Here is a 55,170-nt window from a genome sequence, read left to right as displayed (position 1 = left end):
TGTGGCTTCGCCATCTGGGGCATGTGGGGCATCATCACCGTGCAGATGCTCAACCTGGGCTTCCCCTTCAGCCAGGCCGAGCTGTTCTCGCTCACGGCCATCGCGGGCCTGGCCGGCGCCACCATGCGCATCCCGGCGTCTTTCCTCATCCGCCTCTCGGGTGGGCGCAACACCATCTTCCTCACCACCGCCATGCTGCTGGCGCCCGCCGTGGGCACCGGCATTGTGCTGCAGCACAAGGACTGGCCGCTGTGGGCCTTCCAGCTCATGGCGCTGTGGTCGGGCGTGGGCGGCGGCAACTTTGCCTCCAGCATGTCCAACATCAGCACCTTCTTCCCCAAGCGGCTGCAGGGCACGGCGCTGGGGCTGAACGCGGGCCTGGGCAATTTCGGCGTCACCACCATGCAGATCGTGATTCCTCTGGTGATGACGATGCCGCTGCTGGGCGCCATGGGCGGTGAGTCGATGACGCTGGTGAAGGACAGCGGCTGGATCTTCGGCAAGATCGCCGCCGGCACGCCCACCTGGATTCAGAACGCGGGCTTTGCGTGGTTGCTGTCGCTGGTGCCGCTGTCCATCCTGTGCTGGTTTGGCATGAACAACCTCAAGACGGTCACGCCGGGTGTGGACAGCAGCCTGGGCAGCACCATCGCCGCCTTCATCAAGATCGTCTGGCTGTACACGCTGTCGTTTTTACCGGCCGGTGTGGGCCTGTACCTGTATCTGCCGGCACCCACCGGCCTGGGCCTGCTCAACATGTGGCTGGCCATGCCGCTCATCATCGTGAGCACGCTGATGGTGATGAAGCTCACCGCCTTCGGCACCATGAAGGACAACATCGCCAAGCAGTTCGCCATCTTCCGCAACAAGCACACCTGGTCGATGACGGCGCTCTACATCGTCACCTTCGGGTCCTTCATCGGCTTCTCGATGGCGCTGCCCCTGGCCATCACCGTCATCTTCGGCATCAGCCACGTGACCGATGCCAATGGCGTGATGCAGCACACGCTGAAGAACCCCAACGCGCCCTCGGCCCTGACCTACGCGTGGATGGGCCCTTTCATCGGCGCGGCGGTGAGGCCCATCGGTGGCTGGATCTCCGACAAGCTGGGCGGCTCCATCGTCACCCAGGTCATTTCGGCCGTGATGGTGGTGGGTTCGGTGGCGGTGGGCTACGTGATGATGCAGGCCTACGCTTCGGCGACGCCCGAGACCTACTTCCCCATGTTCCTGGGCCTGTTTCTGCTGCTGTTCTTTGCCAGCGGCATCGGCAACGGCTCCACCTTCCGCACCATCGGCGTCATCTTTGATCGCCAGCAGGCCGGCCCCGTGCTGGGCTGGACCTCGGCCATCGCGGCCTATGGCGCCTTCGTCGCGCCGGTGGTGATCGGCGCCCAGATCAAGGCTGGCACACCGCAGGTGGCCATGTATGGCTTTGCTGTCTTTTACGCGGTGTGCCTGGTGTTGAACTGGTGGTTCTACCTGCGTTCTGGTGCGGAGATCAAGAACCCATGAAGCCTTTTCGTTCCATGGTTGTCGCGGGACGCAGGGCGGTGTGGCATGCCGCTTCGTCCGTGTCCCCCGCCCACTGCGTGGGCTCCTCCTTTACCTACCGAAGCGGCATGCCACACCGCCCTGCGTCTGCCAACGTGGTGGGCGCGCCAAGGTCTGAAGTCATCGCGCGCCGACGTGCGTGCGGCCGAGGGCAGTGGGGTGAATGGTGCAGTGAGGTAAAGGAGGAGCCGGCGCAGCCGGCGGGGGACACGAACGGAACCGTTCACCCCGCTGCCCTCGGCCCCCACAAACGCCGGCACACCACAGCACCACAAAACACCGAACAACCCAAAGACATGCCCCTCGCAACATCCCCCAACCGGAGCACCCCATGAGCCACTTTCTGGACCGATTGACCCACTTCAACCTCCCCAAGGACAGCTTCGCGGGCGGCCACGGACAAGTCACCAACGAAGACCGCACCTGGGAAGACGCCTACCGCAACCGCTGGGCGCACGACAAGATTGTTCGCAGCACCCACGGCGTCAACTGCACCGGCTCCTGCAGCTGGAAGATTTACGTCAAAGGCGGCATCGTCACCTGGGAAACCCAGCAGACCGACTACCCCCGCACCCGCTGGGACATGCCCAACCACGAGCCACGCGGCTGCGCACGCGGCGCCAGCTACAGCTGGTACCTGTATTCCGCCAACCGCGTGAAATACCCCATGGTGCGCGGCCGCCTGCTCGAGCGCTGGCGCGCCGCCCTCAAAGTGGCCAAAACGCCGGTGGACGCCTGGGCGCTCATCGTGGAAGACGACGCCGCGCGCCGCGATTACCAGCAGGTGCGTGGCATGGGCGGCTTCGTGCGCTCCACCTGGGACGAGGTCAACCAGCTCATCGCCAGCGCCAACGTCTACACCATCAAAAAACACGGGCCCGACCGCATCATCGGCTTCTCGCCCATCCCGGCCATGAGCATGGTCAGCTACGCCGCCGGCAGCCGTTACCTCAGCCTGCTGGGCGGCGTGTGCATGAGCTTCTACGACTGGTACTGCGACCTGCCGCCGGCCAGCCCGCAGATCTGGGGCGAGCAGACCGACGTGCCCGAATCGGCCGACTGGTACAACAGCAGCTTCATCATCGCCTGGGGCTCCAACGTGCCGCAGACGCGCACGCCCGACGCCCATTTCTTCACCGAGGTGCGCTACAAGGGCACCAAGACGGTCGCCGTCACGCCCGACTACTCTGAGGTGGCCAAGCTGGCCGACCTCTGGATGCACCCCAAACAAGGCACCGACGCTGCGCTCGCCATGGCCATGGGCCACGTGGTGCTCAAGGAGTTCTACTTCCCCGAAGGCAAGCAGCGCAGCACCTACTTCGACGATTACGCACGCCGCTACACCGACCTGCCCATGCTGGTCATGCTCAAGGAGCACACCCTGCCCGATGGCCGCAAGACCATGGTGCCCGACCGCTACCTGCGCGCCAGCGACTTCAATGGCAAGCTGGGCCAGGACAACAACCCCGACTGGAAAACGGTGGCCTTCGACGCGCAAGGCAAGGCGGTGCTGCCCAACGGCTCCATCGGCTTCCGCTGGGGCGCGGAAGGCCGCGACGACGTGGGCAAGTGGAACCTGGAATCCAAGGAGGCGCGCGACAACGGCGATGTCAAGCTCAAGCTCTCGGTGCTGGAAGATGGCGCACAAGAGCACCAGGTGGTGGACGTGGGCTTTCCCTACTTTGGTGGCAACGTCACACCCCACTTTTCCGAGAACGCTGGCACCGGCGAAGTCAACCACGCCAAGGTGCCCGCCGTGCGCCTGCGCCTGGGCAAGGCCGGTGAAGAGCGTTACGCCATGGTGGCCACGGTGTTCGACCTGCAGGTGGCGCAGTACGGCATCGATCGGGGCCTGGGTTCCGGCGCCAAGAGTTTTGACGACAACGCCCCTTACACCCCGGCCTGGCAGGAGCAGATCACCGGCGTGCCACGCGATCAGGTCATCACCGTGGCGCGCCAGTTTGCCGACAACGCCGACAAGACCCACGGCAAGTCCATGGTCATCATCGGCGCGGCCATGAACCACTGGTACCACGCCGACATGAACTACCGCGGCGTCATCAACCTGCTGATGATGTGCGGCTGCATCGGCCAAAGCGGTGGTGGCTGGGCCCACTACGTGGGCCAGGAAAAGCTGCGCCCCCAAACCGGCTGGACCGCGCTGGCCTTTGCGCTGGATTGGATTCGTCCGCCGCGCCAGCAGAACAGCACCAGCTTCTTCTACGCCCACACCGACCAATGGCGCTACGAGAAGCTGGGCCTGGAGGAAATCGTTTCACCGCTGGCCGACAAAGCCGCCTTTGGCGGCAGCATGATCGACTACAACGTGCGCGCCGAACGCATGGGCTGGCTGCCCAGCGCACCCCAGCTCAAGACCAACCCCATGCAGGTGGTGCGCGATGCGTCCAGCGCTGGTTTGGACCCCAAGGACTACGTGGTCAAGGCGCTCAAGGACGGCACGCTGGAGATGAGCTGCGAAGACCCCGACGCACCGCAGAACTGGCCGCGCAACCTGTTTGTGTGGCGCTCCAACCTGCTGGGCTCCAGCGGCAAGGGCCACGAGTATTTCTGCAAACATTTGCTGGGCACCGAAAACGGCGTGCAGGGCAAAGACCTGGGCGACGACGATGCCAAACCGTCGGAAGTGAAGTGGCACAAGGACGCGCCGCAGGGCAAGCTGGACCTGCTGGTCACGCTGGACTTCCGCATGTCCACCACCTGCCTGTACTCCGACATCGTGCTGCCCACCGCCAGCTGGTACGAGAAAAACGACCTCAACACCAGCGACATGCACCCCTTCATCCACCCGCTGAGTGCGGCGGTGGACCCGGTGTGGCAATCGCGCTCTGATTGGGAGATCTACAAGGGTTTTGCCAAGACCTTCAGCGAGGTGTGTGTGGGCCACCTCGGCGTTGAGAAGGAAGTGGTGCTGACGCCGCTGATGCACGACAGCCCGGCCGAACTGGCCCAGCCTTTTGACGTGAAGGAATGGAAGAAGGGCCAGTGCGACCTGATCCCCGGCAAGACGGCACCGCAGATCACCGTGGTGGAACGCGACTACCCCAACCTTTACAAGCGCTTCACCGCGCTGGGCCCGCTGATGAACAAGGTGGGCAACGGCGGCAAGGGCATTGCGTGGAAAACCGAGGTCGAGGTCACGCAGCTGGGCCAGCTCAATGGCACCACCCTTGAGGAAGGCGTGACACAAGGCATGCCCAAGATCGTCACCGACATCGATGCCTGCGAAGTCATCTTGCAACTGGCGCCCGAGACCAACGGCCACGTGGCCGTGAAGGCCTGGGAGGCGCTGAGCAAACAGACGGGGCGCGACCACAAGCACCTGGCCCTGTACCGCGAGGACGAGAAGATCCGCTACCGCGACATCCAGGCGCAGCCGCGCAAGATCATCAGCTCGCCCACCTGGAGCGGCATCGAGAGCGAGACGGTGAGCTACAACGCCGGCTACACCAACGTGCACGAGCTGATCCCATGGCGCACCCTCACCGGGCGCCAGCAGTTCTACCAGGACCACCCCTGGATGATCGCTTTCGGCGAGGGCTTCAGCAGCTACCGCCCGCCGGTGGACCTCAAGACCACCGACGAGGTGCATGGCCGCAAGCCCAACGGGCAGACCGAGATCCTGCTGAACTTCATCACCCCGCACCAGAAGTGGGGCATCCACTCGACCTACAGCGACAACCTGCTGATGCTCACCCTCAACCGGGGCGGCACCGTGGTGTGGCTCAGCGAGGACGACGCCAAGAGCGCCGGTATCGAGGACAACGACTGGGTCGAGCTGTTCAACGTCAACGGCGCGGTGGCGGCGCGTGCGGTGGTGAGCCAGCGCGTCAACCCCGGCATGGTGATGATGTACCACTCGCAGGAAAAGATCATCAACACCCCGGGCAGCGAGATCACCGGCGTGCGCGGCGGCATCCACAACTCGGTCACCCGCATCGTGCTCAAGCCCACCCACATGATCGGTGGCTACGCGCAGCTGAGCTACGGCTTCAACTACTACGGAACCATTGGCACCAACCGCGACGAATTTGTGGTGGTGCGCAAGATGGCCAAGGTGGACTGGCTGGACACGCCACGCGACGACCACCTCGCCGCTGCCTACCAATCGCAGGGCGAGAACCCCTGAGCCACACCGAGTACAGCAAAGGAAACACACCATGAAAGTACGTGCTCAGATCGGCATGGTCCTGAACCTGGACAAGTGCATCGGCTGCCACACCTGCTCGGTCACCTGCAAGCAGGTCTGGACCAGCCGGCCCGGCGTGGAATACGCCTGGTTCAACAACGTCGAGACCAAACCCGGCATCGGTTACCCCAAGGACTGGGAAAACCAGGACAAGTGGAAGGGCGGATGGGAACGCAAGGCCGACGGCTCTATCGTCCCCATGCAAGGCGGCAAGTGGTCGCTGTTGATGAAGATCTTCGCCAACCCCAACCTGCCGCAGATCGACGACTACTACGAGCCCTTCACCTTCGATTACGACCACCTACAGTCGGCACCCGAGATGCAACACGCGCCCACCGCGCGGCCGCGTTCGCTGATCACCGGCAAGCGCATGGAGAAGATCGAGTGGGGCCCGAACTGGGAGGAAATCCTGGGCGGCGAATTCGCCAAGCGCAGCAAGGACCAGAACTTCGACGGCTTCGAGGCCGCGCAAAAGGCCATGGTGGGTGAGTTCGAGAACACCTTCATGATGTACCTGCCGCGTCTGTGCGAGCACTGCCTCAACCCGGCCTGTGTGGCGTCGTGTCCGTCGGGCTCGATCTACAAACGCGAGGAAGACGGCATCGTGCTGATCGACCAGGACAAGTGCCGTGGCTGGCGCATGTGCGTGAGCGGTTGCCCGTACAAGAAGATTTACTACAACTGGAAAAGTGGCAAGGCCGAGAAGTGCATCTTCTGCTATCCGCGCATCGAGGCCGGCCAGCCCACGGTGTGCTCTGAAACCTGCGTGGGCCGCATCCGTTACCTGGGCGTGCTGCTGTACGACGCCGACCGCATCGCAGAGGCCGCGAGCGTGCCCAACGAGAGCGATCTCTACCAGGCGCAGATCGACCTGTTCCTCGACCCGTTTGACCCCGAGGTGATCGCCCAGGCGCGCGCAGACGGCATTCCCGAAGGCTGGCTGGAGGCCGCGCGCAACAGCCCGGTCTACAAGATGGCGGTGGACTGGCAGGTGGCGTTGCCGCTGCATCCCGAGTACCGCACCCTGCCCATGGTCTGGTACGTGCCGCCGCTGTCGCCCATCACCGCTGCGGCCAACGCCGGGCAGGTGGGCATCAACGGTGAGATTCCGGACGTGAGCCAGTTGCGCATCCCGGTCAAGTACCTGGCCAACCTGCTCACCGCCGGCGAGACTCGTCCCGTCATCCACGCACTCGAACGCATGCTGGCCATGCGCGCCTACCAGCGCGGCAAACATGTGGACGGCGTCGTCAACACTGGCGTGCTCGACCAGGTCGGCCTGAGCCAGGCGCAGGTGGAAGACATGTACCGCACCATGGCGATTGCCAACTACGAAGACCGCTTCGTCATCCCGACCACACACCGCGAATACGCAGAGAACACCTTCAACGTGAAAGGCGGTTGTGGCTTCAGTTTTGGCAACGGTTGCTCCGAAGGCGAGACCGAAACCAGCCTGTTCGGCAGCGAGAAGAAGCGCACCATTCCCATCAAGGCAGGAGTCTGACCATGCTGTTCAACAAGCCATTGCCCCAGGCCCGCCTGACCCAGCGTGTGCTGGCCCACCTGCTGCGCTACCCCGACGCCGAACTGCGCGCCCACGTGGCCGAGTTGCGTGCCGCGCTGCGCGACGAGGCCGCGCTGCCGGCTGATCGCATCGACGAGATCGAACGCCTGCTGGACCGCCTGGTGCTGCTGCCAGCGCTGCAGGTCGAGTCCGATTACGTGGAGCTGTTCGACCGGGGCCGCAGCACCTCGCTGCACCTGTTCGAGCATGTGCATGGCGATTCGCGCGACCGGGGCCCGGCCATGATCGACCTCATCCAGACCTACGAAAAAGCCGGGCTGTACATCGACAACAGCGAGTTGCCCGACTACCTGCCGGTGCTGCTGGAGTTCGCCTCCACCCAGCCGCCGCAACAGGCGCGCGATTTCCTGGGCGAGACGGCCCACATCGTGCGCGCCATCTTCAGCGCCTTGCTCAAGCGCCAAAGCCCTTACGCCAGCGTGTTGGCTGCCGTGCTGGAGCTGGCCGGCGAGAAGGCCGAGGCCGTGCCCGTGCCCGACGAGCCGGCCATGGACGAGAGCTGGGCCGAACCCGAGGTGTTTGGCGGCTGCTCCACCGACGGGCAGGCGAAACCCGGGCAGGTGCAACCGATTCGCATCGTCAAGAACCCTTCCCCCACGGCACAAGGAGCGCGAGCATGAACACACTGCACAACGTCCTGTTCAACGTCTATCCCTACATCTGTCTGGCGGTGTTTTTCATGGGCAGCCTGGCCCGCTTCGACCGCGACCAGTACACCTGGAAAAGCGACTCCTCGCAGCTGCTGCGCAAGGGCCAGTTGCGGTGGGGCAGCAACCTGTTCCACATCGGCATCCTGTTCCTGTTCTTCGGCCACAGCGTGGGCCTGCTCACGCCCCACTGGGTGTACGAGCCCTTCATCACCGCCGGCCAGAAACAGATGGTGGCCGTGACCGCCGGTGGCATTGCCGGCGCCGTGTGCTTCGTGGGCCTCAGCCTGCTGCTGCACCGCCGCCTGTTCGATGACCGCATCCGCCTCACCAGCCACCGCACCGACCTGGGGATCCTCGTCATCCTGTGGGTGCAACTGGTGCTGGGCCTGATCACGCTGCCGTTCTCCATCGGCCATTCGGACGGCGCGGTCATGCTCAAGCTCTCGGCCTGGGCACAGGGCATCGTCACCTTCAGTCCTGACGCCGCCCAACTCGTGGGCCTCGACTGGCCCTACAAGGTGCACCTGGTGCTGGGCATGACCATCTTCCTGCTTTTCCCCTTCTCGCGTCTGGTGCACGTGTGGAGCGGCTTTGGCACGCTGGCCTACATCGTGCGCCCCTACCAGGTGGTGCGCAGCCGCAAGCTGGGCTTGCCTGCGGGACTCAACCCATCGTCACGCCAGGAGCACTGACATGAACGCCATGACCATTCCCCTGCCCGCCGACCTGGGCTGCGGCGGCGGTGGTGGCAGCTGCGGCTGCGCCAGCGGGGCCCAGTCGCCCCTCAAGTCGGCCCTCAAGTCCCCCACCATCAACGGCGTGGCCTTGTTGGGCCCCGGCGAACAACTTCACCCTGAGGAACTGCTGGAGCGCGCCCACACCGAGCTGTTGCGCCAGGAAGCCGTGCGCCAGGGCCTGCTGGCCGATACCCACCCCGACCACGCGCCGCCGCTGGACGAAGCGCAGCGCCAGGTGCTGGAGCAGATGGTGGACGCAGCCGTGGTCACGCCCTCACCCGACCTCGGCGCTCAGGAGCGTTACTACGCGGCCAACAAGCTGCACTTCGTGACCGGCCAGGCCTTGCACGTGCGCCACATCCTGTTTGCGGTGACGCCGGGGGTGGACGTGCACAAGCTGGCCCAGCGCGCCGAGACCGCACTGCTGGAACTCTCGCGCAAGGACGTGCCCGCCGGCCGTTTTGCCGAGCTGGCGCGCGAACTCTCCAACTGCCCCAGCAGCGCCGAGGGTGGCGAGCTGGGCTGGATCGGCCCACACGACTGCGCGCCCGAGCTGGCCAACGAGCTGTTCTACCAAAGCGACTCGGGTTGGGGCATGGGCGTGCACCCGCGCCTGGTGCACACGCGTTTCGGCTTCCACATCGTGGAGGTGCTGGGCCGGCGCAAGGGCGCACAACAACCGTTCGAGGCGGTGCAAGATCGCATCGCCATGCAGATGACGCTGCAGACCCGCGCCACTGCCTTGCGCCAGTACATGCGGCTGCTCATCGGGCAAGCGCAGGTGGAGGGCCTGGACCTGGAGGGGGCGGACTCGCCCTTGGTGCAGTGAGCGCGGACGGGGGGAGCGAGGCCTCGGGCGCGAGCGACGAACTGCTACTGCGCCTGCGGCGTTTCCACTCCGACTACTTCCCGCTGCACCAGCAGCGTTTTCAAGACCTGGTGGCCGATGGCCAGCACCCCAAGACGCTGTTCATCGGCTGCTCCGATTCGCGCCTGGTGCCTTACCTACTGACGGGCGCCGGGCCGGGCGAGCTGTTCTTGGTGCGCAACGTGGGCGCCCTGGTGCCGCCCTACGATCAATCCCACGGCCTGCACGGCACCATGGCCGCCATCGAGTTCGCGGTGCTGGGCCTGCACGTGGAGCGCATCATCGTTTGCGGCCACAGCCACTGCGGCGCCATACGCACCGCCTACGAAGGCGCCCCGGCCGAGGCCGTGGCCTTGCAGGCCTGGCTCAAGCTGGTGGACGAAGCCTTGCTGCCGGTCCAGCCCACCCCGGAGGCGATGCGCCGCACCGAGCAGCGCGCCATCGTGCTGCAACTCGAACGCTTGATGGGCTACCCCATGGTGCGGCGCGAGGTTGAGGCCGGCAAGTTGACCCTGCACGGCTGGCATTACGTGATCGAAGACGGCGAAGTGCATGTCTTTGACGCAGCGCAAGGGGACTTCGTGGCGGCTTCGGTAGCCTCCACGAGCGGCACCGGGCCGTACCAACCCTATGTGGAACACGATGGACAAGTCATCAGTGATTGAAGCGGGCGCCGACACGGCGGAGAGGCAACGGTTGTTGAACATGTGCCGAGCGTCGGGCTTGCGCCCGCTGCAGCTGGCCGGGCGCGAATTGCTGCCGGTGGTGCAGGGTGGCATGGGGGTGGGGGTGTCGGCCTCGCGCCTGGCGGGCCAGGTGGCGCGCCTGGGGGCCATGGGCACCATCTCGGCGGTGGACCTGCGCCGCCTGCACCCCGACCTGATGGCGCAAACCGCCCACCTCAACAAGGAAAGCGACGCCAAGGACCGCATCAACGCCGCCAATCTGGTGGCGTTGGACCGCGAAATCCGCGCGGCCCGCGCCACCGCCGATGGCCACGGTTTGTTGGCCGTCAACGTGATGCGTGCCTTGAGTGCCTACGAAGCCTATGTGCGCCAGGCGCTGGCCAGTGGCATCGACGCGCTGGTGGTGGGCGCTGGCCTGCCACTGGACCTGCCCGAGCTGGCGGCCGACCACCCCCAGACCGCGCTCATCCCCATTCTGTCGGACGCGCGCGGCGTGCAACTGCTGGTGCGCAAGTGGGAAAAGAAAGGGCGCCTGCCCGACGCCATCGTCATCGAACACCCGCGCCTGGCCGGCGGCCACCTGGGCGCGGCCCGCGTGTCCGACCTCAACGACACCCGTTTCGATTTCGAGGTGGTGATTCCTGCGGTGCGCGAGTTCTTCAAGAGCGCCGGCCTGGAGCGCGACATCCCGCTGATCGCCGCCGGTGGCATCTCAAGCCACGACGACCTGTTGCGCCTGCAAGCCCTGGGCGCCAGCGCGGTGCAGCTGGGCACCGCCTTCGCCGTCACCGCCGAATGTGATGCCGACATGGCCTTCAAGCAGGTGCTGGCCCAGGCCAAGCCCGAGGACATCGTGGAGTTCGTGAGCGTGGCAGGGCTGCCCGCGCGCGCGGTGCGCACGCCCTGGCTCGACAAATACCTGCGCATCGAGCCCAAGCTCAAGGCCGTGGCCCACCTCAAGCGCAAGTGCAACCTGTCGTTCGACTGTCTTGCCCAATGTGGCTTGCGCGATGGCAAAAGCGAGATCGGCCAGTTCTGCATCGACCAACAACTGGGCCATGCCCTGGAGGGCGATGCCCAGCGAGGCCTGTTCTTCAGAGGGGCCGGGCGCCTGCCGTTCGGCGACGAAATCCGACCGGTGGCCGACCTGCTGCGCTGGTTGCTGGCCGGGGTTCGTGACACCATGGGCGGTGTGCCCGCTACCGGAGCCCCCGCATGAACCGCGACCCCCTGAACCCCAGCCTCGCCTTGCCGCCGCAGGACATCAGCACCGATGTGCTGCGCGAGAAATACCTCAAACACGGCGAGACGGACGCCGCCGCGCTGTTCGACCGTGTGGCCCGAGCCCTGGCCTCGGTGGAGGCGCCCGACAAGCAGGCGCATTTCGAGGCGCTGTTCCGCCGCAACCTGGAGGCAGGTGCCATCGGCGCCGGGCGCATCATGAGCGCGGCGGGTGCCGGCATCCAGGCCACGCTCATCAACTGCTTCGTGCAGCCCGTGGGCGACTGCATCCAGGGCCGCGACGAAGCCGGTTTTCCCGGCATTTACGAAGCCCTGCGCGAAGCGGCTGAGACCATGCGCCGTGGCGGCGGCGTGGGTTACGACTTCTCCCGCATCCGCCCGCGTGGCGCGCGCGTCAAGGGCACGGCGTCCACCGCCTCGGGACCGTGCAGCTACATCAACGTGTTCGACCAGTCCTGCGCCACCGTGGAAAGCGCTGGCGCGAGGCGCGGCGCCCAAATGGGCGTGCTGCGCATCGACCACCCCGACGTGCTGGAGTTCATCACCGCCAAACGCACGCCTGGGCGCTGGAACAACTTCAACGTGTCGGTGGGCGTGAGCGATGCCTTCATGCAGGCCGTGGCCAACGACCAGCCGTGGGACCTGGTGCACGCCGCCCACCCCGGCGAGGCCTTGTGCGCCGCCGGCGCCCACCAGCACGACGACGGCCAGTGGGTCTACCGAACCTTGCCCGCGCGCGAGCTGTGGGACACCATCATGCGTTCGGCCTACGACTTCGCCGAACCCGGCATCCTCTTTCTCGACCAGATCCAGCGCGACAACAACCTGCGTGCCATCGAGGCCATCACCGCGACTAACCCTTGTGGCGAACAGCCGCTGCCCCCCTATGGCTGCTGCGACCTCGGCCCCGTCATTCTCACGCGGTTTGTGCGCCACCCGTTTGGCCACGGCGGTTTGCCGGCGTTCGACTTTGCGGCCTTTGCCGAGAGCGTGGCCTTGCAGGTGCGCGCGCTGGACAACGTGCTGGACCTGACCCACTGGCCGCTGCCCGAGCAGGCGCGCGAGGCGCAGGCCAAGCGGCGCATTGGTGTGGGCTTCACCGGCCTGGGCAACGCGCTCACGTTGCTGGGACGGCGCTACGACGCGCCCGAGGGCCGGGCCATGGCGGCCCGCATCGCCGAGGCCATGCGCGATGCGGCTTACGGCGCATCGGTGGCGCTGGCGCAAGAAAAGGGCGCCTTCCCGGCGCTGGACGTGGCGACCTACCTGGAAGCGGGCACCTTTGCCAGCCGCTTGCCGGCCGAGCTGCAACAGGCCATTCGCACCCACGGCATCCGCAACAGCCACCTGCTGTCCATCGCGCCCACAGGCACGGTGAGTTTGGCGTTTGCCGACAACGCGTCCAACGGCATCGAACCCGCGTTTTCGTGGACCTACACGCGCAAGAAGCGCGAGGCCGATGGCAGCCAGCGTAGCTACGAGGTGCAGGACCACGCGTGGCGGCTGTTCCGCCACCTCAACGGCCCCGATGCCCCGCTGTCCGAAGCCTTTGTGACCGCGCTGGAGATGGGTGCTAACGACCACATCGCCATGATGGAGGCGGTGCAACCTTTTGTGGACACGGCCATTTCCAAAACGGTGAACGTGCCCGCCGACTGCCCCTACGGCGATTTCAAGGACTTGTACCTCAGCGCCTGGCGCGCCGGCCTCAAGGGCCTGGCCACCTACCGGCCCAACAGCATTCTGGGCGCGGTGCTGGAGGTGACGCCTGCCGAACCCAAGGCCACGTCTCTGCCCACGCCCACACCGCTGGTGGACCCGATGCGCACCGTGATCGAAAGCCGGCCCAAGGGTGCGCTCGATGCCGTGGCCGAGAAGATCGAGTACTGGACACACGAGGGGCAGAAGACGCTCTACATCATCGTCTCCTTCCTGCCCGTGCCCACCGCCGATGGCCTTGGCACGGTGGACCGCGCCATCGAGTTCTTCATGCCGGTGGGGCAAAGCGGCGAGTCGCAGCAGTGGATCACCTCCAGCATGCGCATGTTGTCGCTGGCGGCGCGTGGCGGTTTTCTGGAGCGCGCGCTCAGCGACATGCGCAAGGTGGCCTGGGACCGCGGCCCCGTGCGCCTGGGCCAGCGTGTGCGCGAGGACGGCACCCGCGTGCCCCTGTGGCACGATTCCGAGGTGGCCGCCATCGCCTACGCGGTGCAAAACATCTTGGAGCGGCGCGCCAACGGTGGTGCCACGGTGCTCGCCGCCACATCTGCCGCCCCGCTGCCCCCCACCACCATGGCGGGCCGCAAATGCCCCGAATGTGGCGCCCACGCGGTCATCCGCAAGGACGGCTGCGAATACTGCACGGCATGTGGCCACATCGGCGCCTGTGGTTGAGCCGGGCTACCATCGTTTCCTTTTTTGAACCACGTTTTCATGTCCGACTTGCCTGCCTGCCCCCAATGCCAATCGACGTTGACCTATCCCGACGGGGCCCTGCTGGTGTGCCCCGAATGTGGGCACGAATGGGCGGCCAACGCCACAGCGGAGCCCGACGTGGTGCGGGTGTGGAAGGACGCCCATGGCAACCCGCTGCAGGACGGTGACAGCATGACCCTGATCAAGGACCTCAAAGTCAAGGGATCGTCGGCCGTCATCAAGGTGGGCACCAAGGTGAAGAACATCCGGCTGATCGAAGGCGATCACGACATCGACTGCAAGATCGAAGGCTTTGGTGCCATGCAGCTGAAGTCCGAGTACATCAAGAAGGCTTGAAGGCGATGAACATCGAACACTTCGACGACTTGCTGCGCGCGGCACGCGCTCAAGCCCAGCCGCAATGCCTGTTGCTGGTGTTTGTGCAGGTGGAACTGCCCGAAGGCAGCAGTGAGGCCGAACGCGCCGACTTCGAGGCCGGGCAAGGTGGCGCGATGGTGCCGGTGATGTGTGTGGACCTCGCGCCCGAACGTGTGGCCGACTTTGCGCAATTGCGGGCCGAGGCAGACGGTCGGGGCGCCGTCTGGGCCATGGTGCTGGCCGGTGCGCTGGGTGGGCAGGGCGGCCAAGCGCCCGACGATGCGCAGGTGAGCGGCGCGCTGGACCGCCTGGTGCAGCGCGTGCAAATGGGTGACATCGACGGGCTGGTCCCCTTCAACCGCGCCGGGGAGGCGCTCTCGCTCAGCGCGCGCTGACACCGTCACAGACATTGACCGCGCTCGCTGGGGCGGCTATGGTTGCAGGTTGCGTTTGAGGCCACCATGTCCAAGCCACCCGATCCGCCAACCACCACCACGCCGCGCGCCGGCCCCGCATCCGGGCGGGCATCGCACTGGGTGGTGCACATGAACCACATCAACCGATCGTGGTCGTGGGCGCTGTTGGGCCTGCTGGTGGGGCTGCACCTGTGGCCATCGGCGCCTGCGGGCTGGGTCTGGTGGGTGTTGTTCGCGCAGTTTTTGCTGTACCCGCAGCTGGCCTACCTGCTCGCACGGCGTGCGTCCGAACCCCTGACAGCAGAAATCCGGAACATGCTGTGTGACGCCTTCGTCCTGGGCGGCTGGTCGGCCGGCATGGGTTTCCCGCTGTGGATCGCTTTCCTGTTGGGCGTTGGTCCGTGCATCAATCTGGTGGCGTTCCAAGGGGGGCAGGGTGTACTCAAGGCCTTGGCGGCGCATGGGCTGGGCATGGTGTTGGCCGGGGCGGTGCTGGGCTGGCGCTTTGAACCCCACACCAGCTTGCCGGTGACCCTGTTGTCCATGGCCAGCCTGTCGGCGTATCTGGTGGTGTTTGGCTTGAGTGCCCAGACGCGGGCCGTCAAGTTGGACCAGGTGCGCCAACGTCTGCGCCGCAACGAACAGGCGCTGCAGGCGCAGCTCGACGAGATCCGCCTTTTGCAGAGCCAGCTCAAGGAGGAGGTGGACCGGGATCACCTGACCGGGCTGTACAACCGCCGCCACTTGGCTGCCACCATAGACCGCGAACTGGCACGTTGTGCCCGCGACGACGCGCCCATCAGCGCGATGATGGTGGATATCGACCACTTCAAGCTGATCAACGACGGCCACGGCCACCCCGTGGGGGACGAGGTGCTCAAAGCGGTGGCCGAGGTGATCAGCCAGTCCTTGCGCGCCGGCGACATCGCCTGCCGCTACGGCGGCGAGGAGTTTTTGTTGCTGTTGCCCGGCATGCCGCTGGGTGCGGCCGAAGCGCGCGCGCACGACATCCGCCGCCAGGTGGCACTGCTGAACCTGAGTGCCCACGGCGTGGCCTTGCAAGTGCATGTGTCGGTGGGGGTGGCCGAGGCACCGCAGAACGCCACCGACTCGGCCTCGCTGGTTCGCCAAGCCGATGCCGCGCTGTACCGCGCCAAGCACCTTGGGCGCAACCGGGTGGAAATCAGCGCCTGAACCCGCCAGCCTGCGTCAGTGCAGCACCAGCACGGGCAGCTTGCTGCGCGAGATGATGGACTTGGTGTGCGAGCCAAACACGAACTCGCCCAGCGGGCCCCTGCCGTGTGTGACCATCACGATCATGTCGCAGCCGGCTTTTTCGGCCTCTTCCATGATGGCGGTGTCCACCGAATAGGCGGTCACATGGCTGGCCACGAAGTCAACGCCTGCGGCCTTCGCGCGTTGCGCGAACTGGTCCAGCAGGGCTTTGGCGTGTGCCTCGTTCTGCGCTTCGTGTTTTTTGATGCGTTCGGTGGAGGTGTGTGCGTCGGGGCTCACGACCGACAGCGGCAGATCGGGTTCGACCACAAAACCGTTGATGGCCGCGCCCAGTTGTTTGGCCAGCGCGATGCTGCCGTCCATGGCGCGGTGTGAAAGTTCAGAACCATCGACGGGCACAAACAGTTTCTTGTACATGTTGTCTCTCTCCAGAAAGGTGGCGGCCATGCGGGGCCGGTGCACAGGCATTGACATTTCAGTGTCGCTCAAGGCCTGACGCAGGTGTGTGTGGATGCTACGTACCGGGGCGGCTGTTTGGGCTGCGTTTGATTTCCCTCAACATGTAGAGGTACAGGCTTTCCACTTTGTCTCGGGCCCAGGGCGTTTTGCGCAAGAACTTGAGGCTGGAGGACACGCTGGGTTCGCTGGTGAAGCATCGCACCGGTATGCGCTCAGCCAAACCTGCCCAGCCATAGTGCGCCACGAGCGCGTTGACAATGGCCTCCAGCGTCAACCCGTGCAAGGGGTTGCGCGGCTGGGCGGCGGGCGGCGGGGTGGGGGATGTGGTCATGGGGTGCGGCCGTGTGAGGGTAGGGTGGGGTTGTCCATCATGACCACGCGGTTGCGGCCCGCGTTTTTGGCCTGGTAGAGCGCCAGGTCCGCGCGGGCCACCAGCTGGTCAAACGTGGTGTCGCCCTCGTGCACGCCACTCACGCCCACGCTGATGGTGCATGGGCAGCCGGGCGGGTCGCTGGGCATGGCTTGCACCGCAGCACGAACCCGCTCGCCGAGTTCACGCGCTGTTGCTTCGTCGGTGACAGGCAGCAGCACCAGGAACTCTTCGCCGCCGTAGCGCGCCAACAGGTCGGTTTTGCGCAGCGGTTGGCGCAAAGCGGCGGCCAAACGCTTGAGGACCTGATCGCCCACCAAATGCCCGTGTTGGTCGTTGATCTGTTTGAAGTGGTCAATGTCGATCAGCAGCACAGCAAAGGGGTGTGCGTGCCGCTGCCAGCGCAACAATTCCTGGTCACCGGCGAGCAGCAGCACGCGCCGGTTCAAAGCGCCTGTCAGGCTGTCAAAGGTGGCCATGTGCTCGAACTCGGCACGCACACGCTCGCTCGCCATGAGCAACACCCCCACCAGGAACAGCAGCACCATGAAACTGAAACTGACGAAATAGGCGTTGTGTATGGTGGAGGCGGCGAATCGGTGGGTGCTGGCTTGATCCAGCCAGAAAGCGGCCACACAACGGGCCGCAAAAATGAGGGTTTGCAAACCCATCACGACCAACGTGAACCGGGCAGCAAAACCCCGTCCCCGCCGCCAAAGCAATCGCGCGTGTGCGGCAAACAGCCCGGCGAGTGTGGCGGTGAACAGGGCCACCCGCATCTGATAGTCGGGGTGGACCACGGCAAAGTAGGTCAGCCCGCACAAGCTGATGGCCCCCACACCCGCCCACCGCTGCCAATGGACCTGTTGTGCATAGAAACGCTGGGTACCGAAGTACATCAGACCACAGGCGGTCAGCGCCAAGGCATTGCCGCCGATGGCCGCCAGGCTCGGCGGAATCAGGCGCTCGGCGCCGTAGAAGGCGGAAGCCAGCATCCCCAACAGCGCGCCCAACCCCCACAGGCCCAGCCCCTGGATGCTGGGCGGGAAGTTGCGGCGCATGCCCAGGATGACGGTGCCCATGACCACACACATCAAGCCGGTCACGAGGTTGATGGTGCGAAGGTCAATCCCAGACATGTGTCAATTTTATTGCCACTGGAGTTAATAAAAATGACGTGTGAGGTGGCATCTTTGCACCCCGCACCCGGCTGCGCATTGCACCGCGGCCAGCCGCAACGTGGGCCAGCCCCTTGGCTGAGCGGGGCGGTTCAGTCGCGGCGACTGAAACCCTGGATCACCAGCCCCAAAGCAGTTGACGGGCCACCCAACCCGACGCGCCTGTGTCCCGCTTGACCTTGACCCAATCCGCACGCTTTTCCTGCGTCTTGAGCAGCTCGCCATACTCGGCTTTGCCTACCACGCGAAACCGCGTGCCAGGCCCGCTGCGCACGTTGGCCACCGGCGCCTTGACGATGTGGTGCGGTTGGCGGCCAGTGAGCGAAGCCGCCACCCAGCCCTGGTCTTTTTCAAAGTCCTGCACCTTGAGCCACCGGCCGCGCCGCTCAACCACCTGCAACGGGTACCCCTGCTTCAGCTCCCACAACACCTGCGTGTGTGTGCCGGGGCCATCCCGCATGTTGAGCACACTGCCTTTCACGCTGACCATCGGTTGCGCGGCGGCCGTTCCGGCGGCTGCCGCCACGACCATCAGGCCCATCGTCAGGCGGCGCAGGGCAGGCAGGATGTGGTTGGAGTGCATGGGCTTGGGGTCCTTTCTGAAAACGACGACAACGAAGTGAATCCAACACTTCGCAGGTAGGAACGGCTCGGGGAGCGGAGGTTCCTGTCACTTGCATGTTTCGCGGGACGGGCGGCGTGGCCAAAGCGCACACGGCCTTGCCAAACGTTCGGACCAGCCAAAGAAAAAGCCCACTGTCGTGAAACAGTGGGCTTCGGGTGCCTTGTTCAGGCTTGAATTTGGTGGCGCTTCACGGATTCGAACCGCGGACCTGTGGATTATGATCGCAGACGCTGTCGTTAAATGTTTCCAAAATTCAACAACTTACGCCATCAGTTTTTAACGGCCAGCAAGCCATTTGCGATGCTTGCATATTTTACTGGTGAAACCGTGCGAAGCGTGTTTCATACCGTTCATCGGAAATCCGTGGAACAGTGTGGCTGTCGTGAAACACGACAGTGCCACCACGGCTGAATCAGCGTTTGAAACCTTCCCGCAACGCACCGCTGGCAGCTTCCAGTGCGGTGTCCAGCTCGCCAGCATCAACAGCGGACCGGATCAGTTCCAGCGTGGGCACAAGGTCGGCAACGCTGGCGATTTCCACGGCAGACTTGCCCTTCGCCAGATCGATCACCCGAGCACCGTAACGGATGTTCAGTGCCAGCTTGCCGTTGTCGGTCTGGAACCACCACGGCTTGAGTCGCTTGACCTGTTCAACAGTGCGACGTTCGCCGGTCTCAGCGTTCTTGACCGTGCGTGAGCGTGTGATGTTCAGCGTGGTGCCATCTTGCTGTGCCTGGGCAAGCTGAATCTGTTCGCCAATGCGTTTGACCAGCTTGTTGCGGCGGATTTGTGCCGGGGACAACTGACCAGGCTTGCGGGTGGTGGTCAGCTTGAGTGATGCGAGCGTTGCCATGTGCTTGGTCCTTCAAAAAGTTTGTAAGCACAGACAAGTATGTGATCGGCACTGGAATCACGCGACCGGTATCCGGCCAGAGTGGCGGGGCATCGTGGCGGATTGACGGCGGCGGCTATTCGATCAGTCGAGACTCAAAGCCCAGTCGCACCAAAAACGCTTGGGGCTGATTGCCATTGCCGGTGTAGCTGGCTGGTGTCAGCCGTGGCTCGTCCGGAAACATCAGCGAGTGTGCGACCGCAATCAGCACACGGGCTTCGTATGGGCCACGGGTGGCGTCAGTAGCCGGGTAATGCATATGCCGTTTCCTTGCAGGTGCGAAGCCCAAAAGCTCCCGCAGCTCAGTCGGCCCTTGCTCATCGCACAGGTTCATCGCAAGGATCAGGTGTTCAAGATCGACATCACGCCACGCCATACGCCACTTCCGTTAAACCCTGTTAGGCCATCAGCAGAGGGTATCAGACGCGACCAAGGTCAAGGACTGGCATCTGTGATGCCGCACAGGGCGATTACGATGTGTGCACCGCTGAAAAAATAGGTGAAAGGCCAGAACTTATGGCGACACAGACGAAGAAGACTGCACCGACGATGGAGCATTGGGCATTGCTGTGGTATCAATGCTTGTCGGAAAATTACGATTACTCGATCTATGCAATCGCTCGTGAAAAAGACGATGCCAAAGAGTGCAAAAGGCTTGAACAAAAGTTTAAACTGATCGAAGACATCTACGGTGACTTTGGCAAGTTGGAAAGTTGGCGTGATGGTGGCTTGGATAGCTACTGGTGGCAAGAATGGTTCAAGGAGAAGAAATACTTGTTTATGCCTGATGTCAAGGCGGTTGAGTCTGACGCTGTGCAAGAGGTTGAAAATAATCTACTTTTAAGTGTGCCGATTCAGGGCAGCTTGGAGGAGACAGTCCGAGAGGCACAGCGTCAGATTGAGTTGGTCTACAAGGCAAGAACTGTCAAAGAGCCAAAGCCCCCAAAGTATCAACTCAGAATGATTAATGGGCGAGTAGCACACGGCTATGAAGAAGTTCGACAGGCGGTGATTACTTCGGTGGGAAAATATGTTTATCCGCCAAATAGCCAAGATCAGAAGTCAATCAGAACCTCGATGCTGGAGTTTCTTGATAAGCATATTTATGAGTTGGGTTGGACCATCGATGCGAAGGCGAGGCAAGATTTGAGTGATGGGGAGATGGATAATCTTCGGTATGATAGTTTTCGAGCAAGGATCAATACTTCCCGGAAGAAGTTTCGAGCATTTTCGCGTAATACACTCAGGGCAAGTTTTCCTGATGACAGGCCTTTTGACTCTTATGTTTGGGATCGTTTTACAAATAAGGAGACTTTGACTTAAATTTGGGGGATGGAGTGATAGGCAACAAAAAAGCCAGCATTTGAGCTGGCTTTTTTTAGAGTTAAGAACCTTACACGACGCCTCCGTGTTGGAGGCCATGCATACGAACGAAAGGTGCAAATTTACGCATAGAGCCGCGACTGGAGATGGCAAGTTGTTTCAGTGTTGCCTCCGGAATTTCATCGCCAGTCAGTTGCATGCTCTGCAACATCCGCTTGCCTGTAGCCACATATTGATCGATGGAGCCTTGATTCATCTCGATCAAGATTGAGCGATCGACCAGTGCCGGGTTCAAGTCCTGGATATCGTTACAGGTCAAGATGAAAATCGTATATTGAGCCCGCGAAATCACGCTCTTGAGATTGGTTTGCCCCTCACTTTTCAGTGCATCCACTTCGTCAAGAATCTCATAGTGCCAGCCGCTCGGTGCGGCAAAAGCGTCATTTGCGTTACGAGACTTGATTTCCTTGATGGTGGTAATCACACCTTGGCTGGAGTCGCAACTGGTGAAGTGGTAAAGGTCCGTGTTGCCAAAGAGTGTAGACGCTGGGCCAGCAGTCCGGGTGCACTGCATGAGCTTACCGCTCGCCTCCAACATCGCAGGCAGAGCACATGCAAGTGTTGTCTTCCCAGTGCCAGGAATTCCGTGAAGCAAAATAGCCCGTTCCTCCACCGGAAATGGATAGGTGCCGGTCATAACCATTTCCAGAACAGTGCGAGATGCATCATCACTGATCAGGAATTCGTCAAGCTTCTTAGGTGTAAAGTTTGTCATGATATGAGCGACGGGGTCTTTCCCCGTCGCTTCCGTGGTTGATTATTGGGAGAGCGTGGAGAGACCGCTTGCCAGCGTAGAACTGCGAGTGGTCTTAGCTGCTTTTGCTTTGGACTGCTCCACAGCCGTCGCAATCTCGCTGTAGTAGATGGCGAGTGCAGCATTCACTGCACTGTCGTTTTTCACGACAGCATTGATCTCCAGTTCACCAGTCGTTGTAAAAGTTACGACCAGCAGCGAAACCTTATCCACATCATTCGTGCCGTAGGGCATCACGCGGGCATCGGGTTTGATCGGCATCAGCGGTGTCTGAAAGTCAAAGTGATCCTTGACCATTGCTGCACGCTCAGTCGGTGTCGGACCAGCTTTCTTCTTTCCAGAACGAATTTCCTCCACACCACCTTTCTCAGCAATCCAGTCTGCAAGGTCTTTCGCGGGAACAGGCGTCAGTTTGTCAGTGCCAATCAGTGCTGCACGAAGTGCAATGCTGTATGCACTGACGCGGCGGCGATCGTTGCCGAAGACTGCCTTGACAACGCGATTCATGTCATGCGTCTTGTCCAGCGTTTTCATGCCACGCGACTTGATGAATTCGGTCAGGCCCTTCTGCATTGCCTTGCGTGTGTCCTTCACCGTATCGCCGGACTTCATTGCCAGATAGAATTCGTAGCAAGTTGTCAGGATGCGATACAGGCGTGCATGGCTGGCAGCCAGTTCAGTCGTCGCCCATTGATCGGCTGCAGATTGAATTGTTTGCAGTGCATCACTCACATCGTCATAGTCGATGTTCTTGATAGACAAGATGTTCTTCACAACATTGTCTGTGGAGATTGCTGCAGGAGCAGTATTCAGCTTGCTTGCGGGCAGAGGAACAGTGATGAAGGTATTGGTCGGTTTGGCTTCCGACGTAATCGATTTGGCAGGTTTTGCAATGGTGTTGCTAGCGGTCTTGGGCATGTAAAGCTTTCAGGTGAATTAAGAAGAAAGTTGAGCTGCTCAACAAAGTGGTTCCCGGGTGTGGTTAATGTAGGTTTTTGCGTCAGCCGTGTCATGAAACAGTTTTGGTCTCGGTTTTGTTCCGTCCGTGGCGAATCCGATGCACTTAATTGAGTGCCGTGGCTGTTACTTGGGCGGTCGTGTTACCCGTCACTCGGGTGCGGTGGCTTGGTGCAAGACTTGCCAGTTGCTGTGGCAGGTGAAGAGACTGAGCGTGATGGCGTCATGCTGTCTTGTCAGAATGGCTGCATGACTACGAGACGCAACATTCCAGAAGACCAGGCCCGAACTGCAGCTTTGTTGGACTCGGTGCCATATGACCTGACCCAACGAAACTGGCTTGGGCACACAGGCGGTGCTGCGTTGATCGACGCGATGTTGTTGCTTGGGGCAACGAAGGCAGAGCTTGTGGCTGGCAAGCGAGGGGCGGTCGATGAACACATCCGCCACCTCCGCATAGAGCACGGCCTTGAACTGGTCGAGGTCGATGGAAAAAAGCGTTTCAGAGACCCACGCCAGCAGTGATCACGCCAGTTCGACTGCTCGCCGTTTCATGTCGTCATTGACATCGATGTAGGCCTGGGTTGTGGCGATGCTGCGATGACCGGCCAGTGCTGCCAACACACGGACACCGACGCCTTTGCTGGCAAGGGTGGTGATGAATGTGCGGCGGCCACTGTGGCTGCTGGCACCATCGATGCCTGCCCGCTTGTAGAGCCAGTAAAAGTGTTGGCACAAGGTGTTGGCACTGAAGCCTTGCTGCTTCTGTGTCCGAAACATTGGCAACTCGGGGGATCGCTGTTTGACCATCTTGATGTAGCTGGTCAGTTCTCGGCGTAGCTTGTCACTGATGAACACGGCACGAGCGTGGCCGAACTTGACCTGTTCCGGTGCCAACAGCACTTCCTGCTTGACAGCGCCGTCAACGCCAACCACATCGCCCCACTTTAAGGCGGCAACTTCGCTGATTCGCAATCCTGCGTAAAAAGTAAGCAGCACCATTGCCCGGTTGCGGGCAGCGTGACGGGTCAATGCACAGCAGTCCAAAACGCGGCGAAGCTCGCGGTCGGTCAGTGTTTTGGCTTGTGACATGGTTGATCTCCTGAAAACAAAGAATTTCGCTCAATCAAGTGTGCGATCTTTGTTTTTGGAGAGCGACCGGTTTTTGCTGCTGTGGGCAAATCGTTACAGATCAATGACTTACCCGCAAAACCAAAGCTATTCCTACTTCTCTTTGATTATTGGCGGGGTAGGGGGCTGCAAGCGTTTTTTTGACCGACCAGCTACCCAAGCCCCCGGCCCAGTCAAAAAACAGCGTGTAGGGGCTGTTTGCGCAGGGGGCTTCACTGAGCTGCTGATTGCTGGTTGATTCTGTGTGCCAGCTGTGTCGTCTGTTCGTGGCCCCAGTAAATGAAATGCGGTGCTTCAATCAGAACTGGTTCCCAGCAAAGGGGCAGTGATTGAACAGCAGCCAAGGCAGTTTTGCCAGCACAGACAATGACAGGGGGCTTGATCTGATTCAGGACGAAGGTCACAACCTCGTTTGTGCGCTTGCTGTTCGCCAGTTCGTTCAGTCGTTTGCTTTGTGCGGCGAAGGCATTCAGCTCAATCACCCTGGCCTTGACTTGTGGCAGCAGTCGTTCAATGGCGGCACGGGAACGACGGAACTTGCCTTCGGTTGCCAAATATGCCTTGATCCACGCTTGACGGTCCATCCCCGAGTCATCGTTCCAGAACGGCCAAAATGGTGTTTTGGTTGCAGGGTTTGCACCAATAAGGGCAACAGTGCAGGTCAGTGGATTGCCCGCACATAGCAGCGGCCTTGCATTGACTGCAGTGCCTGCCAATGCACGAAGCTGCTCGGAAAACTGTTGCAATGCTGCGTTCATTCGATCTTGTTTGGCTTGACTGCCTGGCTCGTGAGTAGAATCACGCATCACATATTCATGGGGTGTTTATGGCAAGTTATGCAGAGCTGATGGCTCAAGCCAAGGCCTTGATGGAACAGGCTGAAAAGTCGAAACGGGCTGAACGAGCAGAAGCCTTGGCCGCGATCAAGGCAAAGATGGCCGAGTATGGCATCACTGCTGCTGACCTTGGTGGTGCTACTCGTGCTGGCAAAGCTGCAAAGGTCAAGGGCGAAGCCAAGTATCGTGGCCCGAATGGCGAACTGTGGTCGGGCAAAGGCCGCAGGCCAGCTTGGGCAAACGAGGCACTGGCAGCTGGCAAAAGTCTGAACGACTTCGCAATCTGACAAAGGGCCATCGGCCCTTTTTTGTTGCCTGTCAATGGACTGTCTGAAAAACAGGCGGTGCCGCCGGCGGTGTTGCAAGTCGGGGGCTTTTATAAAACATCGCCCGCTGTTCTTCCACTGCAATCCGTGCCCGGTGTGCTGCATCTTCCTCTCTGGCCTGCAACACGCTGGGTCGTATGAAATCAGCAGTGTGTATCGGCGTGACCCATTCACCTTCCACATTGAGCATGGGGAACATGGCTGACAGTGCCACCTTGATGTCTGCCAAGTGCCTGGCTGGAATAGGGCGGTCGAGATACACACAGTCATGCACCACCAGTAGCTGTTGGCACTCACTGGGCACCATGTCCCGAAACAGTTCCATCGCCATGGTCTCGAACCGCTGATAAACCCAGGCCAGTCGCTGGTTCTTGGTGCGTTTGTGGCCGGTGTGTGGGTCAAGTGCAGTGCAGAGCAAGCCAGCCATTTCGAAATCACCGGCACCCAACTCGGCAGCGATGGTGGCGGACACGGCATCCAACTGCTGCTTGATCAGTGAAAACTCCAGGTTCGACAACAGCCGGTGGTAGGCGTCTTGGCCCAGCAAGCCACGGATGCTGTTGTATGGGTTGTCTTTCAACTGGGCACCGAAACCGATGGCAGTGAAGACGGTCTTGATTCGGTCCTCACTGACGCCGATGGCCTTGGCAATACGCTTTCGGATCGCACTGCGGTGACGCACATAGTCGTTGATGGCAGCGACTTTCAGTGTTGGGTCAATGCTCAACGCATAGGCAGTCATCAAGGCGTAGCTGGCGGCCTTGAAGTCGTATCGATAGCAGCGTCCCAGTGCGGCGTGACGGACCTCTTTCAGTATGCGTTGAAGACTCAGACCATGACCGTGCATACGCCCGCTGTCGATTTGCTCCCAGTATTCCTCGACAAAAGCCCCCGCGTCATCCCATTTCACCAGTGACTTCAACTGCTTTGCCACTTGCAGGTTACGGATGAGTTTTTCTTCATAGGCAGCATCGTTCTTTCTGGACAAGTCGATCTGTGTTTGCTTGATGTAGGAGTCCAGTGAAGCAGCATCAATACGGACAATCTTGTTTGCTTTAGCTGTCAGTGCGGCGACTCGACTGGGTTCCTGTTCCACATAAATGCTTTTCAGTTCCTGCATAATGTCCTTCTTGTAGTTTTGATTCAGGCATACGCGGCTGACGCGGTGAGTGATACTGTTGCCTTCGTAGAGCTTGATGATCAGCGATGTGTCTCCGTGCATCTGCATGACACCCATGATGGTTTCGTGTGGACCGAAGGCCTTGGCTGCTCCGCACGCCTTGGTGACTTGATTGATTGGGAAGTCGATTTCGCCAGTGCTGAAATCTTCTGACGACATGCCGGCCATTTGTCGTGCCAGTTCTGGTATGACTGCTTGCGTGTATTTATCCACATACTTGCGGGCAGTTTTGGGCTTAAGTGCTGGGTGGTGCTTCAGCAGTGCAGCCAGTAATTTTTCTTTCATCAATCTCTCCTGTTTGTTCTACAGGGAGAAACCGCTATCGCTCTTTCGTCTATGTATTAGATCAGTCACTACATCCATTTGTCTTGACTGCTCTGCATACTACAAGTCACCGACTTTTGAGTAATATTTGGTCGGTGATCAACGCGGCTCATCCCCGACTTATTTATCACAAGTGGAGAAATGGACTAAAAGAAAGTGATTCTGGGTGATTTTCTACAGAGAAGTAGCCGCTATCGCGTCGTTTCCCATGTAATTGGGCTGTCTATGTGCTTGACTGTCTTGACTGCTCTGCATACTACAAGTCACCGACTTTTGAGGGTTTTTTGGTCGGGTGACACCGGGGGCTTATCACCGACCTGTGACCTGTCGTGTAACCCGACACAATGACCCAAGCACTGCAGACTGTCGTGTAACACGACACTGTGATGCCGATACCTGGGTCAGTAGTCTTCCGGCAGCATCACACAGGTGCTGCTCCGGTCAGCTTCTGTGATGACCCACACCCTGCCATCCCCGACCTTGTAGCTGCTGAACACACGGCCACCGTAGGTGATGGCGTTTTCATTGGCCTTGACGTCGTCCTGGCTCAAATCTCCCCAGTCACCCCCAATGTGTCGGCCCAGCAGCCGCAGTGGGTTCATCTTGTGCTGCTCGCAGTAGGCCAGTGCAGCAGGAGTGGCAACGACATTGCCCAGTGTGAAAAGTGCCATCTATTTCTCCAAGTAATAGACGCACTTTATGGATGAACAAGCTATTCAGCGACCTAATTCACGGCGGCTTTAATGATTTCACGGTCTGTGTGAGTCAAGTCCCACAACGAATAAATACAGTAAGCATCCGACCTCGGTCAGCTCGACCTATTTGATAGAAGGGCGTATGCTGAAAGTTTATTCAAGGAGTGGTGGCTATGGGTGTTATGTGGGGAGCAGTGCAGCGTATTACGGCAAGACAACGACTTTGCAGATTGCCGATATTTGATGTGCTGACTGGGATTGGGTGGTTTCAGATTCACACAGCAGTTTGGCCCAGTGTGGCTGCTGTTTTTGCAGATCACAGTAGGTCAGGCAAAACTGTGTGTCAAAACCACTACAAAAAGTCTGTGCAGGTTAGTGACCTTGATGGTCGCTGTAGGTCTGTTAGTAAAGGTCAGGCGGTCAGGCCAAGACTGTCCATCGTGGGAGGCACACAATGAAAACCTACAAGGCAATGGTCAGAGTGCGTAACCCGGCACGAGAAAGGGTCTTGACGATCTGGGCACAGGTATCGGCCACCAGTGTCACCCACGCACGGCAGCTACTGGAGGCTCAGTATGGGCAGGGTAGTGTGCTGGGGGTGGTGGTAGAGGTGATATAAGGTAGGCATATGAAGCACTCCTGCCCAGTTCTTATTGGGCAAGGGTGTTGATCATCTCCCTATTTTTGCTTGTCTTTTAGGAGATTCATTGTGATCAAAGCTGTTGTATTAGTTGTCCCTATCTTTCTCGCTGGATGCCTTACGAAGAGTCCTGGCGATCAATGTTTAGACTCATTTCGAATGACACTTAAAGATCCTGATAGCGGGAAAATGATTTCATTTGTAGAGCCTAAACTTACATACACTGCAACGAATTCATATGGCGCACGCACACAAGGTCAGGCGCTTTGTGTTAAGGATGGGGAGAAATGGATTCGTGACCGGCAGTCAGAGCGTGTTTTGGCAGTCAGGCTTGTAACTGAAAGATTAAATGCATCTACCCAGTGTATGGTTAGGGGTGGTAAGGCGGAAGAATGTGCGGGCGATAGCAGTGAGCTTAAGCGAAGTAAAGCTTTGCTTAAAGAGGCTGATACAGATGCAACGGAAAAAGAGGCAATGAGGGATCTTGGTTTTGAGTGATTATTTTTGCTTTTTATTGAGTTGATTTGCTACTTGAGATGTGGTGGATAAAATGTTAAATTAAGTTTTGTAGGTTTAACTTTTCTGGATGAATACAGAGTAAACGACTGTGGGAGGGGTGGTATGAAACTAGAAGAAATCGATGGCAGTGACGCTGCCACCCAGCGTGTCAAAGCGTTGAAAGATGAGGCGAAGAGGGCGAAGGAGCGGGCTGCTCAGGTCAAGGCACGTGCGGACACGGCAGTGGCCACCTTGGCAGCACAACGGGCGATGAAGCTGGCGACAGTGGTGAGACAGTCTGCCACTGTGCCACCTACTGCTTAAAAAAGTCGCAGTCGAGAGAGGTAGACGGTGGACGAGTGTCCTGCCCATCGTCCTTGAAAATCCTGAATATCGTGGGCGGCAGTGTCGTGTAACACGACACACCACTGTTTCCCCGGCCCCTTGCGGCACTCAAATCCGCTGTGTATGCGGTGATCGTCCAGGGCCAGCTACTCGGGGTGTAATAGTTATTTGAAGTTCTTCAGAAGACTACGAAGCTGATCTGTTGTTTGCTCAAATTCGTTGCCCCCACCTGAAATAATCCATGTCCCTTTAGTCGGATTAAACCCTTTCCCTTCGTATCCATGCTTCTCAAGCTCCTTGATTATTGTCATGGCTTCGCTTTTGGCTTGTTCTGAGATGGGCTTTGCTACGGAAATAATTTGTTCTGCTTGATTGGGTGGTATGGGTTGATTTGTTTCAGCTGTTTGTTTTTCGTTGTTGATTTCATTTGTGGGCCTTTTCCAGTCTCGGCTGCCTTTTTCAATTGTTGAGTCGGCCGTGTCTGCAACCATTAAGGAGACCTCCGTGGCGATTTTTCCTGCAATATAGATCAGTGCGCCAAGAAGAATCAGTGGAATTATTGCTTCCTTGCTAATGAATAGGCCTGATACTGCAATTCCTGCGGCAATAATTATGACAATAATGTGAATTATCTGTATGAATGCTCTAAAGGTTGGGTATGCACTTTGATTTCGAATGTGATTGAGGTATTCGTTTGGCATTTGTGTTTTTCTTGATTTAAAAATTTTCTGAGAAATATCTAATTGACTGGCTTGATGACTTTTTGTTTTTGGATCTTAGGGAAACGCTGATCAATTCAAAAAGCAAAGCAAAGGGGACTGCCTGAAGCGCTTGCTTTTCATGATGCGAACTTTCATGCGTATTGGGCTCGATTTTCGAGCGTTGAATCAAGGTTCGACGCCATTTTCGGCTTTCTTGGCCCCCTCAGGACGCACCAACCCCTTGCATCTTCATCAAACTTCTTTTTGCCCGCACCAGATTGGCCAGCCCAAACAGCGTCTTCAACTGCGCCGCGTTCTTCGCGAGCCCTTTATAGCGAGCTTTCTTGTACTTGAATATGTTCTTGACCACATGAAACGGATGTTCGATGTGAGCACGAATCTGTGCCTTTGTCTTCTCCAGCGCCTGCGCAAGTGTCTTGAGCGTCCCCTCTGGCATGGCCTTGAGCTGACTGCGTTTGGCAGCTACGAGCCAGTTCACATCCGAGCGTATCGCGCCCGCCTCTTTTGCGGCCTTGATCTCTGGGCGCTTTTCAACTCCGGTGTAGCCGCCATCGGCAAACACGTGCAACTCCTGCCCGTGCAACAGTTGGTGGGCGTGGGCCACATCGCTCTCGTTGGCCGCCGTGGCATGCACGCTGTGCACCAGACCAGAGGATGCGTCAGCACCAATGTGCCCTTTGAGCCCGAAGAACCACTGGTTACCTTTCTTGGTCTGGTGCATCTCTGGGTCGCGCTGTCGATCCTTATTCTTGGTCGAGGGCGCCGCCGCGATGATGGTCGCGTCAATCAGAGTGCCCTCCTTGAGCAGCAGACCGCGCTCGCTCAGATGGGCGTTGATGGCTTCGAAGATCTGTGTGGTCAGGTCGTGTGTTTCCAACAGGCGACGGAACTTGAGCACAGTGGTGGCGTCGGGCACGTCCTGCACCGACAGGTCAACACCCAGAAACTCGCGCATGGCGCAACTGTCATAGACCGCGTCTTCGAGGCCGTCGTCGCTCAAACCGAACCACTGCTGCAGGAAATACATACGCAGCATCACGGGCACACCAATGGGCGGGCGTCCCACACGCCCGCTCTTGGGGTAGTGGGGCTCGATCACCGCCTCCAGCGCAGTCCATGGCACCACCTGGGCCATCTCGCCAAGGAACTTCTCGCGCCGTGTCACACGCTTCTTACCCGCGTACTCCGCGCTTGCAAAGCTCATCTGTTTCATCGCCGGTTTGTTCATGTCGGTTTGAGGCGGGAATAAATCAGCGGTTCCTTAGGTGTTGTGTTGGATGATGGTGTTCGTGGATGTGACTCTGAGCGGTATCGTAGCGGTTTTAACATAGCTTCCGAGGGTAGCCTATACCCCTAGCGGCACGCAAATCCGCTGTGTATGCGGTGATCATCCAGGGCCAGCTACGTTGGGTGCCGACAGTAGTGATCGCAGCTTGTAGGGGCGGATTTCGAGTGTCGTGTAACCCGACATCACTACGCCAACTGTTCCGCCGCCAGTGTGGCCGTCAGCTTGCTGTAGTGCCGTTCCAGCATGACCACACTGGTGCCCATCTGCTTAGCCAAGGTGTGAATGTCAGTGCCTGCCAGTAGCTCCAGCGTGGCGTAGGTGTGACGCAGGCTATACAGGGTGCGATTGGTGCCCGCTGGTGACTTTTCAATGCCCAGTTCCTGCAGCAACCGCCGAAACACATGGTTGAACTCGTAGGGCTGCTCGCCGTTTTCAAACCTAAACACCAACTGCTCTGAGCGACTGGCAATCAGCGTTTCAAAGTCCATCCTGGCGAGATCGGGCTGGTGTCGGTGCAGTCTCAGCAGTGCCGCCACACATTCATGCTTGGCAATCAGCCACCGTGGCCCAGTCTTGCCACTTACCCAGATACGCAGATAGCGGCGGCCAGCATCTGTGTGCCATTCGATGTGTTTCCAGCGTAGGTTCATCGACTCTGTGCCTTGCCGCATACCAGTCAAGAACAGCACATCCACATAGTCCCGCAGCAGTCGCCGCATCTCCCCAGTCTTGCCATCCACACCCGCATGCCATTGCAATAGGTGGTCACGAAGCAGGGCGATTTCCTCGGCTGTGAATGCTGGCCGTGCCGTGCCTTTTTCACCCTTGACTGTCAGCTTGGGTATTGGCACACGGTCACTGATCCAACCACGAGCGATGGCGGTTTGATGGATACGACTGAATGCCGATGAGAATGTCAGCAGTGTGGATGCCTTCGGTGGCCGCTTCATCTGCTGGTTACGCCATATTTCGAACTCGGTCACATCTTTATGGGATATGTTGCTCAGGTATCGTTGGCCGAAGTAGGGCACAAGGTAACGTTCGATCACACCGATGTAGGCAGTGAAAACACGCTTGCCGTGTCCAGCGGCCATCTCCTTGGTCATGTCGGCCACACAGACTCGGGCGATTTCCTCGAAGCGTTTGACCGCTGGTGCCAGTCCCATTCGTTCCCTGAATCGTGCTTCGTCATAGCGTTCGCAAGCTATGCGGCTGGCATCGTCAAGGCGTCGTTTGCGAGTGCTGAATCGCAGCCAGTGCCCCGTCTGTGTCTTGTATCGTGCTTGCCAGTTGCGGCTTGATGGGACACGATACAGAACCACCTCGCCATCACGCAAATGGTGCAGTCGGCTGGTGGCAGTGGCGAGTTCGCTGATGGTCTGTGGCCGAACTGGCTGGGCAGTGGGCCTGGGTGGGGCACTGCCTGTGTCGTGTAACACGACAGTGATGGAGGTGGGCAGGCTGTAGAAGGTGGGTAGGGCGAACTGGGGAACAGTTGCCCAGTGCTTCACTTTTCAAACCGTTTTGCTGTCATGCAGCAATTTTATGGTCTGACTGCGGTTGAGGTCGACCTCTGCTTTCCACAATTGAAGCTGATATGTGGAAATTAATGGCTCCGATACTTTTTCGAGCTGATGTGATCACAGCTTTTTTGGTGTGTCTTTGGAGTTTGAGTTTTTGGCTTTTTTGCTAGTCGCTTGGTATTCATCTTCATTGGCAAATATGTAGCCGCATTCGAAGCAAACATAGTCGCCTGTAGAGCCCCATCTTCCCTTTTCTCTGCCGGATCTCAAATGTTGACAAGCTTTCTTATCATCTTTTTTGAGTTGTCTCATTTCCACGCCTCATACCAGCGTTTGCATGCGATTTTTTGCATATTTTTAAGTAGTGAAGTAGGCCAGCCTACTCCCTTGCTATTGTCAAGAAGATCTTGCGTGGTTGGAAAAGATTTGTTGTCAATATACATAATATTTTTTTCACAATCAAATTTAATCCAGTCCTCTTCCATTGATCCTGTCATGAGCTTTAGTTTGATTTCCCCAACATCACCTTTGCGACTAGCTGTTTTTTTATCGACATAAACTTGATATCGATATTTTGGATTGTCGGAAACTGAAGTTCCGACATTTTCCCATTCTTGTGCGTGGGCTTGATGCTGCAAAAGAATAAGTGAGATACAGCACAAGGAAAAAAGAAGTCTCATGTCAGTCCTCAGTTTCATCACAAAATTTATAGGCATCCATGGCCGCCATACTTCCGCATCACGGTTGTAGATGGTGATAATTATATCAATTTAACGGTTGTTTGACCGTTGATCCCATATTCGTGCCGCCGTTGCAGTCACCGTGGCACACAGCGTCGTGTAACCCGACACCACCACCGTAGCAGTCAGCGTGGTCTGAACCGTGACCACAAGCGTCGTGTAACCCGACACGCACAGTGACTGGCAGTCGCCTACAGCGTGTGGGAGCGTCAGCACCCTCCCGACAGCCTGTTCGCTACCGTGTCCGCAGTTTCAGAGCTGTTCAGCACCCTCGCCTAGCCGAAAAACCGCACACAGCCTTGCCAACCGTTCGGCACAGGCAAAGAAAAAGCCCACTGTCGTGAAACAGTGGGCTTTGGGTGCCCTGTACAGGCTTTTGTTTGGTGGCGCTTCACGGATTCGAACCGCGGACCTGTGGATTATGATTCCATCGCTCTAACCGACTGAGCTAAAGCGCCGAAGCCTCAAATTATAGCCACAAAATCAGGTGTTCGTGAAGACCGGCGCACGTTTTTCAACGAAGGCGGCCATGCCTTCTTTTTGGTCGGCGGTGGCGAACAGCGCGTGGAACAGGCGGCGTTCGAACATCACGCCGTCGCTCAACCCGCTCTCAAAAGCGCGGTTGACGGCTTCTTTGGCGGCCATCACGCTGGGCAGCGAGAAGCCACAGATGGTGAGTGCGGCCGCCAGCGTTTCGTCCATCAGTTTGTCCAGCGGCACCACGCGGCTGACCAGGCCAGCGCGTTCGGCCTCAAGGGCGTCCATCATGCGGCCGGTGAGGGCCAGGTCCATGGCTTTGGCCTTGCCCACCGCGCGGGGCAGGCGCTGGGTGCCGCCGGCGCCGGGAATGATGCCGAGCTTGATTTCGGGTTGACCAAACTTGGCGTTGTCGGCGGCGATGATGAAGTCGCACATCATGGCCAGCTCGCAGCCGCCGCCCAGGGCGAAGCCGCTGACGGCGGCGATCACGGGCTTGCGCACGCTGCGGATGGTTTCCCAGTTGCGGGTGATGTAGTCGTTCACGTAGACGTCGGCAAACGTGTAGGTGGCCATGGCGCCGATGTCGGCGCCTGCAGCAAAGGCTTTTTCGCTGCCGGTGATGACCATACAACCGATCTCGGGGTCGGCATCAAAGGCCTTGAGGGCGGCACCCAGCTCGTTCATGAGCTGTTCGTTGAGGGCGTTGAGCGCCTTGGGGCGGTTGAGGGTGATGACGCCAACACGGCCTTCCGTGCGGACCAGGATCATTTCGGGGGTGGTGCTCATGTGTGCTTGCAACTGAGGCGTGGGGGAGGGGTTTCAACTATAGCGAGTCGGGCGTTTCAGCCCAGCCAGGTTTTCCAGGGTGCGCCGTCGGCCGGTGCCGTGGGCAGGGCGATCTTGAGGCTGGTGGCGGGTGCAGGCCAGGCCAGGGCCAGGCGCAGCAGGCGTTTGTCGCGTGCGACCAAAGTGGTGAGGTGGCGGCGTGGGCCGAGGTACATGACCACCTCGTCCAGCTTGTGCACGCGCCAGCTCTCTGGGTCGCCACCCTCGTTGAGCGGGCTCAGTTCGATGCCCAGCCATTCGTCGCCAGCGGCCAGGCCGGCGTCAGCGGCCACCGTGCCGTGCAACACCGTTTTGATGGCGATGCCGCCGCTGCCCTCCGTCACGCGCAGCCCCAGGCGTTGGGCCAGGGCGGCGGGCTCTTCGGTGGCTTGGAGGCCCAGGGCGCGCAGCTTGTCGGCCAAGGGCAGCTCGGCCGTGCCATGCACCCAGGCGGCGATGTCGGCACCGAAGTCGCGCCGGCCCAACTGGCGCAGCACGGCCAGCAGATCGGATTCTTTCATGGGGCCACCCGCGCAGCGTTGCCACAGGGCGCGCATCACGTCGTCGAGGGTGCTGTGGCCTTCGGCACGCAGGGTGAGGTCGAGGCAAGCGGCCACCAGCGCACCCTTGGTGTAGTAGCTCACCGTGGCGTTGGGGGTGTTTTCCTGCACGCGGTAGTACTTGGTCCACGCCTCAAAGCTGGCCTGGGCCACGCTTTGCACCGCGCGGCCGGGGGTTTGCAGCACCTGGTTGGCGGTTTTGGTGAGCAGTTGCAGGTACACCGCCGGGGTGATGAGCCCGGCACGGCGCAGCAGCAGGTCGTCGTAGTAGCTGGTGAAACCTTCGAAGAACCACAGCAGCTCGGTGTGGTTCTCGCGGTCGTAGTCGTAGCGCTTGAACTCGGCCGGGCGCAGGCGCTTGACGTTCCAGGTGTGGAAGTACTCGTGGCTGATGAGGCCCAACAGCTGGGTGTAGCCGTCGGTGGCCTTGAGGGCCGGTTCGGTGGCACCCGGTGTGGCGTCAGGCCCAGGCAGGCGGGGCAGGTCTGCGCGTTTGGCGATCAGCGCGGTGCTGTGCCGGTGCTCCAGGCCGCCGTAGCCGTCGTCGGTGGCGTAGAGCATGAAGACGTAGCGGTCGAACGCGGGCTTGTCCTTGGTGCCGTGCCAGAAGGCGATTTGGGTTTCGACAATGCGCTGGGTGTCGCGCAGCAGGCGCTCGCCGTCGAACCAGGCTCCGGCACCGCTGACCACAAAGCGGTGGGGCACGCCGCGCACCTTGAAGCTGCCGCTCCAGAAACGGCCCAGTTCCACCGGGCTGTCGGCCAGTTCGTCGTAGCCGCAGGCGCGGTAACTGCCAAAGCCGCTGCGTTTGGTCTTGAGCGGCGGCAGGCTGGTGGCCACCTGCCAGCCTTTGGTGTGGGTGTTCTCAGCCAACTCCAGCGTGTGGGGCAGGTCTTCCTGGCCCAGCACGCGCAGGCACAGGCTGGTGGGGTTGAAGAAGCCGCGTGAGGCGTCCAGCCAGGCGGTGCGCACCGAGGGATCGAAGGCGTAGAACTCGGTACGCAACACCAGCGGGGCTTCCGGGCTGCTGTTGGCCACCCAGGTGTTTTTGTCGAGCTGACGCAAGGGCACGGACTGGCCGGCCTGTTCGGCGCGCACGTTCAGCAGGTGCTGCGAAAACTCACGCACCAAGTAGCTGCCGGGAATCCACACCGGCAGCGCCACACGCTGTTTGGCGCTGGGCCGATGGATGGTGAGGCTGACGGCAAAACGGTGGCTGTGCGGGTCCAGCACCTCCACGCGGTAGTGGGGGCCGGATGCGGTGGGCGTGGGTGCGGTGGTGGGCATGTGGGTGGCGGAGCGTGTCAAAGGGCGCCGGCGGCGATGAGGCAGCTCAACGTGGCCACGGCCGTGAGCCGGAAGCGCAGGGTGAGCCAGGCGCCCACACCGGCGCTGGGGTAGAGCCGACGGTCCACCAGGTAACACAGCACCAGCGCCAGGGCCAGCCACACCAAGCCAGCGTGGGGCGGCATCAGCACACCGGGCCAGGCCAGCAGCGAAGGCGCCACGCCCCACAAGAGGTGTGCTCGTTGCTGGTCTGCGGAAGCGTGAGGCTGCTTCCACGCCAGGCCCCAGTGGATACCGCCGAGGTAAGACACGATCAGGGCAGCGTAAGCGGCCATGGCCATGGCCGCCCAGGGTTGCAGGTCCGCATTGACCAGCCAGACCGTGGCGGCCAGCAGCACAAAAGGTGCGAGTCCGGCGTTTCCGAGCCGTTGAATCAGTGGGGTGTGCGGGTGGGCTGTGTGCATGGGCAAGGGCGCGTCACTTGGCGGCTGCCAATGCCTGTTCGATGCGGTCCAGCGGCACGGCGCCCGCCACACGTGTGCCGTCGGCAAAGAACGTGGTCGGTGTGCCGGTGATGCGGTTTTGCTGGCCAAAGGCCACGTTGCGCTGCAGCGCGGCGGTGTCGCAACTGGCCTTGGGCGGCACCACGTTCTGGGTCATCCAGGCAGAGAAGGCGCGCGCCTTGTCTGGCGCACACCAGATGTTCTCGGACTTCACGACCGAGTCTGGCCCCAGGATGGGGTACAGGAACACGTGCACGGTCACGTTGTCGAGCTTTTCCAGCTCGCGTTCAAAGCGTTTGCAGAAGCCGCAGTTCGGGTCTTCAAAAATGGCCAGCTTGCGTGCGCCATTGCCGCGCACGATGGTGAAGGCGTCTTGAAGCGGCAGGCTGTCGAAGGGCAGGGCGGTGAGCTTTTCCACGCGCGCTTCGGTCAGGTTGGTGCGCTCCTTGGTGTCGATCAGCTCGCCCTGGATGAGGTAGTTGCCGGCGCGGTCGGTGTAGAAAATTTCGGTCTTGTTTACGCGCACCTCGTACAGCCCCTCCATCGGCGTTTTGCTGACCTCGTCGATCTTGGGCAGGTTGGGCAGGCGTTCCGTCAGGGTCTGGCGGATGGTGTCTTCCGGCGGCACGCTGGTGCATCCGGCCGCCAGCACGGTGGCGAAAAACAAGGCGGTCAAGGGGCCGCGGCGGGAGGCGAATGGGGTGAACATGGCAGGACCTGTGAGGAAAAAGGTGCGATTCGGATCGGCGCGCGCGGTTCAATGGCCGGCGCGCAGGGGCGTGTGGCCAGCGGCCTGGCGCACCACCCACTGTTTGAGCGTGCTGCTGCTGTCAAAACGTTGGAGGCCCCAACGCCGCAGCGCTTGCAGCCGGCTGTCGCTGTGGGCAAACAGGCTGTAGAGCCCTTCGGTCACGGCGCCCATGGCGCGCACATCGGCCTGGCGGGCGCGCTCATAGCGCCGCAGCAGGCGCATGTCACCGGGTTCGCGCCAGCTCTCGCGCTGATGGAGCAGGTGCGCCAGTTCGGCCACGTCGCCCAAGCCCACGTTCAGCCCCTGACCCGCCAGCGGGTGCATGGCGTGGGCGGCGTCGCCCGCCAGGGCCACGCCCATGTCACCGTGGCACGCCACCCAGCGCCGGGCGCGCGACAGTTCCAATGGCCAGCCCGCAGCGGCGCCATCCAATGCCATGGCGCCCAGCGCCGCATGGCCGTTGGCCTGCACCTCCGCCGCCAGGGCATCGGGTGCCAGCGCGAGCAACTGGGCCGCGCGTTCGTGCGCGACCGACCAGACCAGCGCCACCCGGTGGCCCTGAGGCCCGTCCAGTGGCAGCCAGGCCATGATGTCGCCCTGCACAAACCACTGCCGGGCCACCCCGCCGTGCGGCAAGGCGCAGCGCAACCGCGCTGCCACGGCGGTGTGGGGGTAGGGGCGGGTGTCGAATTCGAAGCCAAACTGTGCCCGGCTGCTGCTGCGTTTGCCTTCGCAGATCACGGTGAGGCTGGGCGTCAGCCCTTCGGCACTGTCCAGCACCTCGATGCCACTTTGAAAGCCCACCGCTTCACGCAGGCGCTGCTCGAACGCGGGCACGTCCACGATCCAGGCCAGCGCGTCGCCGTCAGCGCCTGGGCTGTCAAAACGCACGGCCGCATGGGGTGGCGCATTGCCGCCGTCTTCGCAGATCTGCATGGCGGCCACCGGCGTGGCCGAGGCCGGGTCGGGCCACACGCGCAGGTCTTGCAACAGCGCCCGCGACGCGGCATTGAGCGCGTAGGCACGGACATCGGTCAGGGCACCCGCTGGCGCGGGTGGGCGCACCAGCGCCACCCGCAAACGGTCGCGGGCGAGCAACAAGGCCAGGGCATGACCCACCACCCCGCCACCGCGCACGCACACATCGAACTTTCTGCTCATGCGGCGATTTTAGGCACTGGCCTTGCTTGCTTATTTCAGCGGGCACAATCCCGGGCTTGTCAGCATGGTGAAAGCAACGATGAAGCGGTGGTGGAAGTGGGTGTTGGGCGGGGCGACAGGTGGCTTGGTGGCGGCGGCACTGGTGGCCGGCACCGTCGCGTGGCGCCTGAGCACCTTGCCGACCGACCAGGTGCAAGACCTGGCCCGCACCTTGGCCGCCGAACACGAGGCCATGTGGGTGTCGGTCTGGGGGCCGTTGCCAGCCCGTGCCGAGGTGGTGGGTGCCTACGACTCGCTGGGCTGGAGCCTGTGGCCGCGCCCTCAGATCCACCTGCACGGGGTGCGCTGGGCGGTACCCCCCGAACTGTCCAGCGACGGCGAGCTGCGCATTGAGCGTTTGAGCCTGGGGCTGGACTGGCGCAGCCTGTGGCTAGACGCACCACGTCTGCACGAGCTGCGCGCCCAGGGCCTCCAGGGCGCCAGCCGACATCCCCAATGGGGTTTGCAGGGCGATTGGCAGGTGCACCAGGTGTCGCTCGGGCCGGCCGATGTGGCGGGCGCACGTGCGCTGACGTGGCGCCTGGACGCCAGCCTGCGCCCCTTGCGTGATGGGGAGGCCGGCACAGACCCCAGACCTGCCTGGCTGGTTGGCCAGTGGCAAGGCCGCGCAGACTGGTTCCCGGCCACCGGCGACGAACCGGCCCACTGGCGTGGGGTGGATCTGCGCTTCAAGGGGCAGGTGGCCGGGCAGGTGGTGCCCAGCGCGCACCTCACGCTGGCGCGCTGGTTGCACCAACACGATCAACAGCGGCTGGCCTGGGACGATCTGGTGTTGCAGGCGCAACTGGGTGAAGCCGCCCAGGCGGCGCACATCGAGTGGCGGGTGGGTGCGCTGGCACTGGGGCCTGACAGCGCCAGCGGCCAGGGCATGACGGGGCGCTGGAAGACCGCTGCCCCGCTGTCGCTGACCTGGCAGATGGAAAGTGCCGCCCCGCGCGGGCGCTACGCGGCCGTGACCTGGCCGCAGTGGCGGCTGGTGCCCAGCGGGCAGGACGGCACCCGTGCCGGCGGCCAGCTTCAGGCCGACCTGGGCTGGGTGACCGACCGGCGCGCCCTGCGTTGGGATGCCTTGCTGGCCGACGTCAGCGTGCAGCCGCGCGGCGAGGCCGAGCGCCAGTGGAGCCTGCGCGGCCAGTTGGAGCTGGGCCTGCGGGGCGCGTCGTGGCAGCTTGAGGGGCAGGCCCTCGGTGGCGCGCCCGACGCGGTCTTGTGGGATGGCCCCTTTGCCACCCACGGCGAATGGCACCGCTGGCCGGCCACCCAGGGACGGGGGCAGGCCGACGCGCAGTTGCGGGTGGCCTCGCTGTGGCCCGATCGGTGGGGCCTGGCCAGCCGCTCGGCCACCTGGCCGGCCCTGTGGTCGCAGCTGGCCACCTGGCCGGGCCAGTTGCAACTGCAGGTGGGCCAGATGGGGTGGCGCGGGCTGCGGCTGTCGGGCGCCGAGGCCAGCCTGGACAACCAAGGAGACGTGATCCGGCTCACGGGGCTGGACGCCCGCCTGTGGGGTGGCCAGTTGAGCGCCAGCGGCGAATGGCATTGGGCCAACGGCCGTTGGCAACTGAATGCGCGCACCCGCGATGCCGACCTCGCGTTGCTGCGCCAGACCCTGGACGAGCGGCCCGCCGGGGGCACACCCGCAGCTCGCCAGGTCGATGGCGCCGCAGGGCGCTGGAACGGTTCATTGGCGCTGTCGGGCCGGCAGAAGGATGTGCGCGAGTGGCAAGGCGATTGGTCGCTGGAGGCCCGTGCCGGTCACTGGCAAGGGCTGGCGGTGCGCAGCGCTCGCCCAACGGGCGAGGCCCGCCTCGACCCTGCCGAGCGCACCGAATGGCGCCGCCTGCAAGCGCAAGGCAGCATCGCCGGTGGTGTGGCCCACATCGACCGCCTGCAGCTGACCCACCCCGCCTGGCGCATGGCCGCCGATGGCAGCGTGGACTTGCAGGATGGCACGCTGGCGCTGGCCTGGTCCGAGCTGGTGGGCAACCGCAAACGCGGACCGGTCCTGACCACCACCGGGCCTTGGCGCACACCGAACACCCACACACCCTGAACCCTGTTGGAGCTTTTTCTCATGAGCACCGTGCCCGATCACGCCGACCAGCCCTTTCACATCGACCAGTTGTGGGTGTACCCCGTCAAGTCGTGTGCCGGCGTGCGCCTGCCGCGCGCCACCCTGCTCGGCACCGGCCTGGAGTGGGACCGCAGCTGGATGGTGGTGGATGCGCAGGGCGAGTTTGTTTCGCAGCGCGAATTGCCCCGCATGGCGCTGATTCAGCCTCAGTTCCGCCTGGGCCAGCTGGTGCTGCGCGCGCCCGGCATGCTGGCCTTGCACCTGCAGCTCGACGCCGCCGAGGCGCCCGCCCGTGTGCGGGTCTGGGACGACGAGGTGGACGCCTACGACATGGGCGACGTGGCAGCCCAGTGGTTCAGCGACTTTCTTTCGCCCGGTGCGCCGGCCGGTTTGCAGCGCCTGCGCCTGGTGCGTTTTGACCCCGAGGCGCGGCGCGTGTCCAGCCTCAAATGGACCGGCGGCGTGCCCGCCCACGTGCAGTTTGGTGACGGCTACGCGCTGCTGGTGGCGAGCACCGCCGCGCTGGACGACCTCAACATCCGGCTGGCCCGTGCGGGCGAGCCGGCGGTGGACATGCGGCGCTTTCGGCCCAACATCGTGCTCGGTGGGGTGGAGGCCCACGACGAAGACCGCTTCAGCGATGTGTACCTGCCCGGCAGCGCGGCAGGTGAAGCGGCGGTGCACCTGCAACTGGTCAAACCGTGCGCGCGCTGCCCCATTCCCGACGTCCACCCCGACACCGCCGCCACCGGCCACGCGGTGGGCGATGCGCTGCGTGCCTACCGGGCCGACGGCCGCCTCAACGGTGCCATCACCTTTGGCATGAACGCGGTGGTGCGCGCCGGGGTTGAAAGCGTTTTGGCCGAAGGGCAGACCGGGGCTGCGGTGTGGGGTGTTTGGGACTGAGCTTCAGAGCCGGCTGAACACCCGCGCCGGGTCCAGCCGCACTTTCACCTGATCCGGCGAAACGGAGTCGATCACGGCGTACTGGGGCAAGGCGGTGTCGCGCACCGTGGGCGCCGACAGCGGGATGCCGTCCTTGCCCACGACGGCCACGACCATGGGGCGGTTGACCTGCCCCGTGCTGCGCGTGACCACGGCCACCTCGCCGTTCTGCAGCCGCACGTAGCTGCCTGGCAGGTACATGCCCAGGTGCTTGACCAGCAAAGCGCCCAGCGGGCTGTTCTGGCGTTGCATTTCCAGGTAGTGCGCGCGCACGGCGGCGCGGGCAGAGAGTCCTTTGCGGCCCTGGCGCGGGCTGATGCGCGCCACAAAACGGTCGGACAGCTGCAGCAGCATCAGGTCCAGGCCTTCGGCGCGTTTGCCCGTCGGGTAGCCGCCACCTTCGACCGATTCGTGCGAGTCGGCCACCAGGTTCAACCAGCGGTCGTGCCCCACACCCAGGCCTTGCAGGATGTCGCGGCCCCGGTGTGGGTGCCGCTGGATGTCGGCCAACTGGTGCTTGTCGGGCGGGGGCTTTTGTTGGGCCAACTGGTCTTGCAGCCGGGCCATGCCCACGTTCATGGTCAGCGCGGCATTGAACAGCGCCCGCTGTTCGCCGGGGCCCAGCCCGGCGGCTGGGGCGATGACGCGGCACACCGCCGCCGCCGCCAGCGCGTTGCTGGCGCAATAGCCCAGCTGGGCGTCGTACAGCAGTTGAACCAGCACGAAGAGGCTCTCGTCCGGTTGGCGCTCCAGCAGTTGCCAGGCCTGCTCACGCATGGCCTCAAAGCGCGGCAAAAAATCGCGTGCCTCGGCGTGCTGGTGCAGCAGCACGCCCCAGCGGGCGTGCAGGTCGAGCCAGGTCGAGGCCACGCTGACGGCAGCGGGTTCCAGCACCGCACGCTCCAGCGGGGGCTTGAGATGGGGCGCTGCGCTGGACTCGGCGACCACCGGCGCCGGCCGCCGCTGCGGACGCAGCACCGTCATCCACAGGTCGCGGTCTTGCACCCGTATCACCGGTTCGTGGCGGCTCAGCGCCAGTTGCCGCTCCAGCGAATCCATGGCCTGCCCTTTGGGCAGCAGCAGCATGCCTCGCGCGTTGAGGATGTCCACCGGCAGCGGCCGGTTCACGTCCACGCCACGCAGGGACACGGGGAGGAAGCCCCCGACGGCGCGGTCGGCCGTCGGGGGGGCTGATGTTTCAGAGGGGTACAGACGCGGGTCCTCCATGGTGTTCTGCGAATTGTCGGCAGCCGCCGGTACGTCGAAGCGCAGAGCAAGGCGGTGTTTGCGGTGTTGTTTGAGGCACCTGCCTTGCGGTGATACATCTGCCGGGATACAGCCGCCCAATTTTTTTCCCGGACTTCCGCATGACGTACAACCACACCCATGGTGTCCCTGCTGCTACAGCAGGGCGGTTTCCAGTAATGAGGAACTACACCGCCACCCAATAAGTCCTTGTAAATCAACGGTTTACGAAGATAAAAAGACAAAAGCAGCCTCCTCAAAAAGGCTGCTTTATTGTTTTTCTGGCGCGATTTTGTCAATCATGTGGACATCGAGGCGCGCAGGGGCCGGGCACTGGGCACTGCGCCATCACGTGCTTGATGCTCCCATCCGATAGCGTGGCGGCGCGAGCACTCGGTGAGCGACCCGCCGTCATGTGTGTGGCAGGCATCAGCGAGTCCCCCCGACGCGGTCGCGTTGCTGGTCAGGCCGCCACGCCCTGTGCGCTGCTGGCCTGTGCGGCGGGGGCTTGTTCGGCGGCGATCAGTCGGTCGATGAGTTTGCGCGACTGCACGCCACCTGCATCAATGTTGAGCATAAGCAGCTTGCGGTCTGGGAAATTGCTCAGGTTCTTCTGCTGGCGTTCGAGCATCTCCAAGTCTTCCCCAAAGATCTTGCCCTGGCCTTCGCGGATCTGGTGGGTGAGCGACTCGTCCTGAGGCTTGAACTTGCGTGCCATGCCCCAGAAGTAGTGCATCGAGGTGTCGGTCTCGGGGGTGATGAAGTCCACGACCCAGCTCGCGGCTTTCACCGCGTCGGGTGCCGCATGGCCGCCGTGTCCGGCCAGGGCGACTCCCACCTCGATCATCACATGGCTGGGTGGCGTGAAGTGGCAAATCTGCCAGCGGTCCACGGGCTTGTCGTCGGGCAGTTCGTTTAAGCGCAAAGCCATCTTCCAGAACGGGGGTGCCTCAATGCCCTCCATGTAGCGCTCGGTGATGACGTGGTCGCCGTCCACCCGCGTACGGCACGGCACCTCGTCGATCTCTTTCTGACCGATGCTGTTTGAGTGCACGTAGGTTTCGTGCGTCAGGTCCATCAGGTTGTCGATCATTAGTCGGTAGTCGCAGGCGATGTGGTACAGGCCTCCGCCGTAAGCAAAGGCCGGATTGCCTTGCCATTCGAAGTGAGGCACCAGTGCCGTGTTGGCCTTCGCCACATCCCCAGGCCAGACCCACAGGAAGCCGTGTGCCTCGTGCACCGGGAAGCTGCGGATGGCAGGAAACCCGCGCACGCGCTGGCAAGGCATGGATACCGTTTTGCCGTCGCAACCCATAGCCAGACCGTGGTAGCCGCAGACCAGGGTGTCGCCCTCCACCTTGCCCAGCGACAGCGGCGCGCCGCGGTGCGGGCAGAAGTCGAGCACCGCAGCCGCCACGCCTGAGCTGTTGCGGAAAAAGGCCATGGGCTGGTTGCAGATGCGCCGGCTGAGTGGCCGATCTGCGGGGATTTCTTCGCTGCGCGCAGCGACATACCAAGTGTTGAGCGGGAACATGAGGCGTCCTCGGTGTTGTTTGAGTGAGTTCATTCAGTATGCTGAATGTCGAGTATTGTAGGAACTTGCGTACGGCAGCAGAAGGGGGTCAGAATTCGGGTTTTCCCGAGGTTGGGTCTGCGGCGGGGTCGTTGGTTGCGTTAGGCGGGGCGGGCTCGTTGAGCAGCACAAACTTTCGCAGCAGGTGAAGGAACTCCGCCTGCTCGGCCGGGGCCAGCGGCGCCAGCAGCTGGCGGTACATGGGTACCACGCGCGGTAGCATATCGGCCAGCACCGCCTCGCCTTCGGGCGTTAGGCTCAGGGCGCGCTGGCGGCGCGGCAGCAGCTCGCGCACTATCCAGCCCTTGGCTTCAAGCCGGGTGGCGATGTCGGCGGTGGTCGAGGTGTCCAGCGCCACCTTGTCGGCCAGCGTCACCTGGTCGATGCCCGGCGTGTCTTGCAGCGCGCGCAAGATGGCGTACTGCACTGGCGTGATCTGGCGACCGTGGGTGTCGTGAAAAGTGGAGACCGCCAGCTGGTGCGCGCGGCGTATCAGGTGGCCCGGTTCGGCCTGCAGCGCGATGCCGCTGTCCGGAATGGGGCTGGCCACCGCCGTGCGGGCGGCGTCGCGTGCGCTTGTAAGGGCGGCTGGGCGGGGCGGGGTCATCGTGGTCGGGTCGCGGCGTGCCATGGGCGGAACTATAGGGCAGCCCTGGGTACTCGGGGCCGCGGTGCAAGGGCTCCCATAATCGGCGCAACCTCGTGCTCTCAAGGTGTCTGCATGCCCAACGTTCCGCAACTGGTGAATCAGCTCAAGCCGCTGCGCGCGCTGTGCGCCGTCGCGGCCACCGGCAGCACCGTGGCCGCGGCCGGCGCACTGCACCTGTCGCAATCGTCGGTGGTACGCGCCATCCAGGCGCTGGAGCTGAACGTGGGCGGCGCCCTGTTCGAACGTTCGGGCCGTGGCATGGTGCCCACGCCCATGGGGCAGGCACTGGCGCTGCGTGCCGCACGCGGGCTGACGCATCTGGCGCAGCCCGATGCCCCTCTGCCTCGCAACCAGACCCCGGATGCTTTGGCTTGGACGGGTAGTCGTCTGGCTGCGGGCTTGGGGGCGCGCCACATGTCGGTGCTGTTGTCGCTGGCACAGACCAACATGGAAACCGCCAGCGCCCTCGCGCTGGGTATCAGCCAATCGGCGGTGCACCAGACGCTGGCGCAGCTGGAACACATGGCCGGCGCACCGCTGTTCGTGCGGGCGCGCAAGGGCCTGCGCCTGACTGAAGCGGGCGAAGCCACGCTGCAGGCGTTCAAGCTCGCGCGGGCTGAACTGCAGCAGGCCGGCGATGAACTCGCCGCGCGGCGCGGCGTGGTTCAGGGGCGGCTGGTCATCGGTACGTTGCCGTTCTCCACCGGGCACCTGCTGTCGTTGGCGGTGGACCTCGTGCTGCAGACCCACCCGGGGTTGGCCATCACCATCGTGGATGGCACCTACGACGCGCTGCTGCACCAGTTGCGCCAGGTCGACGTCGACCTCATCGTGGGCGCGCTGCGGCCGGCGTTGCCGGGTGCCGACCTGCAGCAGGAAACCCTGTTTCTCGACCGTCTGGCGGTGGTAGCCCGCGCCGCCCACCCGTTGGTGCATCGGCCTCGCCTGGGTTGGAATGACCTGCGCGAGGCGGCCTGGATCATGCCCATGCCGAACACGCCCGCACAGGTGGCGTTCGAGCAGGCTTTGAAGGTGGCGGGCATCCCTATCCCGGTCGACGCGCTGCGTGTCAACAGCGCGCTGATGATGCAGGCCTTGCTCGCCCGCAGCGACCGTCTGGCGCTGATGTCGCCGCGCCATCTGCAGGACGAGATCCGCGCTGGCCTGCTGGCGGAGCTGTCCGTGCCTGTGCGCCACGAGCCGCGCATGATCGGCTTGGTGCGGCGAGCCGACTACCTTCCCACGCCTGGGGCGCAGGCGCTGCTCGACGCGCTTCGCCGCGTGGCGCGGCAGATCGCCGATGGTGGTGAGCCTTCCTGGTGGAATAAGCAAAATGCATAGCTGATTCGGCAAAAGCATTGGACCTTGTCCTCTGCGGAGGAGATGATTCGCAGCCTGAACAGCAGCCGCCCTGTCGCGGGGTGCATACGGGAAAACCCGCAAAACCAGGAGACACATCATGCAGAAACGCCACTTCATCCGCGCGGCCGTCGCCCTCGCGCTGGCCAGCAACCTGGGGCACGCAGTGGCCCAGGACAAAACCTTCAAGATCGGCCTGATCCTGCCCATGACCGGGCCGTTTGCGTCCACCGGCAAGCAGCTCGAAGCCGCGGCCCGCCTGTACGTGGCGCAGAACGGTGACACGGTGGCGGGCAAAAAGGTGCAGCTCATCGTCAAGGACGACACCGGCGCGCCCGACGTGACCAAACGCATCGCGCAGGAGATGGTCATCAACGACAAGGTGCAGGTGCTGGCCGGCTTTGGCCTCACGCCGCTGGCCTTCGCCACCGCACCGGTGGCCACGCAGTCCAAGACGCCGCTGGTGGTGATGGCTGCGGCCACCTCCAGCATCACCGAAGCATCGCCCTACATCATTCGCACCAGCTTCACCGTGCCCCAGGTGGTGACCGTGCTGGCCGACTGGGCCACCAACAACAACATCAAGAAGGTGGTGAGCTTGGTGACCGACTACGCACCCGGCGTCGACTCCGAGAAGTACTTTTCCCAGCGCTTCCAAGCCAATGGCGGTGTGGTGGTCGAGTCCCTGCGGGTGCCGTTGCGCAGCCCGGACTTCGCGCCCTTCTTGCAGAAGGTGCGCGACGCCAATCCCGATGCCTTGTTCACCTTCGTGCCCTCGGGCGCTGGCTCGGCGCTGATGAAGCAGTTTGCCGAACGCGGGCTGGACAAGGCCGGCATCCGCATGATTGCCGAAGGCAGCGTGACGGACGACGACATCCTCAACGGCATGGGCGACGTGGCCTTGGGCGTGGTGACCGCACACCACTACTCGGCCGCGCACAATTCGGCGCTGAACAAGAAGTTTGTCGAAGCTTTCGGCAAGGCCAACAACGGCATGCGCCCCAACTTCATGGCCGTGGGCGCATACGACGGCATGCGCGTGATCTACGAAGGCGCCAAGAAGACCAAGGGCGAGGGTGGCGAGGCCCTGCTCAACGCCATGAAGGGCCAGGTGTTCGAGAGCCCGCGTGGCCCGATCTACATCGACGCGCAGACCCGCGACGTGGTGCACAACGTGTACGTGCGCAAGGTCGAGCGGATCAATGGCCAGATGTGGAACACGGAAATCCAGACCGTGACCGACGTCAAGGACCCGGGCAAGGCCAAGTAAGGCCCAGCACCCGGCCGCGTCCGATCCCGTTCCCCACCAGGCCTTGAAGGCGGGTGCCCCGTGCAACCGCCTGTGGGCCCACACGTCCCATGCTGACCATCCTCTTCGACGGCATCGCCTACGGCATGCTCCTGTTCATCCTGGCCGTGGGCCTGTCGGTGACCATGGGGCTGATGAACTTCATCAACCTGGCCCATGGCGCCTTCGCCATGCTCGGCGGCTACCTCACGGTGGCGCTCATGCAGCACATGGGCCTGCCCTTTCTGGCCTGCCTTCCCATCGCGTTCGGCGCTGCGGCGCTGGTGGGCGCGGTGCTCGAACGCACGCTCTACCGGCCCATGTACAAAAAGCCGCACCTGGACCAGGTGCTGTTCTCCATTGGCCTGACCTTCATCGCCGTTGCTGCCACCGACTACTTCATGGGCTCGCAGCAGCAGATCATCCAGCTGCCCGAATGGCTGCGCGGCCGCACCGAGTGGTTCGACGGCGCGCTGGGCATGGGGCACTACCGGCTGTTCATCATCGCCATCTGCGCCGCGCTCACGGTGGGTCTCCAGTTCATTCTCTCGCGCACGCGCTTTGGTAGCCGGCTGCGCGCCAGCGTGGACGACCCGCGCGTGGCCGCCAGCCTGGGCATCAATGTCAACCTGGTATTCGCCGCAACCTTCGCGGTGGGCTCGGGCCTCGCCGGCCTGGGCGGCGCGCTGGGCGCCGAGGTGCTGGGCCTGGACCCGAGCTTCCCGCTCAAGTTCCTGGTCTATTTCCTCATCGTCGTCGCCGTCGGTGGCACCTCGTCCATCACCGGCCCGCTGTTGGCGGCGCTGCTGCTGGGCATCGCTGATGTGGCGGGCAAGTACTACATCCCCAAGCTAGGGGGCTTCATCGTCTACACGCTCATGATCGCCATCCTCATTTGGCGCCCGCACGGCCTGTTCTCACGTTTGGGAGGTGGCAAATGAACACCGCACTCACCCACCTGGGGGCGCAAGCCCGCTGGCGTCCCTGGGAGCCGGTGCTCTGGCTGGCCGCATTGGCGACGCCTTGGCTGTTCAAGGAGCACGCGCTGATCATCAACGAGGTCGCGATCGTTGCGCTGTTCGCGGTGTCGCTGGACCTGATTCTGGGCTACACCGGCATCGTCTCGCTGGGGCACGCAGCCTTCCTGGGCTTTGGGGCCTACAGCGCCGCGCTGTTTGCCAAACACGTCATGCCCGACCCTCTGGTGGGCCTCTTGGTGGGCACAGTGGCGGGGGCGCTTCTGGGAGCGCTGTTTTCGCTCACCATCATGCGCGGCACCGACCTCACGCGCATCATGGTCACGCTCGGGCTGACGCTGATCCTGTTCGAGCTGGCCAACAAGCTCGATTGGCTCACCGGCGGCGCTGACGGCCTGCAGGGCGTGACCATCGGTCCGTTGCTCGGCCGCTTCGAATTCGACCTGTACGGCCAGGTGGCTGCTTGGTATTCGCTGGTGGTGCTGCTGTTGTTGTTCTTGCTGGCTCGCCGGCTGGTGCATTCTCCATTTGGTGCCACGCTCAAGGCCGTGCGCGACAACCGGCTGCGCGCCATGGCCATCGGCATCCCGGTGCTTTCGCGCCTGTCGGTTGTCTACACTCTGGCTGCCGGCATGGCGGGCGCGGCTGGCGCGTTGCTGGCCCAGACCACCGGCTTCGCTTCGCTCGACGTGTTCTCCATCGAACGCTCGGCCGACGTGGTGATGATGTTGGTGATTGGCGGCGTGGGCTGGCTCTACGGCGGTGTCGCTGGTGCGGTGGTGTTCAAGCTGCTGCACGACGTGGTGGCAGGCATCACCCCGCAGTATTGGAACTTCTGGGTCGGCCTGTTCCTGGTGGTGCTGGTGCTGGTGGGGCGTGAGCGCCTGCTCAAACCCTGGTCCTGGTTCTCCTCACGCAAGGGGGCAGCATGAACACCTCCACCACCCACACCGTGCTCAGGACCGAAGGCCTGGTCAAGCGCTTCGGCGGCATTGCCGCCACGCAGGACGTGAGCCTCAACGTGCACCACGGCGCGCGCCACGCGCTCATCGGCCCCAACGGCGCGGGCAAGACCACGCTGATCAATTTGCTTACAGGCGTGCTTGAACCTTCGGCCGGGCGCATCCTGCTCGATGGCAACGACATCACCACGCTCGCTCCGCACCAGCGCGTGCGCCGCGGCATGGTGCGCACTTTCCAGATCAACCAGCTGTTCAACAGCCTCACGCCGCAGGAAACCCTGGCGATGGTGGTGGCGCAGCACCTGGGGCTGGGCGGGCGCTGGTGGCAGCCGCTGGGCCGCCAGCCGGCGGTGAACGAACGCTGCGACCGGCTGCTGGAGCAGTTCCACCTGGGCGACGTGCGCCATGTGCGCACCGAGCACCTGGCCTACGGCAAGCGCCGCCTGCTGGAGATCGCAATCGCGCTGGCCTGCGAGCCGCGCGTGCTGCTGCTGGACGAGCCGGTGGCCGGCGTGCCCGCGGGCGAGCGCGAGGAACTGCTGCGGACCGTGGCCGCGCTGCCGGCTGACGTGTCGGTGCTGCTCATCGAGCACGACATGGACTTGGTCTTTGAATTTGCCCGCTTCATCACCGTGCTGGTCAACGGCGCGGTGCTGGTCGAGGGCACGCCCGAAGCGATCGCCAACGACCCGCAGGTCAAGGCGGTGTACCTCGGTCATGGGGAGGCCATCCATGGCTGACTTGCTGCAGATTGAAAACCTCAGCGCCGGCTACGGCGAGGCGGTGGTGCTCAACGGCGTGAACGCCGCGCTCGCCGAGGGCGAAACCCTGGCGCTGCTGGGCCGCAACGGCACCGGCAAGACCACCCTCATGAACACCCTGGCCGGCGCCACGCGCCAGCACGGCGGGCGCATCGTGCTGGGTGGCGTGGAGCTGCACCGCCTGCCCGCGCACGAGCGCGCGGCCGCCGGCATCGGCTGGGTGCCGCAGGAGCGCAACATCTTCAAGTCGCTCACGGTGCACGAAAACCTGACCGCGGTGGCGCGCCCGACGCGCACCGGCAGCGGCAACCGGCCCTGGACGCCCGAGCGCGTGTACGAATTGTTCCCGCGCCTGGCCGAACGCAAGACCAACCTGGGCACCCAGCTCTCGGGCGGCGAACAGCAGATGCTGGCCGTGGGCCGCGCGCTGGTGCTCAACCCGCGCCTGTTGCTGCTGGACGAACCGCTCGAAGGCCTGGCGCCCATCATCGTGGAAGAGCTGCTGCGCGCCATCGCCCGCATCACCCGCGACGAAGGCCTCTCGGCCATCATCGTCGAGCAGCACCCGCAGGCCATCCTGCGCATCAGCCACCGCGCCATGGTGCTGGACCACGGTAGTGTGGTGCACAACGGCGCAGCCGATGCATTGGCGGCGCAACCTGCCTTGCTCGATGGGCTGCTGGGCGTGATGCGCAAGACTGGGGAAGCACATGCCGCGTGATCCTCTGCTGCTGGTGCCGGGGCTGATGTGTGATGCCGCCGTCTGGCAGCCCCTGTTGCCGTCCCTGCAGGCGGGGCGCGAATGCAGGGTGATTGACCACGGCCTGGCCGACAGCCTGACACAGATGGCCTGGCAACTTCTGGACGCCGCGCCAGAGCGCTTTGCGCTGGCCGGGCATTCGATGGGTGCCCGTGTTGCGCTGGAGGTTTTGCGTGTTGCGCCCGAGCGCATCAGCCGCGTCGCGCTGCTCGACACCGGCTACCTGGCGCGCGCCGCTGGCGCCGCCGGCGAACAGGAGGCGCACAAGCGCCAAGCCCTGTTGGATGTGGCGCGCAGCCAAGGTGTGCGGGCCATGGCAGCACAGTGGGTGCAGGGTATGGTGCACCCCGAGCGCCTGCAGGACGCGGAGCTGCTCGATGCCATCGTGATGATGTTTGAACGCAAGAGCGTCGATGTGTTTGAGAGCCAGATTCGCGCTCTGCTGCAGCGGCCTGACGCCAGCGACGTGCTGCGTGCCATCGGTGTGCCCACGCTGGTGCTGTGCGGTCGGCAGGACGGCTGGGCCCCGGTGTCGCAGCACGCTGCTATGCACGCCCTGATTCCCGGCGCGGCGTTTGAGGTGATCGAGGACGCCGGCCACATGGCTCCGATGGAGCGGCCCCAGGCCGTTGCCGGTGCGTTGCTGAGGTGGCTGGGGAACGCCTGAACATGAGCAACGCCGACTTCGCGGACATCCCCGGCACCGTCTTGTTCGACGCGCAGCAGGCGCGGCGTGGCTACGGACTCAACCAGTTCTGTATGTCGCTGATGAATGCCGACAATCGCAAGCGCTTCAAGGCCGACGAAGTGGCCTACCTGGCCGATTGGCCCATGAGCGACGAGCAGCGTCAGGCCGTGCTGGACCGCGACATGAACCGCTGTCTGGCGCTGGGCGGTAACGTGTACTTTTTGGTCAAAATCGCCGCCACTGACGGCATCAGCGTGCAGCAGATGGTGGGCCGCATGACGGGCATGGACGAGGCCGACTACCGCGACATGATGCTGCGCGGTGGTCGCCCGATCGAGGGCAACAGGTACCGGCACGAGTGGTTGCAACGGAGCGGCGGGTGAGATGGCCCATGTGAGTGCCACCGTCTACACCTCGCACGTGCCCGCCATCGGTGCCGCGCTGGACCACGGCCGCGCGGCCGAGCCCTATTGGGCGCCGGTGTTCGCCGGATACGAGGCATCGCGTGCCTGGCTGCGCGAGGACCCGCCCGATGCGATCGTGCTGGTCTTCAACGACCACGCCACCGCTTTCGGCCCCGACCTGGTGCCCACCTTTGCCATCGGCACCGGCGAGTCGTACGCACCCGCCGACGAAGGTTGGGGCGCCCGCCCGGTGCCGGTGGTGCAGGGCCATCCCGAGCTCGCGGCGCACATCGCGCAAAGCGTGATTCAGGATGATTTCGACCTCACGCTGGTCAACCGCATGGACGTGGACCACGGGCTGACCGTGCCTCTGTCGCTGCTGTTCGGCCAGCCGCCCGCGCACGACTTCCGCTGGCCCTGCCCGGTGATCCCGCTGGCGGTGAACGTGGTGCAGTACCCGGTGCCCAGCGGGCGGCGCTGCCTAGCGCTGGGGCGGGCCATCCGCAAGGCGATCGAGAGCTACGGCGAAGACCTGAACGTGCAGGTTTGGGGCACCGGTGGCATGAGCCACCAGCTGCAGGGCCCGCGCGCGGGGCTGATCAACCCGGTGTTCGACCACGCCTTCATGGACATGCTGACCACCGTGCCTGAAGCCGCCGCCGCCATCCCGCACGTGGACTACGTGCGGGAGGCCGGCAGCGAAGGCATCGAGTTGGTGATGTGGCTGGTCGCGCGCGGGGCCATGCCCGAACGCGCCGACGGCCGCGCACCCACCTGCGTGCACCGCTTCTACCACGTCCCCGCGTCCAACACCGCCCTGGGCCACCTCGTGCTCGCCCCCTGAACCCCAGCCATGAACACCACACTCGACGCCCTGCTGGCCGAACAGGCCTGCCGCGACCTCGTGCTCGCCGCCGCCGACGCGGTGGACGGCCGCGACTTCCTCGCTTTTGCCGACCTGTTCGAGGTGCGGGGCGTGCTGGTGCGGCCCGACGGCACCGAACTGGTAGGGCGCCCTGCCATCGTCTCGGCCTACGCCGCGCGTGACCCCGAGCGCCTTACGCGCCACCTGGTCAGCAATCTGCGTGTCCGGTTGGACTTGGCTCTCGGAACCGCGCTTGCCACCTGCACCGTGCTGCTGTGGAGTGGACGGCACAGCGATGCTGCCACGCAGCGCGGGCGCCCAGCCGACCCGCAGCAGCAGGTCGGTGAGTTTCGCGACTTGCTGGTGAAGACGTCTGAGGGCTGGCGCATTCGGCGCCGCGAGGCCGGTTTCACCTTGTTCCGTGGTTGACCGGTTGGCGTTGAGCGTCCTGCCGCCGCCAAGTTGGCAAGAAGCGCCGTTCATGCGGGGTCACCGGTTTGGGTACTGGGATACAGCCGCCCCGGGGCGGCCGGTACAATCCGAAGCCGTTTGATCCCGCCCCTGAGCGGGCAGCGCTTGCGCATTCTGCCTGGCGCGCTACAAGGAAACCCCATGAGTCTCAAGTGCGGCATCGTTGGTTTGCCCAACGTCGGCAAATCCACCCTGTTCAACGCCCTGACCAAGGCCGGCATCGCGGCCGAGAACTACCCCTTCTGCACCATCGAGCCCAACACCGGCGTGGTGGAGGTGCCCGATCCGCGCCTGGCGCAGCTGTCCGAGATTGTTGGCCCCGAACGCGTGGTGCCCGCCATCGTGGAGTTTGTGGACATTGCCGGCCTGGTGGCCGGTGCCAGCAACGGCGAAGGCCTGGGCAACAAGTTCCTGGCCCACATCCGCGAAACCGACGCCATCGTCAACGTGGTGCGCTGCTTCGAAGACCCCAACGTGATCCACGTGGCCAACAAGGTTGATCCGATCGCCGACATCGAAGTCATCCAGACCGAGTTGTGCCTGGCCGACCTGGCCGCCGTGGAAAAAGCCATCCACCGCGTCAGCAAGGTGGCCCGCGCCGGTGACAAGGAAGCCATCAAGCAACTGGCCATTCTGGAGAAGTGCCAGACCGCGCTCAACGACACCCAGCCGGTGCGCACCATCGATTTCAGCAAGGAAGAACTGGCCCAGCTCAAGCAGTTTTTCCTGATCACCGCCAAGCCCGCGATGTTTGTGGCGAACGTGTCGGAAGACGGTTTCGAGAACAACCCGTTGTTGGACCGCCTGAAGGCTTTTGCTGAGAAGCAGAACGCGCCCGTGGTGGCCATCTGCGCCAAGATCGAGGCCGAACTGTCCGAGATGGACGACGCCGATCGGCTCGAATTCCTGAAGGAACTGGGCCAGGACGAACCTGGCCTGAACCGCCTGATCCGCGCCGCCTACACCCTGCTGGGCTTGCAGACCTACTTCACCGCCGGTGTGAAGGAGGTCCGCGCCTGGACCATCCACGTCGGCGACACCGGCCCGCAGGCGGCCGGCGTGATCCACACCGACTTCGAGAAGGGCTACATCCGCGCCCAGACCATCTCGTTCGACGACTTCATCACTTACAAGGGTGAGCAGGGCGCCAAGGACGCGGGCAAGATGCGCGCCGAAGGCAAGGACTACGTCGTCAAGGACGGCGACGTGATGAACTTCCTGTTCAGCTCTTAAACAGGAAGAGCTGTTTTTAAGGGTTCGCCAATGTTCGCCGGTGAACTAGATCGTTCGGGGGCATTCCCCAGCACTTGGCTGGCGGGCACACCGCGCTGGCCGGCATCACGCGCAGTCGGGGTGTGAAATGAATATTTCAGGGCCGACTCAATAAGCAAGCCATCCACGTGATGGCTTTTATCGAATGAGGTCCGTGATACGAGCCCAGTTAAATATAAGGCCCCGCCCATGGTGATAAACTCTCCTTCCTCTCGGACGTATAAGCTCAAGCACGCGCCAAAGCTGTTTTTCAGCTTTGAAGAATTGTCGTGCCGCTCCGGCTGTGGCGGCGGCGGCCCGCTTGGGGTTGCGTTGAATTAGTCCTCGATCTTCTAGTGTGCTGTCCCGCTGATACGTGAGCAAAGTCTATGCAACTTTTCAAGAATCGAATCGGCGGTGGCAGTCCACTTGAA

56 protein-coding genes and 1 tRNA gene (1 of these 57 only partly in view) are annotated in these 55,170 nt (G+C 62.6%); 31 read left to right on the top strand and 26 right to left on the bottom strand.

The features are described from left to right. The 12 genes from ACFQU0_RS14210 to ACFQU0_RS14155 form a co-directional block, all read left to right on the top strand. A protein-coding gene (locus ACFQU0_RS14210) for an MFS transporter (RefSeq protein ID WP_382201870.1) crosses the window boundary here: on the top strand, positions 1-1,515 show its 3' portion. The gene continues 138 nt to the left of window position 1, outside the view; 1,515 of the gene's 1,653 nt are visible here — the last part of the coding sequence; its start codon lies off the left edge, out of view; it ends in the stop codon at positions 1,513-1,515. Between the two features lie 370 nt (positions 1,516-1,885). Further along, positions 1,886-5,701: a nitrate reductase subunit alpha gene (locus ACFQU0_RS14205; RefSeq protein ID WP_382201868.1), complete on the top strand. Its 3,816-nt coding sequence runs from the start codon at positions 1,886-1,888 to the stop codon at positions 5,699-5,701. 31 nt (positions 5,702-5,732) lie between these two features. Then, a complete protein-coding gene (gene narH / locus ACFQU0_RS14200; RefSeq protein ID WP_382201866.1) occupies positions 5,733-7,265 on the top strand; it encodes a nitrate reductase subunit beta in 1,533 nt (510 codons plus the stop codon). Positions 7,266-7,270: 5 nt separating this feature from the next. Continuing rightward, positions 7,271-7,966: a nitrate reductase molybdenum cofactor assembly chaperone gene (gene narJ, locus ACFQU0_RS14195; RefSeq protein WP_382201904.1), complete on the top strand. Its 696-nt coding sequence runs from the start codon at positions 7,271-7,273 to the stop codon at positions 7,964-7,966. Then, the gene (gene narI / locus ACFQU0_RS14190) at positions 7,963-8,688 is read left to right on the top strand and encodes a respiratory nitrate reductase subunit gamma (RefSeq protein WP_382201865.1); all 726 of its coding nucleotides are present in this window, start codon (positions 7,963-7,965) and stop codon (positions 8,686-8,688) included. The genes narJ and narI overlap by 4 nt, the downstream gene beginning before the upstream one ends. Position 8,689: 1 nt before the next feature. Beyond that, on the top strand, positions 8,690-9,562 hold the full coding sequence (locus ACFQU0_RS14185) for a peptidylprolyl isomerase (RefSeq protein ID WP_382201863.1): 873 nt from the start codon (positions 8,690-8,692) through the stop codon (positions 9,560-9,562). Further along, positions 9,559-10,266: a carbonic anhydrase gene (locus ACFQU0_RS14180; protein WP_382201861.1), complete on the top strand. Its 708-nt coding sequence runs from the start codon at positions 9,559-9,561 to the stop codon at positions 10,264-10,266. Before ACFQU0_RS14185 ends, ACFQU0_RS14180 begins: the two co-directional genes overlap by 4 nt. Next, a complete protein-coding gene (locus ACFQU0_RS14175) occupies positions 10,244-11,506 on the top strand; it encodes an NAD(P)H-dependent flavin oxidoreductase (protein ID WP_382201859.1) in 1,263 nt (420 codons plus the stop codon). The genes ACFQU0_RS14180 and ACFQU0_RS14175 overlap by 23 nt, the downstream gene beginning before the upstream one ends. Then, complete coding sequence (locus tag ACFQU0_RS14170; RefSeq protein ID WP_382201858.1) at positions 11,503-13,923, top strand: adenosylcobalamin-dependent ribonucleoside-diphosphate reductase; 2,421 nt, start codon at positions 11,503-11,505, stop codon at positions 13,921-13,923. The genes ACFQU0_RS14175 and ACFQU0_RS14170 overlap by 4 nt, the downstream gene beginning before the upstream one ends. 39 nt (positions 13,924-13,962) lie before the next feature. Beyond that, positions 13,963-14,301, top strand: a complete 339-nt coding sequence (locus tag ACFQU0_RS14165; protein ID WP_382201857.1) for a zinc ribbon domain-containing protein YjdM — start codon at positions 13,963-13,965, stop codon at positions 14,299-14,301. A 5-nt stretch (positions 14,302-14,306) separates the two neighbouring features. Beyond that, positions 14,307-14,717: a ribonucleotide reductase subunit alpha gene (locus tag ACFQU0_RS14160; RefSeq protein WP_382201855.1), complete on the top strand. Its 411-nt coding sequence runs from the start codon at positions 14,307-14,309 to the stop codon at positions 14,715-14,717. Positions 14,718-14,783: 66 nt separating this feature from the next. After that, positions 14,784-15,932, top strand: a complete 1,149-nt coding sequence (locus ACFQU0_RS14155; protein WP_382201853.1) for a sensor domain-containing diguanylate cyclase — start codon at positions 14,784-14,786, stop codon at positions 15,930-15,932. Between the two features lie 15 nt (positions 15,933-15,947). Here the strand turns inward: ACFQU0_RS14155 and ACFQU0_RS14150 are convergent, their stop codons facing one another. From ACFQU0_RS14150 to ACFQU0_RS14125, 6 genes are all read right to left on the bottom strand, one after another. Beyond that, a complete protein-coding gene (locus tag ACFQU0_RS14150; protein WP_382201852.1) occupies positions 15,948-16,391 on the bottom strand; it encodes a universal stress protein in 444 nt (147 codons plus the stop codon). Positions 16,392-16,488: 97 nt separating this feature from the next. Next, positions 16,489-16,764, bottom strand: a complete 276-nt coding sequence (locus ACFQU0_RS14145; protein ID WP_382201850.1) for a VF530 family protein — start codon at positions 16,762-16,764, stop codon at positions 16,489-16,491. Next, complete coding sequence (locus ACFQU0_RS14140) at positions 16,761-17,942, bottom strand: GGDEF domain-containing protein (RefSeq protein WP_382201848.1); 1,182 nt, start codon at positions 17,940-17,942, stop codon at positions 16,761-16,763. Before ACFQU0_RS14140 ends, ACFQU0_RS14145 begins: the two co-directional genes overlap by 4 nt. Positions 17,943-18,099: 157 nt before the next feature. Further along, on the bottom strand, positions 18,100-18,564 hold the full coding sequence (locus tag ACFQU0_RS14135; protein ID WP_382201846.1) for an SH3 domain-containing protein: 465 nt from the start codon (positions 18,562-18,564) through the stop codon (positions 18,100-18,102). 454 nt (positions 18,565-19,018) lie between these two features. Next, positions 19,019-19,459 (bottom strand): DUF6641 family protein, encoded by a 441-nt coding sequence (locus tag ACFQU0_RS14130; RefSeq protein ID WP_382201844.1) that lies wholly within the window; start codon positions 19,457-19,459, stop codon positions 19,019-19,021. Positions 19,460-19,574: 115 nt separating this feature from the next. Next, entirely contained in the window at positions 19,575-19,874 is a 300-nt protein-coding gene (locus ACFQU0_RS14125) for a ScoMcrA-related endonuclease (protein ID WP_382201842.1), read from the bottom strand. 140 nt (positions 19,875-20,014) lie between these two features. On the opposite strand from ACFQU0_RS14125, the gene ACFQU0_RS14120 reads away from it, so the two are divergent. Next, positions 20,015-20,821 (top strand): hypothetical protein, encoded by an 807-nt coding sequence (locus tag ACFQU0_RS14120; RefSeq protein WP_382201841.1) that lies wholly within the window; start codon positions 20,015-20,017, stop codon positions 20,819-20,821. A 70-nt stretch (positions 20,822-20,891) separates the two neighbouring features. Here the strand turns inward: ACFQU0_RS14120 and ACFQU0_RS14115 are convergent, their stop codons facing one another. Together ACFQU0_RS14115 and ACFQU0_RS14110 are read right to left on the bottom strand one after the other, a co-directional pair. After that, a complete protein-coding gene (locus ACFQU0_RS14115; protein ID WP_382201839.1) occupies positions 20,892-21,596 on the bottom strand; it encodes an AAA family ATPase in 705 nt (234 codons plus the stop codon). Between the two features lie 42 nt (positions 21,597-21,638). Continuing rightward, positions 21,639-22,553: a hypothetical protein gene (locus tag ACFQU0_RS14110; protein ID WP_382201837.1), complete on the bottom strand. Its 915-nt coding sequence runs from the start codon at positions 22,551-22,553 to the stop codon at positions 21,639-21,641. Positions 22,554-22,763: 210 nt separating this feature from the next. Here ACFQU0_RS14110 and ACFQU0_RS14105 point away from each other — a divergent pair, with 210 nt between their 5' ends. Next, the gene (locus ACFQU0_RS14105; protein ID WP_382201835.1) at positions 22,764-23,117 is read left to right on the top strand and encodes a hypothetical protein; all 354 of its coding nucleotides are present in this window, start codon (positions 22,764-22,766) and stop codon (positions 23,115-23,117) included. On the opposite strand, the gene ACFQU0_RS14100 is transcribed toward ACFQU0_RS14105, so the two are convergent. After that, a complete protein-coding gene (locus ACFQU0_RS14100) occupies positions 23,118-23,684 on the bottom strand; it encodes a tyrosine-type recombinase/integrase (protein WP_382201833.1) in 567 nt (188 codons plus the stop codon). On the opposite strand from ACFQU0_RS14100, the gene ACFQU0_RS14095 reads away from it, so the two are divergent. After that, positions 23,683-23,961 carry a hypothetical protein gene (locus ACFQU0_RS14095; protein WP_382201831.1) on the top strand — a complete coding sequence of 93 codons (279 nt, stop codon included), beginning with the start codon at positions 23,683-23,685 and terminating at the stop codon, positions 23,959-23,961. The genes ACFQU0_RS14100 and ACFQU0_RS14095 overlap by 2 nt on opposite strands. Here the strand turns inward: ACFQU0_RS14095 and ACFQU0_RS14090 are convergent. Continuing rightward, positions 23,936-24,481: a hypothetical protein gene (locus tag ACFQU0_RS14090; protein ID WP_382201829.1), complete on the bottom strand. Its 546-nt coding sequence runs from the start codon at positions 24,479-24,481 to the stop codon at positions 23,936-23,938. The genes ACFQU0_RS14095 and ACFQU0_RS14090 overlap by 26 nt on opposite strands. 89 nt (positions 24,482-24,570) lie before the next feature. On the opposite strand from ACFQU0_RS14090, the gene ACFQU0_RS14085 reads away from it, so the two are divergent. Further along, positions 24,571-24,846 carry an H-NS histone family protein gene (locus tag ACFQU0_RS14085; protein WP_382201827.1) on the top strand — a complete coding sequence of 92 codons (276 nt, stop codon included), beginning with the start codon at positions 24,571-24,573 and terminating at the stop codon, positions 24,844-24,846. Positions 24,847-24,877: 31 nt separating this feature from the next. Here ACFQU0_RS14085 and ACFQU0_RS14080 read toward each other — a convergent pair whose 3' ends face one another. Continuing rightward, complete coding sequence (locus tag ACFQU0_RS14080; protein WP_382201825.1) at positions 24,878-26,350, bottom strand: hypothetical protein; 1,473 nt, start codon at positions 26,348-26,350, stop codon at positions 24,878-24,880. A 440-nt stretch (positions 26,351-26,790) separates the two neighbouring features. After that, a complete protein-coding gene (locus ACFQU0_RS14075; protein ID WP_382201824.1) occupies positions 26,791-27,060 on the bottom strand; it encodes a hypothetical protein in 270 nt (89 codons plus the stop codon). 733 nt (positions 27,061-27,793) lie between these two features. Between ACFQU0_RS14075 and ACFQU0_RS14070 the strand changes: the two genes are divergently transcribed. Continuing rightward, entirely contained in the window at positions 27,794-28,222 is a 429-nt protein-coding gene (locus tag ACFQU0_RS14070) for a hypothetical protein (RefSeq protein WP_382201823.1), read from the top strand. Between the two features lie 123 nt (positions 28,223-28,345). Next, positions 28,346-28,546: a hypothetical protein gene (locus tag ACFQU0_RS14065; RefSeq protein WP_382201821.1), complete on the top strand. Its 201-nt coding sequence runs from the start codon at positions 28,346-28,348 to the stop codon at positions 28,544-28,546. Positions 28,547-28,731: 185 nt separating this feature from the next. On the opposite strand, the gene ACFQU0_RS14060 is transcribed toward ACFQU0_RS14065, so the two are convergent. From ACFQU0_RS14060 to ACFQU0_RS14010, 11 genes are all read right to left on the bottom strand, one after another. Beyond that, positions 28,732-29,268 (bottom strand): hypothetical protein, encoded by a 537-nt coding sequence (locus ACFQU0_RS14060; protein WP_382201819.1) that lies wholly within the window; start codon positions 29,266-29,268, stop codon positions 28,732-28,734. A 223-nt stretch (positions 29,269-29,491) separates the two neighbouring features. Beyond that, complete coding sequence (locus ACFQU0_RS14055; protein ID WP_382201902.1) at positions 29,492-30,502, bottom strand: IS5 family transposase; 1,011 nt, start codon at positions 30,500-30,502, stop codon at positions 29,492-29,494. A gap of 260 nt (positions 30,503-30,762) precedes the next feature. Continuing rightward, a complete protein-coding gene (locus ACFQU0_RS14050) occupies positions 30,763-31,743 on the bottom strand; it encodes a tyrosine-type recombinase/integrase (protein WP_382201818.1) in 981 nt (326 codons plus the stop codon). A 474-nt stretch (positions 31,744-32,217) separates the two neighbouring features. Beyond that, positions 32,218-32,412, bottom strand: a complete 195-nt coding sequence (locus tag ACFQU0_RS14045; protein WP_382201816.1) for a hypothetical protein — start codon at positions 32,410-32,412, stop codon at positions 32,218-32,220. Then, positions 32,409-32,780 carry a hypothetical protein gene (locus tag ACFQU0_RS14040; RefSeq protein ID WP_382201814.1) on the bottom strand — a complete coding sequence of 124 codons (372 nt, stop codon included), beginning with the start codon at positions 32,778-32,780 and terminating at the stop codon, positions 32,409-32,411. Before ACFQU0_RS14040 ends, ACFQU0_RS14045 begins: the two co-directional genes overlap by 4 nt. A 441-nt stretch (positions 32,781-33,221) precedes the next feature. Then, positions 33,222-33,298 (bottom strand) — tRNA-Met (locus ACFQU0_RS14035). Between the two features lie 25 nt (positions 33,299-33,323). Beyond that, positions 33,324-34,106: an enoyl-CoA hydratase gene (locus ACFQU0_RS14030; protein ID WP_382201812.1), complete on the bottom strand. Its 783-nt coding sequence runs from the start codon at positions 34,104-34,106 to the stop codon at positions 33,324-33,326. A gap of 56 nt (positions 34,107-34,162) precedes the next feature. Continuing rightward, on the bottom strand, positions 34,163-35,992 hold the full coding sequence (locus tag ACFQU0_RS14025) for a M61 family metallopeptidase (protein WP_382201810.1): 1,830 nt from the start codon (positions 35,990-35,992) through the stop codon (positions 34,163-34,165). A gap of 17 nt (positions 35,993-36,009) precedes the next feature. Further along, positions 36,010-36,456, bottom strand: a complete 447-nt coding sequence (locus tag ACFQU0_RS14020) for a DUF3429 domain-containing protein (RefSeq protein WP_382201808.1) — start codon at positions 36,454-36,456, stop codon at positions 36,010-36,012. 13 nt (positions 36,457-36,469) lie between these two features. Then, positions 36,470-37,204, bottom strand: a complete 735-nt coding sequence (locus ACFQU0_RS14015; protein WP_382201806.1) for a DsbC family protein — start codon at positions 37,202-37,204, stop codon at positions 36,470-36,472. Between the two features lie 48 nt (positions 37,205-37,252). Then, a complete protein-coding gene (locus ACFQU0_RS14010; protein WP_382201804.1) occupies positions 37,253-38,407 on the bottom strand; it encodes an FAD-dependent monooxygenase in 1,155 nt (384 codons plus the stop codon). A 79-nt stretch (positions 38,408-38,486) separates the two neighbouring features. Between ACFQU0_RS14010 and ACFQU0_RS14005 the strand changes: the two genes are divergently transcribed. Together ACFQU0_RS14005 and ACFQU0_RS14000 are read left to right on the top strand one after the other, a co-directional pair. Further along, complete coding sequence (locus ACFQU0_RS14005) at positions 38,487-40,517, top strand: AsmA family protein (RefSeq protein WP_382201803.1); 2,031 nt, start codon at positions 38,487-38,489, stop codon at positions 40,515-40,517. 21 nt (positions 40,518-40,538) lie between these two features. Further along, positions 40,539-41,444 carry an MOSC domain-containing protein gene (locus ACFQU0_RS14000; protein ID WP_382201801.1) on the top strand — a complete coding sequence of 302 codons (906 nt, stop codon included), beginning with the start codon at positions 40,539-40,541 and terminating at the stop codon, positions 41,442-41,444. A gap of 3 nt (positions 41,445-41,447) precedes the next feature. Here ACFQU0_RS14000 and ACFQU0_RS13995 read toward each other — a convergent pair whose 3' ends face one another. The 3 genes from ACFQU0_RS13995 to ACFQU0_RS13985 form a co-directional block, all read right to left on the bottom strand. Then, positions 41,448-42,632 (bottom strand): HD-GYP domain-containing protein, encoded by a 1,185-nt coding sequence (locus ACFQU0_RS13995; RefSeq protein WP_382201799.1) that lies wholly within the window; start codon positions 42,630-42,632, stop codon positions 41,448-41,450. 559 nt (positions 42,633-43,191) lie between these two features. After that, a complete protein-coding gene (locus tag ACFQU0_RS13990; RefSeq protein ID WP_382201797.1) occupies positions 43,192-44,262 on the bottom strand; it encodes an aromatic ring-hydroxylating dioxygenase subunit alpha in 1,071 nt (356 codons plus the stop codon). An 88-nt stretch (positions 44,263-44,350) separates the two neighbouring features. Further along, on the bottom strand, positions 44,351-44,932 hold the full coding sequence (locus tag ACFQU0_RS13985; RefSeq protein WP_382201795.1) for a MarR family winged helix-turn-helix transcriptional regulator: 582 nt from the start codon (positions 44,930-44,932) through the stop codon (positions 44,351-44,353). Between the two features lie 90 nt (positions 44,933-45,022). On the opposite strand from ACFQU0_RS13985, the gene ACFQU0_RS13980 reads away from it, so the two are divergent. The 11 genes from ACFQU0_RS13980 (at position 45,023) to ychF (ending at position 54,718) form a co-directional block, all read left to right on the top strand. After that, positions 45,023-46,291, top strand: coding sequence for a LysR family transcriptional regulator (locus tag ACFQU0_RS13980; protein WP_382201793.1), 1,269 nt, complete (start codon positions 45,023-45,025; stop codon positions 46,289-46,291). Between the two features lie 118 nt (positions 46,292-46,409). Then, positions 46,410-47,579, top strand: coding sequence for an ABC transporter substrate-binding protein (locus ACFQU0_RS13975; protein ID WP_382201791.1), 1,170 nt, complete (start codon positions 46,410-46,412; stop codon positions 47,577-47,579). Positions 47,580-47,668: 89 nt separating this feature from the next. Further along, on the top strand, positions 47,669-48,538 hold the full coding sequence (locus ACFQU0_RS13970) for a branched-chain amino acid ABC transporter permease (protein WP_382201789.1): 870 nt from the start codon (positions 47,669-47,671) through the stop codon (positions 48,536-48,538). Continuing rightward, positions 48,535-49,506: a branched-chain amino acid ABC transporter permease gene (locus ACFQU0_RS13965; protein ID WP_382201787.1), complete on the top strand. Its 972-nt coding sequence runs from the start codon at positions 48,535-48,537 to the stop codon at positions 49,504-49,506. Before ACFQU0_RS13970 ends, ACFQU0_RS13965 begins: the two co-directional genes overlap by 4 nt. Then, complete coding sequence (locus ACFQU0_RS13960; protein WP_382201785.1) at positions 49,503-50,276, top strand: ABC transporter ATP-binding protein; 774 nt, start codon at positions 49,503-49,505, stop codon at positions 50,274-50,276. The genes ACFQU0_RS13965 and ACFQU0_RS13960 overlap by 4 nt, the downstream gene beginning before the upstream one ends. Continuing rightward, positions 50,269-51,018 (top strand): ABC transporter ATP-binding protein, encoded by a 750-nt coding sequence (locus tag ACFQU0_RS13955; protein WP_382201783.1) that lies wholly within the window; start codon positions 50,269-50,271, stop codon positions 51,016-51,018. The genes ACFQU0_RS13960 and ACFQU0_RS13955 overlap by 8 nt, the downstream gene beginning before the upstream one ends. After that, on the top strand, positions 51,008-51,724 hold the full coding sequence (locus ACFQU0_RS13950) for an alpha/beta fold hydrolase (protein ID WP_382201782.1): 717 nt from the start codon (positions 51,008-51,010) through the stop codon (positions 51,722-51,724). Before ACFQU0_RS13955 ends, ACFQU0_RS13950 begins: the two co-directional genes overlap by 11 nt. 2 nt (positions 51,725-51,726) lie before the next feature. After that, positions 51,727-52,128, top strand: coding sequence for a protocatechuate 4,5-dioxygenase subunit alpha (ligA, locus tag ACFQU0_RS13945; protein ID WP_382201781.1), 402 nt, complete (start codon positions 51,727-51,729; stop codon positions 52,126-52,128). A gap of 1 nt (position 52,129) precedes the next feature. Continuing rightward, complete coding sequence (locus ACFQU0_RS13940; protein WP_382201780.1) at positions 52,130-52,993, top strand: class III extradiol dioxygenase subunit beta; 864 nt, start codon at positions 52,130-52,132, stop codon at positions 52,991-52,993. A gap of 9 nt (positions 52,994-53,002) precedes the next feature. Further along, positions 53,003-53,443 carry a nuclear transport factor 2 family protein gene (locus tag ACFQU0_RS13935; protein ID WP_382201778.1) on the top strand — a complete coding sequence of 147 codons (441 nt, stop codon included), beginning with the start codon at positions 53,003-53,005 and terminating at the stop codon, positions 53,441-53,443. A 183-nt stretch (positions 53,444-53,626) separates the two neighbouring features. Continuing rightward, positions 53,627-54,718: a redox-regulated ATPase YchF gene (gene ychF, locus ACFQU0_RS13930; RefSeq protein WP_382201776.1), complete on the top strand. Its 1,092-nt coding sequence runs from the start codon at positions 53,627-53,629 to the stop codon at positions 54,716-54,718. Positions 54,719-55,170 lie beyond the last annotated feature (452 nt).

The organism is Hydrogenophaga defluvii, assembly GCF_042665235.1.
Taxonomy (GTDB): Bacteria; Pseudomonadota; Gammaproteobacteria; order Burkholderiales; family Burkholderiaceae_C; genus Hydrogenophaga; species Hydrogenophaga defluvii_A.
This window is presented reverse-complemented; position numbering and strand designations above follow the sequence as displayed.

What these genes read in the sequence shown, in the direction of transcription:
- ACFQU0_RS14040 (WP_382201814.1), bottom strand. Translation starts at nt 32,780, where the DNA reads ATGAGACTTCTTTTTTCCTTGTGCTGTATCTCACTTATTCTTTTGCAG.
- ACFQU0_RS14140 (WP_382201848.1), bottom strand. Translation starts at nt 17,942, where the DNA reads ATGTCTGGGATTGACCTTCGCACCATCAACCTCGTGACCGGCTTGATG.
- ACFQU0_RS14185 (WP_382201863.1), top strand. Translation starts at nt 8,690, where the DNA reads ATGAACGCCATGACCATTCCCCTGCCCGCCGACCTGGGCTGCGGCGGC.
- ACFQU0_RS14175 (WP_382201859.1), top strand. Translation starts at nt 10,244, where the DNA reads ATGGACAAGTCATCAGTGATTGAAGCGGGCGCCGACACGGCGGAGAGG.
- ACFQU0_RS14115 (WP_382201839.1), bottom strand. Translation starts at nt 21,596, where the DNA reads ATGACAAACTTTACACCTAAGAAGCTTGACGAATTCCTGATCAGTGAT.
- ACFQU0_RS14145 (WP_382201850.1), bottom strand. Translation starts at nt 16,764, where the DNA reads ATGACCACATCCCCCACCCCGCCGCCCGCCGCCCAGCCGCGCAACCCC.
- ACFQU0_RS14000 (WP_382201801.1), top strand. Translation starts at nt 40,539, where the DNA reads ATGAGCACCGTGCCCGATCACGCCGACCAGCCCTTTCACATCGACCAG.
- ACFQU0_RS14125 (WP_382201842.1), bottom strand. Translation starts at nt 19,874, where the DNA reads ATGGCGTGGCGTGATGTCGATCTTGAACACCTGATCCTTGCGATGAAC.
- ACFQU0_RS14100 (WP_382201833.1), bottom strand. Translation starts at nt 23,684, where the DNA reads ATGTCACAAGCCAAAACACTGACCGACCGCGAGCTTCGCCGCGTTTTG.
- ACFQU0_RS14110 (WP_382201837.1), bottom strand. Translation starts at nt 22,553, where the DNA reads ATGCCCAAGACCGCTAGCAACACCATTGCAAAACCTGCCAAATCGATT.
- ACFQU0_RS14090 (WP_382201829.1), bottom strand. Translation starts at nt 24,481, where the DNA reads ATGAACGCAGCATTGCAACAGTTTTCCGAGCAGCTTCGTGCATTGGCA.
- narH (WP_382201866.1), top strand. Translation starts at nt 5,733, where the DNA reads ATGAAAGTACGTGCTCAGATCGGCATGGTCCTGAACCTGGACAAGTGC.
- ACFQU0_RS14045 (WP_382201816.1), bottom strand. Translation starts at nt 32,412, where the DNA reads ATGAGACAACTCAAAAAAGATGATAAGAAAGCTTGTCAACATTTGAGA.
- ACFQU0_RS13990 (WP_382201797.1), bottom strand. Translation starts at nt 44,262, where the DNA reads ATGTTCCCGCTCAACACTTGGTATGTCGCTGCGCGCAGCGAAGAAATC.
- ACFQU0_RS14085 (WP_382201827.1), top strand. Translation starts at nt 24,571, where the DNA reads ATGGCTCAAGCCAAGGCCTTGATGGAACAGGCTGAAAAGTCGAAACGG.
- ACFQU0_RS14055 (WP_382201902.1), bottom strand. Translation starts at nt 30,502, where the DNA reads ATGAAACAGATGAGCTTTGCAAGCGCGGAGTACGCGGGTAAGAAGCGT.
- ACFQU0_RS14120 (WP_382201841.1), top strand. Translation starts at nt 20,015, where the DNA reads ATGGCGACACAGACGAAGAAGACTGCACCGACGATGGAGCATTGGGCA.
- ACFQU0_RS13985 (WP_382201795.1), bottom strand. Translation starts at nt 44,932, where the DNA reads ATGGCACGCCGCGACCCGACCACGATGACCCCGCCCCGCCCAGCCGCC.
- narI (WP_382201865.1), top strand. Translation starts at nt 7,963, where the DNA reads ATGAACACACTGCACAACGTCCTGTTCAACGTCTATCCCTACATCTGT.
- ACFQU0_RS13980 (WP_382201793.1), top strand. Translation starts at nt 45,023, where the DNA reads ATGCCCAACGTTCCGCAACTGGTGAATCAGCTCAAGCCGCTGCGCGCG.
- ACFQU0_RS13935 (WP_382201778.1), top strand. Translation starts at nt 53,003, where the DNA reads ATGAACACCACACTCGACGCCCTGCTGGCCGAACAGGCCTGCCGCGAC.
- ACFQU0_RS14065 (WP_382201821.1), top strand. Translation starts at nt 28,346, where the DNA reads ATGAAACTAGAAGAAATCGATGGCAGTGACGCTGCCACCCAGCGTGTC.
- ACFQU0_RS14150 (WP_382201852.1), bottom strand. Translation starts at nt 16,391, where the DNA reads ATGTACAAGAAACTGTTTGTGCCCGTCGATGGTTCTGAACTTTCACAC.
- ACFQU0_RS14075 (WP_382201824.1), bottom strand. Translation starts at nt 27,060, where the DNA reads ATGGCACTTTTCACACTGGGCAATGTCGTTGCCACTCCTGCTGCACTG.
- ACFQU0_RS14160 (WP_382201855.1), top strand. Translation starts at nt 14,307, where the DNA reads ATGAACATCGAACACTTCGACGACTTGCTGCGCGCGGCACGCGCTCAA.
- ligA (WP_382201781.1), top strand. Translation starts at nt 51,727, where the DNA reads ATGAGCAACGCCGACTTCGCGGACATCCCCGGCACCGTCTTGTTCGAC.
- ychF (WP_382201776.1), top strand. Translation starts at nt 53,627, where the DNA reads ATGAGTCTCAAGTGCGGCATCGTTGGTTTGCCCAACGTCGGCAAATCC.
- ACFQU0_RS14050 (WP_382201818.1), bottom strand. Translation starts at nt 31,743, where the DNA reads ATGGGACTGGCACCAGCGGTCAAACGCTTCGAGGAAATCGCCCGAGTC.
- ACFQU0_RS14155 (WP_382201853.1), top strand. Translation starts at nt 14,784, where the DNA reads ATGTCCAAGCCACCCGATCCGCCAACCACCACCACGCCGCGCGCCGGC.
- ACFQU0_RS14010 (WP_382201804.1), bottom strand. Translation starts at nt 38,407, where the DNA reads ATGAGCAGAAAGTTCGATGTGTGCGTGCGCGGTGGCGGGGTGGTGGGT.
- ACFQU0_RS14025 (WP_382201810.1), bottom strand. Translation starts at nt 35,992, where the DNA reads ATGCCCACCACCGCACCCACGCCCACCGCATCCGGCCCCCACTACCGC.
- ACFQU0_RS14080 (WP_382201825.1), bottom strand. Translation starts at nt 26,350, where the DNA reads ATGAAAGAAAAATTACTGGCTGCACTGCTGAAGCACCACCCAGCACTT.
- ACFQU0_RS14030 (WP_382201812.1), bottom strand. Translation starts at nt 34,106, where the DNA reads ATGAGCACCACCCCCGAAATGATCCTGGTCCGCACGGAAGGCCGTGTT.
- ACFQU0_RS13975 (WP_382201791.1), top strand. Translation starts at nt 46,410, where the DNA reads ATGCAGAAACGCCACTTCATCCGCGCGGCCGTCGCCCTCGCGCTGGCC.
- ACFQU0_RS13970 (WP_382201789.1), top strand. Translation starts at nt 47,669, where the DNA reads ATGCTGACCATCCTCTTCGACGGCATCGCCTACGGCATGCTCCTGTTC.
- ACFQU0_RS13965 (WP_382201787.1), top strand. Translation starts at nt 48,535, where the DNA reads ATGAACACCGCACTCACCCACCTGGGGGCGCAAGCCCGCTGGCGTCCC.
- ACFQU0_RS14135 (WP_382201846.1), bottom strand. Translation starts at nt 18,564, where the DNA reads ATGCACTCCAACCACATCCTGCCTGCCCTGCGCCGCCTGACGATGGGC.
- ACFQU0_RS14130 (WP_382201844.1), bottom strand. Translation starts at nt 19,459, where the DNA reads ATGGCAACGCTCGCATCACTCAAGCTGACCACCACCCGCAAGCCTGGT.
- ACFQU0_RS14170 (WP_382201858.1), top strand. Translation starts at nt 11,503, where the DNA reads ATGAACCGCGACCCCCTGAACCCCAGCCTCGCCTTGCCGCCGCAGGAC.
- ACFQU0_RS14015 (WP_382201806.1), bottom strand. Translation starts at nt 37,204, where the DNA reads ATGTTCACCCCATTCGCCTCCCGCCGCGGCCCCTTGACCGCCTTGTTT.
- ACFQU0_RS14095 (WP_382201831.1), top strand. Translation starts at nt 23,683, where the DNA reads ATGGTTGATCTCCTGAAAACAAAGAATTTCGCTCAATCAAGTGTGCGA.
- ACFQU0_RS13950 (WP_382201782.1), top strand. Translation starts at nt 51,008, where the DNA reads ATGCCGCGTGATCCTCTGCTGCTGGTGCCGGGGCTGATGTGTGATGCC.
- ACFQU0_RS14205 (WP_382201868.1), top strand. Translation starts at nt 1,886, where the DNA reads ATGAGCCACTTTCTGGACCGATTGACCCACTTCAACCTCCCCAAGGAC.
- ACFQU0_RS14020 (WP_382201808.1), bottom strand. Translation starts at nt 36,456, where the DNA reads ATGCACACAGCCCACCCGCACACCCCACTGATTCAACGGCTCGGAAAC.
- ACFQU0_RS13940 (WP_382201780.1), top strand. Translation starts at nt 52,130, where the DNA reads ATGGCCCATGTGAGTGCCACCGTCTACACCTCGCACGTGCCCGCCATC.
- ACFQU0_RS14060 (WP_382201819.1), bottom strand. Translation starts at nt 29,268, where the DNA reads ATGCCAAACGAATACCTCAATCACATTCGAAATCAAAGTGCATACCCA.
- ACFQU0_RS13960 (WP_382201785.1), top strand. Translation starts at nt 49,503, where the DNA reads ATGAACACCTCCACCACCCACACCGTGCTCAGGACCGAAGGCCTGGTC.
- ACFQU0_RS13955 (WP_382201783.1), top strand. Translation starts at nt 50,269, where the DNA reads ATGGCTGACTTGCTGCAGATTGAAAACCTCAGCGCCGGCTACGGCGAG.
- ACFQU0_RS14165 (WP_382201857.1), top strand. Translation starts at nt 13,963, where the DNA reads ATGTCCGACTTGCCTGCCTGCCCCCAATGCCAATCGACGTTGACCTAT.
- ACFQU0_RS14005 (WP_382201803.1), top strand. Translation starts at nt 38,487, where the DNA reads ATGAAGCGGTGGTGGAAGTGGGTGTTGGGCGGGGCGACAGGTGGCTTG.